This is a genomic window from Bradyrhizobium paxllaeri, from assembly GCF_001693515.2.
In the GTDB taxonomy this organism is placed as follows: Bacteria; Pseudomonadota; Alphaproteobacteria; order Rhizobiales; family Xanthobacteraceae; genus Bradyrhizobium; species Bradyrhizobium paxllaeri.
In genome coordinates this window covers 4,758,586-4,813,215 of record NZ_CP042968.1, presented here as the reverse complement: position 1 = coordinate 4,813,215, position 54,630 = coordinate 4,758,586, and the positions used below count along the sequence as shown (strand labels likewise).

The 54,630-nt window shown below is 63.1% G+C and carries 62 protein-coding genes and 1 tRNA gene (2 of these 63 cut by a window edge); 42 read left to right on the top strand and 21 right to left on the bottom strand.

Features of this window, described 5'->3' with window-relative positions:
* The 5 genes from LMTR21_RS23020 to LMTR21_RS23000 all read left to right on the top strand — a co-directional run.
* On the top strand, positions 1–278 hold the 3' portion of the coding sequence (locus tag LMTR21_RS23020; RefSeq protein ID WP_065754779.1) for an arsenate reductase ArsC. It extends 250 nt beyond the left edge of the window; 278 of the gene's 528 nt are visible here — the last part of the coding sequence; its start codon lies off the left edge, out of view; the stop codon is at positions 276–278.
* Positions 278–973: an aquaporin gene (locus LMTR21_RS23015; protein ID WP_065754780.1), complete on the top strand. Its 696-nt coding sequence runs from the start codon at positions 278–280 to the stop codon at positions 971–973. Before LMTR21_RS23020 ends, LMTR21_RS23015 begins: the two co-directional genes overlap by 1 nt.
* Positions 970–1,377: an arsenate reductase (glutaredoxin) gene (gene arsC / locus LMTR21_RS23010; RefSeq protein ID WP_065754781.1), complete on the top strand. Its 408-nt coding sequence runs from the start codon at positions 970–972 to the stop codon at positions 1,375–1,377. Before LMTR21_RS23015 ends, arsC begins: the two co-directional genes overlap by 4 nt.
* Before the next feature lie 47 nt (positions 1,378–1,424).
* Complete coding sequence (locus LMTR21_RS23005; protein ID WP_065754782.1) at positions 1,425–2,684, top strand: adenylate/guanylate cyclase domain-containing protein; 1,260 nt, start codon at positions 1,425–1,427, stop codon at positions 2,682–2,684.
* Between the two features lie 85 nt (positions 2,685–2,769).
* Positions 2,770–3,006: a hypothetical protein gene (locus LMTR21_RS23000; protein WP_246174007.1), complete on the top strand. Its 237-nt coding sequence runs from the start codon at positions 2,770–2,772 to the stop codon at positions 3,004–3,006.
* A 25-nt stretch (positions 3,007–3,031) separates the two neighbouring features.
* Here the strand turns inward: LMTR21_RS23000 and LMTR21_RS22995 are convergent, their stop codons facing one another.
* The 4 genes from LMTR21_RS22995 to LMTR21_RS22980 form a co-directional block, all read right to left on the bottom strand.
* Positions 3,032–4,276, bottom strand: coding sequence for an MFS transporter (locus tag LMTR21_RS22995; RefSeq protein WP_065754800.1), 1,245 nt, complete (start codon positions 4,274–4,276; stop codon positions 3,032–3,034).
* Positions 4,277–4,442: 166 nt separating this feature from the next.
* Positions 4,443–6,212, bottom strand: coding sequence for a flotillin family protein (locus LMTR21_RS22990; protein ID WP_065754783.1), 1,770 nt, complete (start codon positions 6,210–6,212; stop codon positions 4,443–4,445).
* A gap of 3 nt (positions 6,213–6,215) precedes the next feature.
* Positions 6,216–6,875: an OB-fold-containig protein gene (locus LMTR21_RS22985; RefSeq protein ID WP_065754784.1), complete on the bottom strand. Its 660-nt coding sequence runs from the start codon at positions 6,873–6,875 to the stop codon at positions 6,216–6,218.
* Positions 6,872–7,999 carry a PspA/IM30 family protein gene (locus LMTR21_RS22980; RefSeq protein ID WP_065754785.1) on the bottom strand — a complete coding sequence of 376 codons (1,128 nt, stop codon included), beginning with the start codon at positions 7,997–7,999 and terminating at the stop codon, positions 6,872–6,874. Before LMTR21_RS22980 ends, LMTR21_RS22985 begins: the two co-directional genes overlap by 4 nt.
* A 123-nt stretch (positions 8,000–8,122) precedes the next feature.
* On the opposite strand from LMTR21_RS22980, the gene LMTR21_RS22975 reads away from it, so the two are divergent.
* Complete coding sequence (locus tag LMTR21_RS22975; RefSeq protein ID WP_065754786.1) at positions 8,123–9,517, top strand: Nramp family divalent metal transporter; 1,395 nt, start codon at positions 8,123–8,125, stop codon at positions 9,515–9,517.
* A 134-nt stretch (positions 9,518–9,651) separates the two neighbouring features.
* On the opposite strand, the gene LMTR21_RS22970 is transcribed toward LMTR21_RS22975, so the two are convergent.
* The 4 genes from LMTR21_RS22970 to LMTR21_RS41485 all read right to left on the bottom strand — a co-directional run bounded on the left by LMTR21_RS22970 (position 9,652) and on the right by LMTR21_RS41485 (position 12,640).
* On the bottom strand, positions 9,652–10,428 hold the full coding sequence (locus LMTR21_RS22970) for an arginyltransferase (RefSeq protein WP_148635997.1): 777 nt from the start codon (positions 10,426–10,428) through the stop codon (positions 9,652–9,654).
* Positions 10,429–10,602: 174 nt separating this feature from the next.
* Positions 10,603–11,190, bottom strand: a complete 588-nt coding sequence (locus tag LMTR21_RS22965) for an RDD family protein (protein WP_065754787.1) — start codon at positions 11,188–11,190, stop codon at positions 10,603–10,605.
* A 232-nt stretch (positions 11,191–11,422) separates the two neighbouring features.
* A complete protein-coding gene (gene hemB, locus LMTR21_RS22960; RefSeq protein ID WP_065754788.1) occupies positions 11,423–12,484 on the bottom strand; it encodes a porphobilinogen synthase in 1,062 nt (353 codons plus the stop codon).
* Between the two features lie 27 nt (positions 12,485–12,511).
* Entirely contained in the window at positions 12,512–12,640 is a 129-nt protein-coding gene (locus LMTR21_RS41485) for a hypothetical protein (protein ID WP_283813500.1), read from the bottom strand.
* Between the two features lie 52 nt (positions 12,641–12,692).
* Here LMTR21_RS41485 and LMTR21_RS22955 point away from each other — a divergent pair, with 52 nt between their 5' ends.
* From LMTR21_RS22955 to LMTR21_RS22905, 11 genes are all read left to right on the top strand, one after another.
* A complete protein-coding gene (locus LMTR21_RS22955; RefSeq protein ID WP_057839064.1) occupies positions 12,693–13,160 on the top strand; it encodes a DUF6163 family protein in 468 nt (155 codons plus the stop codon).
* Positions 13,161–13,613: 453 nt separating this feature from the next.
* Positions 13,614–14,129: a transcriptional regulator LdtR gene (ldtR, locus tag LMTR21_RS22950; protein WP_028345688.1), complete on the top strand. Its 516-nt coding sequence runs from the start codon at positions 13,614–13,616 to the stop codon at positions 14,127–14,129.
* Between the two features lie 414 nt (positions 14,130–14,543).
* Entirely contained in the window at positions 14,544–15,437 is an 894-nt protein-coding gene (locus LMTR21_RS22945) for a carbohydrate ABC transporter permease (RefSeq protein WP_246174006.1), read from the top strand.
* 7 nt (positions 15,438–15,444) lie between these two features.
* Complete coding sequence (locus LMTR21_RS22940; RefSeq protein WP_057839066.1) at positions 15,445–16,281, top strand: carbohydrate ABC transporter permease; 837 nt, start codon at positions 15,445–15,447, stop codon at positions 16,279–16,281.
* 61 nt (positions 16,282–16,342) lie between these two features.
* Entirely contained in the window at positions 16,343–17,629 is a 1,287-nt protein-coding gene (locus LMTR21_RS22935; RefSeq protein WP_065754790.1) for an extracellular solute-binding protein, read from the top strand.
* A gap of 76 nt (positions 17,630–17,705) precedes the next feature.
* A complete protein-coding gene (locus LMTR21_RS22930) occupies positions 17,706–18,800 on the top strand; it encodes an ABC transporter ATP-binding protein (protein WP_065754791.1) in 1,095 nt (364 codons plus the stop codon).
* A gap of 110 nt (positions 18,801–18,910) precedes the next feature.
* Positions 18,911–19,135, top strand: coding sequence for a hypothetical protein (locus LMTR21_RS22925; protein WP_065754792.1), 225 nt, complete (start codon positions 18,911–18,913; stop codon positions 19,133–19,135).
* Positions 19,136–19,167: 32 nt separating this feature from the next.
* Entirely contained in the window at positions 19,168–19,389 is a 222-nt protein-coding gene (locus LMTR21_RS22920; protein ID WP_057839070.1) for a hypothetical protein, read from the top strand.
* Positions 19,390–19,493: 104 nt separating this feature from the next.
* A complete protein-coding gene (locus LMTR21_RS22915) occupies positions 19,494–19,850 on the top strand; it encodes a DUF6152 family protein (RefSeq protein ID WP_065754793.1) in 357 nt (118 codons plus the stop codon).
* 6 nt (positions 19,851–19,856) lie between these two features.
* Positions 19,857–20,345, top strand: a complete 489-nt coding sequence (locus LMTR21_RS22910) for a hypothetical protein (RefSeq protein ID WP_084030811.1) — start codon at positions 19,857–19,859, stop codon at positions 20,343–20,345.
* 14 nt (positions 20,346–20,359) lie between these two features.
* Positions 20,360–20,935: a histidine phosphatase family protein gene (locus tag LMTR21_RS22905; protein ID WP_141688459.1), complete on the top strand. Its 576-nt coding sequence runs from the start codon at positions 20,360–20,362 to the stop codon at positions 20,933–20,935.
* Positions 20,936–20,942: 7 nt separating this feature from the next.
* Here LMTR21_RS22905 and LMTR21_RS22900 read toward each other — a convergent pair whose 3' ends face one another.
* Positions 20,943–21,380 carry a hypothetical protein gene (locus LMTR21_RS22900; protein WP_141688460.1) on the bottom strand — a complete coding sequence of 146 codons (438 nt, stop codon included), beginning with the start codon at positions 21,378–21,380 and terminating at the stop codon, positions 20,943–20,945.
* A gap of 308 nt (positions 21,381–21,688) precedes the next feature.
* On the bottom strand, positions 21,689–22,687 hold the full coding sequence (locus LMTR21_RS22895; RefSeq protein WP_084030388.1) for an IS110 family RNA-guided transposase: 999 nt from the start codon (positions 22,685–22,687) through the stop codon (positions 21,689–21,691).
* Positions 22,688–23,387: 700 nt separating this feature from the next.
* Between LMTR21_RS22895 and LMTR21_RS22890 the strand changes: the two genes are divergently transcribed.
* The 10 genes from LMTR21_RS22890 (at position 23,388) to LMTR21_RS40185 (ending at position 32,585) form a co-directional block, all read left to right on the top strand.
* Positions 23,388–24,011, top strand: a complete 624-nt coding sequence (locus tag LMTR21_RS22890) for a glutathione S-transferase family protein (protein WP_065750582.1) — start codon at positions 23,388–23,390, stop codon at positions 24,009–24,011.
* 297 nt (positions 24,012–24,308) lie between these two features.
* Positions 24,309–25,610: a serine hydroxymethyltransferase gene (gene glyA, locus LMTR21_RS22885; RefSeq protein WP_065750583.1), complete on the top strand. Its 1,302-nt coding sequence runs from the start codon at positions 24,309–24,311 to the stop codon at positions 25,608–25,610.
* A gap of 12 nt (positions 25,611–25,622) precedes the next feature.
* Positions 25,623–26,105: a transcriptional regulator NrdR gene (gene nrdR / locus LMTR21_RS22880; RefSeq protein ID WP_057839076.1), complete on the top strand. Its 483-nt coding sequence runs from the start codon at positions 25,623–25,625 to the stop codon at positions 26,103–26,105.
* Positions 26,102–27,253: a bifunctional diaminohydroxyphosphoribosylaminopyrimidine deaminase/5-amino-6-(5-phosphoribosylamino)uracil reductase RibD gene (ribD, locus tag LMTR21_RS22875; RefSeq protein ID WP_065750584.1), complete on the top strand. Its 1,152-nt coding sequence runs from the start codon at positions 26,102–26,104 to the stop codon at positions 27,251–27,253. Before nrdR ends, ribD begins: the two co-directional genes overlap by 4 nt.
* Positions 27,253–27,861 carry a riboflavin synthase gene (locus LMTR21_RS22870; protein WP_065750585.1) on the top strand — a complete coding sequence of 203 codons (609 nt, stop codon included), beginning with the start codon at positions 27,253–27,255 and terminating at the stop codon, positions 27,859–27,861. Before ribD ends, LMTR21_RS22870 begins: the two co-directional genes overlap by 1 nt.
* Before the next feature lie 118 nt (positions 27,862–27,979).
* Positions 27,980–28,471: a 6,7-dimethyl-8-ribityllumazine synthase gene (ribH, locus tag LMTR21_RS22865; RefSeq protein WP_065750586.1), complete on the top strand. Its 492-nt coding sequence runs from the start codon at positions 27,980–27,982 to the stop codon at positions 28,469–28,471.
* Positions 28,472–28,474: 3 nt separating this feature from the next.
* On the top strand, positions 28,475–28,969 hold the full coding sequence (gene nusB / locus LMTR21_RS22860; RefSeq protein WP_065750587.1) for a transcription antitermination factor NusB: 495 nt from the start codon (positions 28,475–28,477) through the stop codon (positions 28,967–28,969).
* Positions 28,962–29,954, top strand: a complete 993-nt coding sequence (gene thiL / locus LMTR21_RS22855) for a thiamine-phosphate kinase (RefSeq protein WP_246173993.1) — start codon at positions 28,962–28,964, stop codon at positions 29,952–29,954. The genes nusB and thiL overlap by 8 nt, the downstream gene beginning before the upstream one ends.
* A gap of 253 nt (positions 29,955–30,207) precedes the next feature.
* Entirely contained in the window at positions 30,208–32,328 is a 2,121-nt protein-coding gene (locus LMTR21_RS22850) for a sodium-translocating pyrophosphatase (RefSeq protein WP_065750589.1), read from the top strand.
* A gap of 101 nt (positions 32,329–32,429) precedes the next feature.
* The gene (locus LMTR21_RS40185; protein ID WP_187399163.1) at positions 32,430–32,585 is read left to right on the top strand and encodes a hypothetical protein; all 156 of its coding nucleotides are present in this window, start codon (positions 32,430–32,432) and stop codon (positions 32,583–32,585) included.
* 151 nt (positions 32,586–32,736) lie between these two features.
* Here the strand turns inward: LMTR21_RS40185 and LMTR21_RS22845 are convergent, their stop codons facing one another.
* The 6 genes from LMTR21_RS22845 to LMTR21_RS22820 form a co-directional block, all read right to left on the bottom strand.
* Complete coding sequence (locus tag LMTR21_RS22845; protein ID WP_065750590.1) at positions 32,737–33,741, bottom strand: Bug family tripartite tricarboxylate transporter substrate binding protein; 1,005 nt, start codon at positions 33,739–33,741, stop codon at positions 32,737–32,739.
* 281 nt (positions 33,742–34,022) lie between these two features.
* A complete protein-coding gene (locus tag LMTR21_RS40180; protein WP_187399162.1) occupies positions 34,023–35,249 on the bottom strand; it encodes a hypothetical protein in 1,227 nt (408 codons plus the stop codon).
* A gap of 69 nt (positions 35,250–35,318) precedes the next feature.
* Complete coding sequence (locus tag LMTR21_RS41865; protein WP_084030389.1) at positions 35,319–35,747, bottom strand: response regulator; 429 nt, start codon at positions 35,745–35,747, stop codon at positions 35,319–35,321.
* Positions 35,748–35,834: 87 nt separating this feature from the next.
* Complete coding sequence (locus LMTR21_RS41860; RefSeq protein ID WP_430642591.1) at positions 35,835–36,470, bottom strand: response regulator; 636 nt, start codon at positions 36,468–36,470, stop codon at positions 35,835–35,837.
* A 67-nt stretch (positions 36,471–36,537) separates the two neighbouring features.
* Complete coding sequence (locus LMTR21_RS22825) at positions 36,538–37,269, bottom strand: sensor histidine kinase (protein ID WP_065750594.1); 732 nt, start codon at positions 37,267–37,269, stop codon at positions 36,538–36,540.
* A gap of 194 nt (positions 37,270–37,463) precedes the next feature.
* Complete coding sequence (locus LMTR21_RS22820) at positions 37,464–37,940, bottom strand: outer membrane protein assembly factor BamE (protein WP_430642464.1); 477 nt, start codon at positions 37,938–37,940, stop codon at positions 37,464–37,466.
* Positions 37,941–38,070: 130 nt separating this feature from the next.
* Between LMTR21_RS22820 and LMTR21_RS22815 the strand changes: the two genes are divergently transcribed.
* From LMTR21_RS22815 to LMTR21_RS22775, 9 genes are all read left to right on the top strand, one after another.
* Positions 38,071–38,622: a ubiquinol-cytochrome C chaperone family protein gene (locus LMTR21_RS22815; protein ID WP_065750718.1), complete on the top strand. Its 552-nt coding sequence runs from the start codon at positions 38,071–38,073 to the stop codon at positions 38,620–38,622.
* Positions 38,619–39,203 carry a YceD family protein gene (locus LMTR21_RS22810; RefSeq protein ID WP_065750596.1) on the top strand — a complete coding sequence of 195 codons (585 nt, stop codon included), beginning with the start codon at positions 38,619–38,621 and terminating at the stop codon, positions 39,201–39,203. The genes LMTR21_RS22815 and LMTR21_RS22810 overlap by 4 nt, the downstream gene beginning before the upstream one ends.
* A 300-nt stretch (positions 39,204–39,503) precedes the next feature.
* Positions 39,504–40,559 (top strand): phosphate acyltransferase PlsX, encoded by a 1,056-nt coding sequence (gene plsX, locus LMTR21_RS22805; RefSeq protein ID WP_065750597.1) that lies wholly within the window; start codon positions 39,504–39,506, stop codon positions 40,557–40,559.
* The gene (locus LMTR21_RS22800; RefSeq protein ID WP_065750598.1) at positions 40,556–41,533 is read left to right on the top strand and encodes a beta-ketoacyl-ACP synthase III; all 978 of its coding nucleotides are present in this window, start codon (positions 40,556–40,558) and stop codon (positions 41,531–41,533) included. The genes plsX and LMTR21_RS22800 overlap by 4 nt, the downstream gene beginning before the upstream one ends.
* A gap of 132 nt (positions 41,534–41,665) precedes the next feature.
* Positions 41,666–41,995 carry an integration host factor subunit alpha gene (locus tag LMTR21_RS22795; protein WP_057858942.1) on the top strand — a complete coding sequence of 110 codons (330 nt, stop codon included), beginning with the start codon at positions 41,666–41,668 and terminating at the stop codon, positions 41,993–41,995.
* Between the two features lie 77 nt (positions 41,996–42,072).
* Positions 42,073–42,633 (top strand): MerR family transcriptional regulator, encoded by a 561-nt coding sequence (locus LMTR21_RS22790; protein WP_065750599.1) that lies wholly within the window; start codon positions 42,073–42,075, stop codon positions 42,631–42,633.
* 90 nt (positions 42,634–42,723) lie between these two features.
* Positions 42,724–42,801 (top strand) — tRNA-Pro (locus tag LMTR21_RS22785).
* Between the two features lie 386 nt (positions 42,802–43,187).
* Positions 43,188–43,769 carry a hypothetical protein gene (locus LMTR21_RS22780; protein ID WP_065750600.1) on the top strand — a complete coding sequence of 194 codons (582 nt, stop codon included), beginning with the start codon at positions 43,188–43,190 and terminating at the stop codon, positions 43,767–43,769.
* Between the two features lie 16 nt (positions 43,770–43,785).
* Positions 43,786–44,451, top strand: coding sequence for a hypothetical protein (locus tag LMTR21_RS22775; protein WP_065750601.1), 666 nt, complete (start codon positions 43,786–43,788; stop codon positions 44,449–44,451).
* A 51-nt stretch (positions 44,452–44,502) separates the two neighbouring features.
* On the opposite strand, the gene LMTR21_RS22770 is transcribed toward LMTR21_RS22775, so the two are convergent.
* Positions 44,503–45,726 (bottom strand): ABC transporter substrate-binding protein, encoded by a 1,224-nt coding sequence (locus LMTR21_RS22770; RefSeq protein ID WP_065750602.1) that lies wholly within the window; start codon positions 45,724–45,726, stop codon positions 44,503–44,505.
* 350 nt (positions 45,727–46,076) lie between these two features.
* On the opposite strand from LMTR21_RS22770, the gene LMTR21_RS22765 reads away from it, so the two are divergent.
* Positions 46,077–46,982 carry a dihydrodipicolinate synthase family protein gene (locus tag LMTR21_RS22765; protein WP_065750719.1) on the top strand — a complete coding sequence of 302 codons (906 nt, stop codon included), beginning with the start codon at positions 46,077–46,079 and terminating at the stop codon, positions 46,980–46,982.
* A 151-nt stretch (positions 46,983–47,133) separates the two neighbouring features.
* Positions 47,134–48,102 (top strand): SDR family oxidoreductase, encoded by a 969-nt coding sequence (locus tag LMTR21_RS22760; protein WP_065750603.1) that lies wholly within the window; start codon positions 47,134–47,136, stop codon positions 48,100–48,102.
* 177 nt (positions 48,103–48,279) lie between these two features.
* Here LMTR21_RS22760 and LMTR21_RS22755 read toward each other — a convergent pair whose 3' ends face one another.
* Both LMTR21_RS22755 and LMTR21_RS22750 read right to left on the bottom strand, forming a co-directional pair.
* Entirely contained in the window at positions 48,280–48,753 is a 474-nt protein-coding gene (locus tag LMTR21_RS22755; RefSeq protein ID WP_065750604.1) for a GcrA family cell cycle regulator, read from the bottom strand.
* Positions 48,754–48,796: 43 nt separating this feature from the next.
* On the bottom strand, positions 48,797–48,997 hold the full coding sequence (locus LMTR21_RS22750) for a hypothetical protein (protein WP_057858857.1): 201 nt from the start codon (positions 48,995–48,997) through the stop codon (positions 48,797–48,799).
* Between the two features lie 290 nt (positions 48,998–49,287).
* Between LMTR21_RS22750 and LMTR21_RS22745 the strand changes: the two genes are divergently transcribed.
* Entirely contained in the window at positions 49,288–49,635 is a 348-nt protein-coding gene (locus LMTR21_RS22745) for a GrlR family regulatory protein (protein ID WP_065750605.1), read from the top strand.
* A gap of 19 nt (positions 49,636–49,654) precedes the next feature.
* On the opposite strand, the gene LMTR21_RS22740 is transcribed toward LMTR21_RS22745, so the two are convergent.
* Positions 49,655–50,596 (bottom strand): acetamidase/formamidase family protein, encoded by a 942-nt coding sequence (locus LMTR21_RS22740; protein WP_065750606.1) that lies wholly within the window; start codon positions 50,594–50,596, stop codon positions 49,655–49,657.
* A gap of 67 nt (positions 50,597–50,663) precedes the next feature.
* Between LMTR21_RS22740 and LMTR21_RS22735 the strand changes: the two genes are divergently transcribed.
* From LMTR21_RS22735 to LMTR21_RS22725, 3 genes are all read left to right on the top strand, one after another.
* Positions 50,664–51,470: a YdcF family protein gene (locus tag LMTR21_RS22735; protein ID WP_084030390.1), complete on the top strand. Its 807-nt coding sequence runs from the start codon at positions 50,664–50,666 to the stop codon at positions 51,468–51,470.
* A gap of 71 nt (positions 51,471–51,541) precedes the next feature.
* Entirely contained in the window at positions 51,542–52,327 is a 786-nt protein-coding gene (locus LMTR21_RS22730; protein ID WP_065750607.1) for a DUF169 domain-containing protein, read from the top strand.
* 154 nt (positions 52,328–52,481) lie between these two features.
* Complete coding sequence (locus tag LMTR21_RS22725) at positions 52,482–53,660, top strand: saccharopine dehydrogenase family protein (protein WP_065750608.1); 1,179 nt, start codon at positions 52,482–52,484, stop codon at positions 53,658–53,660.
* A 106-nt stretch (positions 53,661–53,766) separates the two neighbouring features.
* On the opposite strand, the gene LMTR21_RS22720 is transcribed toward LMTR21_RS22725, so the two are convergent.
* Positions 53,767–54,630: the 3' portion of an FAD-dependent oxidoreductase gene (locus tag LMTR21_RS22720; protein WP_065750721.1), read on the bottom strand. Its footprint extends 345 nt past the window's final position; 864 of the gene's 1,209 nt are visible here — the last part of the coding sequence; its start codon lies beyond the right edge, outside the window — the gene reads right to left on this strand; the stop codon is at positions 53,767–53,769.

The window sequence follows — 54,630 nt, the reverse complement described above, 5'->3', positions numbered from 1 at the left end:
TTTTCACGGTTTGCGACAACGCCGCCGGTGAATCCTGTCCGGTGTGGCCGGGTCAGCCGATGACGGCGCATTGGGGGATCGAAGACCCGGCCGCCGTTGACGGCACCGACATCGAGAAGGAAGCCGCGTTTGTCGCGGCCTTCCGCTATCTCAAAAATCGAATTACCGCCTTTGCCAGCCTGCCGCTGGAAAGCATCGACCGTCTGTCGCTGGGGACGAAGCTGCGCGACATCGGCCGCACCGACGGTTCGACCTCAGGCCAGGAGAAGGCCAGCTAATGTCCGAATTTGATCTGCCGCGCCGCCTCGCGGCCGAAGCGCTCGGCACCGCGCTGCTCGTTGCGACCGTGGTCGGCTCCGGCATCATGGCCGAGACCCTGACCAAGGATGTCGCGCTGGCGCTGCTTGGCAATACGCTGCCGACCGGCGCGATCCTGGTGGTTCTCATCACCATTCTCGGGCCTGTTTCGGGCGCGCATTTCAATCCGGCAGTGTCGCTGGTCTTCGCGCTGAGGCGCGAGCTCGCGCCGCGCGATGCGGTGGCCTATGTGGCCGCTCAGGTCGCGGGTGGAATTGCGGGGACGATCATTGCGCATGCGATGTTCGCGTTGCCTTTGATCGATGCCTCCCTGAAAATGCGAACCGGCGGGGCGCAATGGTTTGCCGAAGGCATCGCCGCCTTCGGCCTGCTCGTCACCATTCTCGGCGGCATCCGGTTCAACGCCGCCGCGGTGCCGTGGCTGGTCGGCCTCTACATCACCGCGGCCTATTGGTTCACCGCGTCAACGTCCTTTGCCAATCCGGCCGTTGCAATCGCGCGCTCGATGACCAATACGTTCTCCGGCATTCGCCCCGCCGATCTGCCCGGCTTTATCGCAGCGGAGCTTTGCGGCGCGGTGATTGCCTTGATCTTCATGACGTGGCTGCTGCGTGGGGCAGGCGAGGCGGCAGCAGCGAAGGAGGCCCGACCATGACCGTCACGATCTATCACAACCCCGCCTGCGGCACCTCGCGAAACACGCTGGCAATGATCCGGCAGAGCGGCGAGGAGCCCGAGGTGATCGAATATCTGAAGACGCCGCCGAGCCGCGCGCAGCTGGTCGAATTGATCGGGGCGCTCGGCATCTCGCCGCGCGAGCTGTTGCGCGAAAAGGGGACGCCCTATGCCGAGCTCGGCCTTGCCGATCCCAAATGGAGCGACGACGAGCTGATCGATGTCATGCTTGCGCATCCCATCCTGATCCAGCGGCCGATCGTGGTGACATCGAAGGGCGTCCGGCTGTGCCGGCCTTCGGAGCTGGTGCTCGACCTGCTCGACAACCCCGTCGATTCCTTTGTCAAGGAAGACGGCGAGGCGGTGACGCGCGCGAAACGTTGAAGGGCGCGAGGCTTTCACTCGTCACGATTGCGCGGCATAATCAGCGCATGGAACTCACTCCCCGTTTGCGCCTGACGAACTGGCTGGTCAGCCAGGGCCTCACAGGCCTGCCCCAAAACGATCTGATCCGCGGCTTTTGCGAGCGCTGCCGCGCCGAAGGCCTTCATGTGTCGCGCGGCATGGTCTTCATCGATACGCTGCATCCGATTTTCGAGGGCCGCGGCTTCCGCTGGAACGATGCCGAGACCAACGAAAGCGACGTGTTCGAATATGGCTCGACCAATGAGGGCGAAGCCGCGGCGGCCTGGCGCAGCTCGATCTTCTATCACATGCTCGAACAGGGCCATGACGAACTGCCGATCAACCTCGCCGACGGCGCGGCCCAACGGTTCAAGTTCGTGAACGAACTCGCCGACAAGGGCCACAAGCACCTCGTAGCCTATGTGCATCAGTTCGGCGAGGCCGGTACCATGGGGCAGATGGATTGCGTCTATTCCTATTGGGTGACAAGGCGCGACGAGGGCTTTGGCGCGCAGGGGCTCGCGGCGCTGCGCGATCTTGTGCCGGTGCTGGGGCTTGCGATCAAATCCGCGGCGCAGGCCGATATCACCAAGACGCTGGGGCGCGTCTATCTCGGGCGCGATACCGCGGAGCAGGTGCTGCGCGGACGGATGACGCGCGGCGTCACCGAGCGCATCAACACGGTGCTGTGGTTCTCCGATCTGCGCGGCTCGACCGCGATCAGCGAGAGCATCGATCCCGGCGAGATCATTCCCTTCCTCAACGATTACGCGCAGGCCTCGATCGATGCCATCCACGACGCCGGCGGCGAGGTGCTGAAGCTGATCGGCGACGGCGTGCTGGCGATGTTCACGCACGAGAACATGGCGAAGGCAAACCGCGCCGCGCTGCGCGCCGAGCATCGCTTCCGCCGCAACATGAAGGCGCTCACCACCCGCCGCACGGCGGAGGGGCGGCCTGTGACATCGGCCCATGTCGGCCTGCATGTCGGCGAAGTCTTCTACGGCAATATCGGCAGCGATGACCGGCTCGACTTCACCGTGGTGGGCCCGGCGGTGAACGAAGTCAGCCGCATCGCCTCGATGTGCCGCTCGGTCGACCGCGAACTATTGATGTCATCGGCCTTCCGCGCCGGCCTCGACGCCGCCGGGCGAAACTACCTCGTCTCCACCGGCCGCTATGCGCTCCGCGGCATCGGCCGCGCGCAGGATCTGTACACGCTCGATCCGGATATCGCCGCGGATGAGGTGGTGGCGGGGAAGTACGAGCGGTATCTGGCGAGTTGATGGGCGAGCTTGCTCGCTTGATTCACGTCAATGCGCTGCCGCCGCTGCCGGTCTCAATTGCGTCGGACGACCGCATGATGCGGTCATGCATGAGATGGAAGCCAACATGTCGGCAACCGAGATTGCCACCCGCCATTTTACGGCCGCGATAGCGGACGCTGAGGCCGCCGGGCATGACGCCGACGGCGTCTGCCGCGCGCTGCTAAGTCTCATCGTCTCGAAATATCTTGAAAGCCGCCCCGTCGCCGACGTTCAGTCGGAGCTGCGCTTTGTCGCTGACAATTGCGATTCCGATACGGACTTCATGTTCATGCGGCCGTAAGCGAGCTTTCGCGCTACCCAGCCCACTAGCAGCGCGCTGCTTCCCCCACCATGTCCGGCTGCCGCGCCAGCGACACCGCAGGTGACAGCAGGATCACCAGCGCCTGCGCGGCGAAGATGGCGGCTGCCAGATAGAGGCAGGCTTCGGCGCTGTAGAGGCCACCGACGATGGCGCCCAGCGCCGAGCCGAGCGGGCGGGCGCCGTAGCTCATGATATTGATGGCGGAGACGCGGCCGAGCAGCGAGGGCGGCGTCACCGATTGGCGCAGCGTCGTGGTCGAGATCACCCACAGGATTGGGCCGGCGCCGAGCAGGAAGAAGCTTGCGCCTGCAAGCCAGGCTGCGGGGACGATCGTGGTCAGCGCCATCACGGTCGCTGCGACGAAACCGGTTACGGGTCCAAGCCCGATCACGGTGCCGAAGGCGAGGCGTTTCATCACCCGCGTGGCCGAGAGTGCGCCGGCCACCATGCCGACACCATACATCCCGAGTGTCACGCCGACGCCGGTAGCCGACAGGCCGAGATGGCGCACGGCGTAGGGCACGAACACGGCGAGCAGCAGGAACGAGGCCGTGTTGAAGATGAACTGCGTGATGAACACCGGCCGCAGCAGCGGGTGGTGCAGCACGAACGCCGCGCCTTCCCTGATCTCCTGCAGTGGATGGCGGCGCGGAGCAGGGGCGCGCGCTGGTTCATAGATGCCAGACAGCAACACCACCGCGATCACGGACAGCGCCGCGGCGACGCCGAACGCAGGCGCTGCGCCCACCCATCCGACCAGCACGCCGCCGAGCGCGGGGCCGCTCGCAAACGCCACCGTGCGCGCCAGTTCGATCCGCGCATTCGCTGCGGGCAATTGCTCCGAATTTACCAGCGATGGCACCAGCGCCGGCGCGGCCACGCTGTAGGCGACCGTGCCGCATACCGCGATGAAGCCGAGCAGCGACAGCAGCGGCAGCGTGATTGCGCCGAACCAGAGCAGCAATAGAATTCCGGCAAGCGCAGCTGCGCGCAGCGCCTCCGAGCCCGCCATCACCCAGCGCCGCGAGACGCGGTCAGCCAGCAGGCCGGCCGGAATCGCAAACAGGATGAAGGGCAGCGTCAGCGCGGTCTGCAACAGACCGGTCTGGCCCTCGCCGACGCCGAGCAGGAGCACGGCGACGATGGGCGCTGCGGCGAGCGCAATCTGCTCGGCCGATTGGGCGGCGAGGTTCGACCAGGCCAAACGGTTGAAGGTCGCGGGCAGGCGCGTTGGTTCGGCGGCAGACATGACGGAATCCTCGGGCTTGAATCGATCTGGCTGCATTGTCCGGCCCGAGGACGATCCAACCCACCCGTTTCCCGACAAGGGTGGGGAACAAGAAAAAGGCCCGCCGCGAATCGCGGCAGGCCTCTTTCGATCTTGATGGAAACGGCGGAAACGTTCCCGCGTGGGATCAGGATTTCGGGCCGAGCGTCGCCTTGCCCGTTCCGGAGATGGTTGCGGGTGGCGTCGCCACCTCATCGTCATCTTCATCAAGCACGGCGGGCAGCTCCGCCGGAGTGGCCAGTTGCTGCGCGGCCAGCGCGTTGGTCAGGCTGGTCAGCGCGTCCGGACCGGCGGCGAAGCCGCCTTCGGCCAGAATCTTGTCGATGATCGGCTTGAACGCCGAGACCGACAGCAACTGCGCGGCGAGGCCGTCGCCAAGACCAAGCCCGTTGCTGTGGCCGTTCATGGCGCCGTTGCCGCCGCCGCGGCCAAGCATGCCGCCGGTGTCGAAGATCCGGATATCGGAAATCTTCTCGATCGGCTTGACCGCTTCGGCCAGCGCGCTCGGGATCACGTTGATCCGCGCCAGCGTGAGATCGTACTCGATCAGCGCCTGCGAGAGCTTGTTGCGGGCTTCCGCCTTCAGCGCCGCCACCTCGGCCTCGGCCTGGCCGAGCGATTTGACGCCGGCAGCGCGGGTGGTTGCGGCATCGGCGTCGGCCTTGGCCAGCATGGTGATGGCCTCCGCCTTGTTGGTCGCAGCCTGGTTCTCGGCTTCCGCCATCACGGTGATCGGCATCGCCTCGGTTTCGGCGGCCTTGCGCGCGGCGATCACGTTGATGATCTTGTCGCGCTCGGCGATTTCGACGGCCTTGGCGGTGGTGACCTTTTCTTCAGCCGCAATCGCCAGCGCACGGGCGGTTTCGGCAACCGTCTGCGCCTCGGATTGTTCCTTGCTCTTGTTGGCCACCGCGATCGCGCTTTCCTGCGCCACGATCTGCAGATCGCGCTCCATTTCGGTATTGCGGCGTTTGACCGCGAGATCGGCTTCGATTTTGCGGGTGTCGCGGGCCTGATTGGCTTCGGTCTGCTTGTTGGCGACCGCCAGTTCCTGCTGGATGCGATACTCGGCTTCGTTCTGCACCGCGGTCTGCTCGACCTGCGCGGTCTGCGCACGCATGGCCGCGGTCTTGTTGGCGATGTCGCGCTGTTGCGCCAGCTCCGCCTCGCGCTTGGTGGCCTCGATCGTCAGCGTGGTCTGGCGTGCCACGAGATCCTGCTGCGCGATGTTCACTTCGGTGGTGCGGACGATCTGGTTGCGCTCCTGTTCGCGCTCCCTTGTGATCTTGGTCAGCGTCGTCAGGCCGTGCGCGTCGAAGAAATTGCTCGGGTTGAAATGCTTGATGTCGCTCTGGTCGAGCCGCGTCAGCGACACCGATTCGAGTTCGAGGCCGTTGTTCTGGATATCGGCGCCGACCGCCTCTTGCACCGATTTGACGAAGGTCGCACGCTGCTCCTGCAGCTCTTCGAGGTTCATGGTGGCGGCGACCGAACGCAGGCCGTCGACGAATTTGGCCTCAATCAGCTCGCGCAGCTCGCCTCCATTCTGAGTGCGGCTGCCCAGCGTCTGGGCGGCGAGCGCGATCGAGGAGCTATCGGGCTTGACGCGCAGATAGAATTCGGCGCCGATGTCGACGCGCATGCGGTCCTTGGTGATCATCGAATCCGGACCACCGCGAGCGACCTCCAGCCGGAGCGTCTTCAGATTGACCGATGCGACGGAGTGGAACACCGGAAGCACCATCGAACCGCCGTCGAGGACAACCCTCTGCCCACCAAGCCCGGTGCGGACATAGGCCTCGTCACGCGTTGAGCGGCGATAGAGTTTGGCGAGCAGGAGACCGATAACAAGAACGACAATGACGCCAATCGTAACGGGTATTGCAAGTTCCCACATGTTTTAAGCCCTGTCTGAACGTTGTTGCGCAATGAGGTCGGCTGGTGCGGAAATGGCGATGAAGCTTTTTGCGTCGCGGTCGACCAGCAACACGCTGGCGCCGACCGGAAGCGGTGCGGATTCGGGACTGGCCCGTGCGACGAGAGAATGCCAGTTGCCGAAGACATCCTTGAGACGGACGCGGCCGGGCAATCCCTGGTCGAGCGGGCCGATCGAAACTTCGGCGACGTGGCCGATGAAGTCGGCCTCATCGACGGCGTAGGTCTCGTCACGCGGGATAATCTTGGCGATGCCGCGGCTGGTAACCCGGATGACGGGTACGCTTCCGGCCGCTGCGGCGAGCGCTGCGATCGGGGTGGGTACCGAAAGCCCCACGCCGTGCGCCAGCCCCTGCAGGAAAAATCCCGCCACGGAGAACACGCCGAGCGCGAGGATGATCAGGATCAGAAGGGGCAGGCGCCCTGCATTGATCCACAGGAACAGGCCGCCCAATCCATTGCCGCTGTCAGAGTCGACGGCGAATTCCTTGCCGAACAGTTCGCTGATCGAGAAGCCGACCAGCGTCGCCAGCAGTTCGATGCCGCCGAGCGCCAGCATGATTGCAGCGGCAATTGCGAAGGGACGTACGTCGGGCGCCAGCAGGAGGTCGGACACGGCACTCATTGCTGCGATTTGATCCTTTCAAGGCGGGCCGCGATTTCCTTTTCGCGGTGCAGCCGGTCGAGTTCATCGAGTTCCTTGTCGCCGGGCACGCCGGCCGCCGGCACGCCGGTGACGCGTGCGATTGCCGCCATGGCCCGATCGGGACTCACAGTTTTAGTCGCACCAGCCGCGCGTCCGGTTTCCTGCGGCGCATGTTTTGCGAGGCTGGCCTCGAGGTCGGCCAGGCGGGTTTCGGCTTCACGTCGCGCGCCAAGCATCGCCTGCAAGGCCTTGGTCTGCTCGTCGATTTCGAGTTCGATAAAATCCATCGCACGTTCGAGCGCGGTGCCCTGCGATTCCAGATCAATTTGCCGTGCGACGCCGGCGCGCGCGAGGTCCTCGCGGCTTTCTGCAACCGCAAGACGAATCTTTTCCGTCAACCCGCCGATTTCGGCATCCAGCTCCTCGCGCCGCCGCTTGAGGCGGAATTCCTCCGCGCGCGACTTGCCGAGCGCATGGCGTGCTTCGTCGGCGCCAGCATCGATCTCGCGGATCGCCTGTTTGACCAGCGCGACCTTGTTGCTGTTCTCGGCATTGTCGATGGTCTCGCTGGCGATAGCGGCAAGAAGTCTACCCATACGTGCAAGGATACCCTCGTGAACCATGGTCTTCTCCTCCGGTGGTGATTTCGATTTGACGGCGATGTGGATTTCGTAGCCGCGGCCATCCGAGACGAGATGCGCCGGGAAGGGGCTTTCCCAGCCATCGAGATAGCCGGGGATATGGAAGGGCACCAAAACACGTCCGCGGACTGTGCTGATGGTCACGGACGTCGGTCCCTTGATCGCAAACAGCTTGTCGTCGAGCGGAATCTTGCGCACCGCCGCATCGGCCACATAGCTAGCGCGGTCCCGCAGGCCGAGCGTCACCAGGCGGGCGGGCAGTCCGGTCTCGGTGCGGATCCGCTCATAGGCCTGGGCGTGGAGTGCGACGAGGTTGGCGCCAACCGGCGCCACCTCGGCGAGGATAGCCATCATCCGATCGTAGTCGGCAAAGGTCGCTTCGATGGCGGCAATGCCGGCCTCGTCGGGCGCGAGGGCGTATCGCAGCGTGGCCGTAGGTGTTTCGACCGGAAGCTTGATCATGATCGTAACGTAAAGCACTTCTTCAGTGCTTTACAGGGGGTGGCGACGGTATCATTTTCGTGATGGCTAGATGCAGTTGCAAGTGAGTTGCAATAAGGCCGAACCTCGGCTATCCCTTTGACAATGGACGCACGCACGCCCGGTTTGGGTGCCGAAACCCCGACCCAGAGTTTGACCATGACCGATACGACCGCCACCGGCTGGCGCGCCGATGCCGCCGCTGGTGCCCAGCGCAGCCTGCCTGAAGTCAATTCGACCATCTCGGTGCCATTTGGCGGGCATTGGTCGCGCCGGCTGCTGGCCTTCCTCGGTCCCGGCTATCTGGTCTCGGTCGGCTACATGGACCCCGGCAACTGGGCGACCGACCTCGCGGGTGGTTCGAAGTTCGGCTACACGCTGCTGGCGGTCATCCTGCTGTCGAACCTGATGGCGATCCTGTTGCAGGCGCTGGCCGCGCGGCTTGGCATCGTCACCGACCGCGATCTGGCGCAGGCCTGCCGCGCCAGCTTTTCGCGGCCCGTCAACTTCATGCTGTGGGTGGCCTGCGAGGCCGCGATCATCGCCTGCGATCTCGCCGAGGTGATCGGCACCGCGATCGCGCTCAATCTGCTGTTCGGCATTCCCCTGATCTATGGGGCGCTGATAACTGCGCTCGATGCCTTCCTGCTGCTCCTCCTGATGAACAAGGGTTTTCGCTTCCTCGAAGCCTTTGTCATCTCGCTCCTGATCGTGATCGCGATCTGCTTTTCGATTCAGATCGTGGCTGCGGCGCCGCCGGTGGCTGCCGTCCTGAAGGGGTTTGTGCCGTCGCCCGAGATCGTCACCAATCCTGAAATGCTCTACATCGCGATCGGCATCATCGGCGCGACCGTGATGCCGCATAATCTCTATCTGCATTCCGCGATCGTGCAGACCCGCGCCTATGAACGTAACGACAAGGGCCGCCGCGAGGCGATCAAATGGGCGACGACGGATTCGACGATTGCGCTGATGCTGGCGCTGTTCATCAACGCCGCGATCCTGATCGTTGCCGCCGCCACCTTCTATTCGAGCGGACGCACCGAGGTTGCCGAGATCGGCCAGGCCTATGAATTGCTGTCGCCGCTGCTCGGCCTCGGCATCGCCTCGACGCTGTTCGCGGTGGCGCTGCTCGCCTCCGGCCTCAATTCGACGGTGACGGCTACGCTGGCTGGCCAGATCGTGATGGAAGGCTTTTTGCACTTGCGGCTGCCGAACTGGGCGCGGCGGCTGCTCACGCGCGGCATCGCCATCGTTCCGGTCGTGATCGTCACCGCGATCTATGGCGAGCGCGGCACCAGCCAGCTCCTGGTGTTCAGCCAGGTCATCCTGTCGATGCAATTGCCGTTCGCCGTGATCCCGCTGGTCAAGTTCGTTTCCGACAAGCGCAAGATGGGCGAGTTCGTCATCCCCCGCGGCGTGGCGGTCGTGGCCTGGATCGTCGCCGGCATCATCGTGGCGCTGAACGTGAAGCTGCTGATCGAGACCTTCTTCGGGTGAGACGCATACACCACTGTCATCGCCCGGCTTGACCGGGCGACCCAGTACGCCGCGGCCTCTCGATTCATCACTGCTGTCTCTGGAATACTGGATCACCCGCCTTCGCGGGTGACGACAAGGAGTGTTGTGGCTACCTAATCCTGCGGCTCGGCCAACATCTCGCCCGTCGCATCCACCCGCAGCCAGCCCGACGGCGCCAGCCGCTGCTGCGGCAGGAAGCGGCCCTTGTAGTCCATCTTCTTGGAGCCCTCGATCCAGTAGCCGAGATAGACGTAAGGTAGCCCGAGCCTGCGGGCGCGGGTGATGTGGTCGAGGATCATGAAGGTGCCGAGCGAGCGGCTCTGCTGCGACGGCTCGAAGAACGAGTACACCATCGATAGCCCGTCGCTGAGCACGTCCGTCAGCGCCACCGCGATCAGCTCCTCGCCGTGCCCGGTAATGCCGGTGTCGACGCCGCGCTTGCGATACTCGATGATGCGGGTCTCGACATGGCTGTCTTCCACCATCATCGCGTAGTCGAGCACGGTCATGTCGGCCATGCCGCCATGGCGGTGCCGCTTGTCGAGATAGGCTCGGAATACCGAATACTGCTCCGAGGTCGGCACCGCGCTGCGCTGCTCGCCGACGATGTCGGCATTGCGCGCCAGGACTTTCTTGAAGTTGCGCGAGGGACGAAATTCGTTGGCGATCACGCGCACGGAAACGCAGGCCCGGCACTGGTCGCAAGCCGGGCGGTAGGCGATCGACTGGCTGCGGCGGAAGCCGCCATGGGTCAGGAGGTCGTTGAGGTCGCCGGCCTTGTCGCCGACCAGATGCGTGAACACCTTGCGCTCATGCCGGCCCGGCAGATAGGGGCAAGGCGAGGGCGCCGTCAGGTAGAACTGCGGGGTATCACGCGAATGCTGGGTCACGTCGGTTCGTGAGGCCTCCGAAACAATCAACCATAGCGCTTTCGAACAAAGTAGACACCAGTTCCCGTTAAGAAAACGCGTCAAAAAAGTAAAAGTGCCGGCCCGGCCCCGATTCAGGGTCGGACCGGCAGCATTGCGCTCCGAAGGCTGCAGGTCAAATAGTTTGCGGCTCGCTCAGTAGCTGCTGCGGGCCGAAGGAACTACCTGGGTACGAACCGAGCTGTTGACGATCACAGTTCCCAGGATGATGTCATGCAGCAGCCGGCGGCGGCCGTTGAACAGGCCGACCAACAGCACCAGCGGTGTCAGGAACGACACCGAGACCCAGTACAGCACGGCATGGCAGGCGCCGAGCACGAAATAGCCGGGCGCGCCGTACCAGGTGCGTAGCTCCAGATCCATCGCGCGCATGCCGAACGTGGCCGAATGCGGCCCGCCGATCGAGGCGCCGTAATAGACGATCGCCCACACGATGGTAGCCGGCCACGCCAGCCAGAACAGCATCCAGCCAAGCCCCAGCGTCACGATGCCGAACACGAAGATAAAGATGTAGCCGAGGATGACCGGCACCGACAGCACCACGAGGTCGATCAGGAACGCAAACACCCGCCGCGTCAGCACGCCGCGAAACAGTTCCGGCTGTGAATCGGGATCGAACGCATGCGGCGGCACCCCGCCGTCGTTCCGCCAAGCGCCGCCAGCATTTGAGGCGCCGCCGGCAGAAGAGCCGCCGCCGCTATTGCCAGAGCCGCTATAAGACATGGTTCGTCCTCCAGGCCGATATTCCCGATCGAGACATGGGAACCGGCGGGGGCCGCGCCAAGGGCCTGCGACCATTAACAGCGTGCAATATTCGGGGTGGTGAGAGATTCACCGCTCTTACCCCGTCATTGCGAGCGCAGCGAAGCAATCCATAGTGCCGCATACCGGATAGATGGATTGCTTCGTCACTTTCGCTCCTCGCAATGACGCTGGGAGAGCGGGGGCGGGGGTCTTACCCCTCCGCCTTCAGCTTCTCCGCCGCCTGCGGCGCAAAGTACGTCAATATCCCATCCGCGCCGGCGCGCTTGAAGCCGAGCAGGCTTTCCATCATCGCGCGCTCGCCGTCGATCCAGCCATTGTTGGCGGCGCCTGCGATCATCGCGTATTCGCCCGACACCTGGTAGACGAAGGTCGGCATCGCAAACGTGTCCTTCACCCGCCGCACGATGTCGAGATAGGGCATGCCGGGCTTCACCATCACCATGTCGGCGCCTTCCGCGATATCAAGTTCGACCTCGCGCAAGGCTTCGTCGGAATTGGCGCTGTCCATCTGGTAGGTGCGCTTGTCGCCGGTCAGCGTCTTGGCCGAGCCGATGGCGTCGCGGAACGGGCCGTAGAAGGCGCTGGCGTATTTCGCCGCGTAGGACATGATCTGCACGTCGACAAACCCATGGTCGTCCAGCGCCTCGCGGATCGCACCGATGCGGCCGTCCATCATGTCTGACGGTGCGATGACGTCGCAGCCGGCCTCGGCCTGCACCAGCGCCTGTTGCACCAGCACCGCCACCGTCTCGTCGTTGAGGATCCTGCCGTCCTCGATCAGCCCGTCATGGCCGTGGCTGGTAAAGGGATCCAGCGCGACGTCGCAGAGCAGGCCGATCTCGGGAAATTCCTTCTTGATCGCGCGCACCGACTGGCAAACGAGATTGTTCGGATTCAGCGCCTCGGAACCGGTCTCGTCCCGGAGGGAAGGCTCGGTGTAGGGAAACAGCGCGATGCAGGGGATGTTCAGCTTCATCGCGCGCTCGGCATCGCGCACCGCCTGATCGACGGTGAGGCGGTCTACGCCGGGCATCGAGGCCACCGGCGTGCGGGTGTTGGTGCCGTCGACCACGAACAGCGGCCAGATCAGGTCGTCGGTCGTCAGCACGTTTTCGCGCACCAACCGCCGGGTCCATTCAGCCTTGCGGTTCCGGCGGGGGCGGATGATCAGGTCGAGCGGGGTGGAGGCGAGGGCGGTCTGCCGCCGCGGCGCGTCGCGCATTTCGATCGGACGCCCGAATTTGATCGCCATGTGATGGGTACTCCTGAAGGCGGCGGCTCAATTTTGATTTGTTCCAGTTCTAGCACCTTGCCCGCCGCCCGTCACCGCGCCTTGATCCATCTCATCGGCAATTGATTTTGCCGCCCCGGCGGGCCAAGACATGAGGCGATAAGGAGATTCCAGCATGCATTCAGCTCCGATCCCCGGGGCTCCCAAATCAGCCCGTGGGCCGGTTGCCATGTCTGACCTTTCGGCGCGCGATCAGGCGCGGGCCAGGGACAGTGCGATGTCCGTCGGGGCGATGTCGTCGGAGCGGATCGAACCCGACGAGAATGTGTGGACGCGGCGCCTCGTGCTGTTCCTGCGCATCATGGCGATCGTATCGATCATGAAGGGCCTGTACCACTGGGCGCAGGTCACGGGTTTCATCGGCGGCGAGGAGGAGGCGTTCGAGAATCAGTCGATGGCCTGGCAGACCGCGACCGTCTATTTCGCCGTCATCGAACTCGTCGCCGCCGTCGGCCTCTGGCTCGCCACGCCCTGGGGCGCGGTGGTGTGGCTCACCACCGTGGTGTCGATGGCGGTAATCGAACTGATGTTCCCGGGGATCTATGGCGGCAGCCTGACGGTGGTGGCGCTCGAAGCCGTGATGCTCGGCGCCTATCTCATGCTCGCCTGGATGGCCGCCCGCGAACGTCCGCCGTAGCAGGCTCCGATATGCTTCTCTCGCCCCGCTCTTGCGGGCAGAAGGAGAGGGGAAGCAACGCGTCAGTTTTTCGCCATAATCCATTCGCGTGCAGAAACCGCCACGCCATCCCGTACAATTTTCCGGAATTTTCCCGGTAACGTTTCGCACACCGTTAAGGGCCGTAAAGGGTTCCACCACACATCTTACGCGAGCGTTTCGATTTCAGACCCACCTGTTTCCGAATGCGACAGGGGATGCAGACGAAGCGTGAACAGGGCGCTTCCAGCCTCAACGAAATGTTGCAAAAAGCCTTGATCCATAGGGCTTAATGCACAATTCACTCTGTTAAATTCATGATCTCTTTATTGTCTTATTTAAGCGGATCTTCAAACGGGCCCCTTAAGTTGAAGCTATCAGGCGGGACAGAAGTTTCGTCGAAATAAGTCGAAAAACGACGACAGGGGAAGTGTCATGATCAAAGCCGTTGCAACGGCGGTGGAAACCGCTGAGCGCTCTGCCGGCCAAACTCCGGTGCAGCCGCTCTATCTGGAAGCGTTGACTTTGGTGGAGCGGCTTCACCGCCGGCTGCTCGATGTCATCAAGGACGAATTCGATCGCCGCGGCCGCGCCGACATCAATTCGGTGCAGGCTCTGCTGCTCTACAACATCGGCGACAAGGAACTGACCGCGGGCGAACTGCGCACGCGCGGTTACTACCTCGGCTCCAACGTCTCCTATAATTTGAAGAAGCTCGTCGAACTCGGCTTCCTCGATCATCAGCGCTCTCGTGTTGATCGTCGCTCGGTCCGCATCCGCCTCACCGCGCAGGGCCAGGAGATCCGCAAGATCGTGGACGCGCTCTACCAGAAGCACGTCAAGACGGTGGAGCAGGTCGGTGGCATCTCGAACGAGGAGTTCGCGACGCTGAACAAGTCGCTGCACCGCCTCGAGCGCTTCTGGACCGACCAGATCCTGTATCGGCTCTGAGAATTACGTAGCGTTTTCGAGCGAAGTGGACGCCGGTCGCGTCAGGAAAACGCGTCAGAATAAGAAGACTCTTCCGCGGTCAAGCCGGCCATTCAGAAGACCGGCAGGCAGCCAACAGCGGACAATGAACTGGCAAGGCAGTAAGCCTTGCTCAAAGCGCATCGGCCCCGGTTTTCCGGAGCCGGTGCGTTTTGTTTTTTTGCCAACCTCAAGTCGCGTCGCTGCTCGCGGATGCTTTGCAGTACCGCCGGGCGTTCACACTTCCCTCGCACCATCTGATTGTGCCCGTTGCATAATCCGGATTGACTAGCCTTCGACGCCCCGCCCATAATCCCAAAAAAATACAGGCTTCACGCACGTAGCGGCCGATAATAAGAGTCGTGACGGCTTGACGCCCAAAATGGGGAAACGGGCTTGTCGGCATCACGGCGTCCCATGTTCGGCGAGCAACAGCGCTTCGTGCTGCTTCTGATCGCGCCGGCTGCGCTGTTGATGTTGCTGTTTCAGGTCGTGCCGATCGTGATCGGCGCCAACGCCAGCTTTCGCGACTGGGCGCTCTACAATCCCAAAAAGACCTGGATCGGCTTCGACCACTATGCGGCCGTGATATCGGATCCGGCGTTTCTCTACGTGGTGCTGCCGAACACGTTCCTGTTCATGGTGCTCAGCGTCGCCGGCGCGCTGGTGACGGGGCTGGCGCTGGCGCTGCTGCTCAATCGTCCATTCCGCGGGCAGAAGCTGGTGCAGACGATCCTGCTGGTGCCCTTGATGGTGGCGCCGGTGGTTGCAGCGATCATGATCCGATGGATCTTCAACGACCAGTTCGGCATTGCGAATGTGGTGCTGGAAGCCATTGGCCTCGAAGGCCAGCCCTGGCTGGTGCAGCGCTGGAGCGCCTTCGGCATCATCCTTCTGACCGACATCTGGCTGTGGACGCCGTGGTTCACGCTGTTGCTGCTGGCGGGCCTGCAGAGCCTGCCGAAGGAGCCGTTCGAGGCCGCCGCGATCGACGGCACCACCACCTGGCGTGTGTTCCGCTACCTCACGCTGCCGATGTTACGCCCTGTCATCGTGGTCTGCGTGGTGATCCGCGCCATCGATGCCTTCCGCACCTTCGATATCGTGTGGACGCTGACCGGCGGCGGGCCCGGCCGCTCCACGGAGCTGTTCAGCCTCTATGCCTACGTGCTCGCCTTCCTCAATCTCGATCTCGGCCGCGGCTCGGCGGCGGCGATCGTCGGCGGGCTGATCATCCTCGTACTCGGCGTGGTGATGTACCGTCTCGTCGACCGCATTGCGAAGGCTTAGACCGCTCATGCCGATGGTGACACGCCCCGCATTCCTCCCCGGCCTGCCGAACTGGAGCCGCAAGACTTTCTTTGCCCTCGCGCTGGCTGCGATCTGCTTCGCCTTCGCCTTTCCGGTGCTGTGGCTGATCCTGACCTCGCTGCGCCCGGAGTCCGGTGTCTATTACGTGCACCGCGGCACCGAGTTCACCCTGGGCAATTTCAAGGAGGTGCTCGGCCAGGAACGCATCGTCGAGGCCTTCATCAATAGCGCCGTCATCTCGACGCTGGCGACGGTGTTTTCACTGCTGGTGACCGTATCGAGCGGCTACATGCTGTCGCGCTTCACCGGACCCGCGGCGCGGATGTGGTTCGGTACCATCTACGTGTTCCGCTGCGTGCCCTACATCTCCTGGGTCCTGCCGCTCTACTTCGTGGTACAGAGCTGGGGCATTTACGACACCTATGTCGGGCTGCTGCTGCCGCATATCGCCGTCCACATCTGCTTCTTCTCCTGGCTGATGAAGGGCTTTTTCGATGGCATCGATCCCTCCATGGAATATGCCGCCATGATCGACGGCTGCAGTCGCTGGGGCGCGTTCATCCGCGTCGCCATTCCCTCCGCGCTGCCGGCCATTTCCGCACTTGCCGTGCTGTGCTGGCTGTTCACCTGGAACGAATTTTTGTTCGCGCTGATCCTGACCGGAAACCGCGTACCGGTGATCACGGTCGTGATGGCGCAGTTTGTCACGGAAATGGGCCTGCACTGGAATCTGATGGCAGCGACTGCCGTGATGGCCCTGCTGCCGGCCTTCCTGATCGCGCTGTTCGGCCAGAAATACGTGATCAGGGGATTGAGGATCTGACTACCGAAGGAAAGACCAAGCCGAGGCAACGAAAGACACAATAAAAGGAGGAGGAGAGGCGATGCAGGGACTGGCGAGATGGTTGATGGCGGCGGCTGCGGCCCTGGTGGCTGTGACCGGCAGTGCCGTCGCACAGGTGAAAGAGCTGCGGATCGGCTACCAGCCGAGCCCGATCCAGGACGCCTCGATCGCGATGTTCGAGGCCTGGGGCGCCAAGAACGGCGTCAAGATCGTCAAGGTGCCGAACTCCTACGGCGTCTATGTCGAGAAGATGACGGCGTCGCTGACCTCGAACTCGGATCAGTATGACGTGATCTGGCACAATGACGACTGGGGTCAGACCTGGGCGCATCTGCTGGAGCCGACCGACGATGTCGAAGCCAACAAGTTTGGCTCCAAATGGAGCATGTCGCCCATCGTGTTTGCCAACGCGCAGGGGCAGAACACGGTCGTGCCGATGGGCCAGACTTTCAGCGTGTTCTTCTACCGATCCGACCTCGTCAAGCCAGAGGAAGTGCCGAAGACGCTGGAAGAGCTCGTCACGGTGAGCAAGAAGCTGCAGGCCGATGGCAAGGTGAAGTTCGGCTATGTCGGCGGCATGTCGATGAACCACTCCTGGTTCAGCTGGTTCTGGTCGATGTGGGCCAACAATTGCGACGTGCTGCTGCCGGCCTACGAGCGCGACAACAAGAAGCTCGCGGAAGCCGGCTGGAAATCGGGCTTGACCGACCCCTGCATGCAGAAGACGGTGGAGTATTGGTGGGATGCGATCAACACCCACAAGATCTCGCCGCGCGGCATGCCGGCCTATGACCGCAACGAAGCCAACGCCATCTTCATGGCTGGCGACGCCGCGTTCACGGTGGCTGACACGTTGTGGTGGGGCCAATTCAACGATCCCAACAAGTCGAAGGTTGCCGGCAAGATCGCCGCCGCGCGCTTCCCACTCGGTCCCGACCGGAAGAAGCCGTTCGGCTGGGACGACATCTGGGGCTGGGCAATCCCGAAATCCATACCGGAAGAGCGCAAGAAGCTCGCCAAGCAGATGCTGAATGCGATGATGCTGGACGAGGAAGGCCAGGCCAAAATGTTCAAGGCGACCGGCGCGCCGCCGCCCAACACCACGTTCTGGCCGAAGATCGCCGAGCAGGATCCCTTCATGAAGCTGTTGAAGGAGGCTGTGCTCGACTCCCCTGACAAGGTGCGCGGCGCCTATTACTTCCCGCAATGGCCCGCCGTGCACAAGGCGTTCAACGACGCCGTCACCAAGGCCGTCACCGGCAAGCGCGAGGACATCGCAAAAGTGCTCGCCGAGAACGCCCCGCTGGTCAGCAAGGCGGCACAGTAGTCAACAACATGAAGCCCGCCGCGCAGCTTGCGGCGGGCTTTCCAAAAACAGCAGCAGGTTCGATAGCGGCGAGGCGATGGCAGCAATCTCACTGAGCAAGCTCAACAAGCATTATGGCTCGCTGTTTCACGCCGTGAAGGACGTCGATCTCGAGATTGCCGACAAGGAGTTCGTGGCGCTGGTCGGCCCGTCCGGCTGCGGCAAGTCGACCACGCTGCGCATGATCGCAGGGCTGGAGGACATCAGCAGCGGCGACATCCGTATCGGCAACAAGGTGGTCAATCACCTGCCGCCGCGCGACCGCGACGTCGCCATGGTGTTCCAGAACTACGCGCTCTACCAGCACATGAGCGTCTACGACAATCTCGCCTTCGGCCTGCGCAACAAGAAGACGCCGGAAGCCGAGATCAAGACGGCGATCGACCGCGCTGCCGGCATGCTCGGGCTGCATGATCTGCTGCAGCGCAAGCCGAAGCAATTGTCCGGCGGCCAGCAGCAGCGCGTCGCGCTCGGCCGCTGCATCGTCCGCAATCCGCAGGTGTTTTTGTTCGACGAGCCGCTGTCCAATCTCGACGCCAAGCTGCGTGCCCAGATGCGCATCGAGATCAAGCGCCTGCATGCGGAGATCCCGACCACCTCGGTGTTCGTGACCCACGACCAGGTCGAAGCCATGACACTCGGGGACCGCGTCGTCATCATGCGCGACGGCCGCATTCAGCAGATCGGCACGCCGCTGCAGGTCTACGGCAAGCCGGCCAACAAGTTCGTCGCCGGTTTCATCGGCGCGCCCGCGATGAATTTTATCGACGTCAACGTGCGCAGCGCGGCGGGTGTGACGTCGGTCGAGACGGAGGGCCTTCGGCTGACGATCGGGCCCGCGGATGCGTCCGCACTCGCGGCGCATAGCGGCCGCCGCGTGATCATGGGCATGCGGCCGGAGCACCTCTCACTCGGCACCGGCGCCCCGGGCCTTGGTTTCGATGCCCATGTCGAGGTCGTCGAACAGCTCGGCTCGGAAATCCTGCTGGAGACGCGAGTCGGCGGCGCCACCGTTACCGCCGCGCGCGTGCCGGCGGAAAGTGCCGTTGCGCGCGGCGATCAGGTCCGCCTGTCGGCGCAGGCCGGCCGCCTGCATTTCTTCGATCCGGAGACCGAACTGCCGATTTCCTGAGTGAAATCAGGCCGAAGCATTTTGTTTCGGCTGCCTGAGTTCCGGGTTCCAAAAAAAGGAACCATTCCGCTCCTTGCGCATTGTCGGCCCGGCCATAAAACAGGTGGGGCATGCTGGTCGAGCGTGGGTTGCAGGTCATGAACTTCGGGGTGGTGGACGGTGCCTATGCCATCGCCTTGAACTACCTCCGCAGGACCGGCGCCATCGCCGACAGCTTCGCCACCGACGAGCGGCTGCTCGAAATCATCGTCAAGATGTTCCAGCTCGGCGAATTCAACCGGATCAGGCTCGCCAACCGGGCGATCAGCAGATTCGAAGCCGGCGTACCGGCCTGACCGCAACAGTGTCATCCCTACAGGAGAATTCCATGGAAGCCGCGATCGACCGCATCATGCAGACCTATGATCTGCTTCTGAACTGCACGGCCGCGGCCAGCGATGAGGCGCGCGCCAAGGTGACGGCCTATCTCACCACGCTGGTCGAGGCCGGCGAGAAGGATCCACACCGGCTGACCGTGTGCGGCCTGACTTACCTGCGCCAGCTCGACGGCAGCAACGATCCGGTGAAGGCGGGATATACGGGGCTGTAACGGTAGGGACGGTTGATCGGCGCAACGCGCCCATTGCAGTAGCAGGTCTTGCTGCCGTGCGCGCGCCGCCATAGATTCCGCGATCTGATCGACGGAGGCGCGCCATGGCCTTGATCACGCGTCGTTTGTTGTTGTCGCTGGCGGCAGCGCTCGTGCCGGCTTCGGCCATCGCCCATCACGGCTGGGGCGGATACGATACGTCGAAATCGTTCACCGTCACCGGCAAGATCCTGAAATCGACCTTCGAGAACCCGCATTGCGAGATCGAGATGGTGGTCGACGGCAAGCACTGGCACTTCGTCCTGGCGCCGCCCTCGCGCATGCAGGCGCGTGGTGCTACCGCTGACCTGATCGCGCCCGGCAAGACCTGCACCGTGTTCGGCTATCCTCACACAACCAAGCCGGACGAGGCGCGGATCGAATATATCGTGCTCGACGGCAAGCGCATCGAGTTGCGGTAGGCGCGCGTGGAACAGCAGCCGGCAGCATCGATCTTCCTGACGCTGCAGGAAAGCGCGCTGGGGCACACGATGCGCGCTTCGCCCGCGCTTTATCCCGCGGTCGAGATCTTACACATCATCGGGTTTGTGGTGCTGGTCGGATCGATCCTGGCGCTCGATTTGAGGCTGCTCGGGCTCGGGCGCGCGATTGCGATCCAGCCGATGGCGCAATTGCTGTTGCCGGTGTCGCGCGCGGGCTTTCTGCTCGCGATCTGCATGGGGTTTCTGCTGTTCAGCGCCGATGCTTCGCATGTCGTGAAAAACCCGGCATTCCAGGCCAAGGCGCTGCTGATTGCGGCGGCGCTTACCAACATCGTGATCGCACATGCGATCCCATGGCGCCATGTCGAGCAGTGGGGAAAGGAAGCCTCTGGCGGCGCCAAGGCGACGGCGCTGCTTTCGATCCTGCTGTGGCTCGGCGTCATCTGTGCGGGACGACTGATTGCCTACTTCTAGCGAGGTCAGCGGCCATGTCGTTCATTCGTTTCGTCATCGTCGCGGTCTTTGTCGGCTTCTGCGCCACGGTGGAGACCGCCACCGCGGACGAGGCCGCCAAGGCCTGGAACGCCCTGCGCGCCGGCGGGCATGTCGCGCTGATGCGGCATGCCGATGCACCAGGAGGCTTCGGCGATCCGCCCGGCTTCCGCGTCGAGGATTGCGCCACCCAGCGCAACCTCAGCGCCAAGGGCAGGGCGGACGCGGAAAAGATCGGCGCGCGGCTCAAGCGGGAAGAGATCGCGTTCCAAAAGATCCTGAGCTCGCCATGGTGCCGATGCATCGACACGGGCATGTTGATGAACCTCGGCACGGTCGAGACCGAGGCGACGTTCGGCAATGTCGTGGTGTTGCGTGATCAAAGGGATACGCTGACGGCGGGAGGGCGTGCGCTGATCGCCAAATGGACGGCAGGCGGAAACCTGCTCGTCGTGACACACGGGGCGAACATTTCGGCGCTGACCGGCGTCTCGCCCGCCAGCGGCGAGATCGTCGTCGTCAAAGGCGGCAGCGATCGCGCCGAGCCGGTCGGCCGTTTGCTGCTCGATTGAGCCGATGCTAGCGCGCGTCCGCTCTGGCGTCCTTGTTGCGGTAACGGTTCCAGTTGGCGATCACGGCCTCATATCTGACCGCCTTCGCTGCAGTCTGGAGGGGCGCGCCTTGTCCTTGCGTCCCGTGGGTGCTCGTATCTGGAAAGACGATAAAGTATCCGAGCAGGCCGACGACCATCGCGCCGTAAATCAGGAAGGCCGTCATCAGCACGCGCCGCGTCTTGGCCTTGCGCTCGTTTGGTGGGAATGAGCTAGCCATATTGGAAAATCCATCTGTCAGCACCCCGGATGGGTTATAGGCGTAGTCCAAACGCCGGCATGTGATCTGGTTCACGCGGCGGCCGGCGAAAATCTCGCGCAGGTTGAGGAGCAAATCAGCTAGATATTGTGTCCAGCCGCCCGCGCAAAAATTCTCCGCTTTCGTTCTCACCCAAATCAGTCGCATAACTCCGCTTGTCTCACCCGATGGAGGGGCGGCTCGCGATCGTCACGAACGTGCGGTGAGATGCGATGGACGCTGATGTCACGACGACGGACGTGACGTGAGGCGTACGGCGAAGTCGTGTGGTCCGGGCGCCGCGGTGCTGGCGTTAAGTCGCGTGGAAGTTTTTCGCGTGGCGACGGAGGCAAAAGAGCCGTTCTCCGGGGAGCAACTGTGTTGATGTAGCCCTGTGATCGGCTGGCCTCAAGGCTGGCGCTACGCGCCACCGCCTCCGGCGGCTGACGGCCTTGACCCCATCCGCTCACCGGTCTTTAGGCTGGGCATGCGCTCGGCGGAAGCCGAGCGGGGTCGCTCACTTTGTAGCGGTTGGCGTCCCATTTTTGGCGTCGCGCGATCATGGTGTTGAGGATGACGATGAGCTTGCGCATACAGGCGGTGAGCGCAACCTTCGGCTCCTTTCCCTTGGCGATCAGGCGGTCATAGAACGCCTTGAGCACGGGGTTGTGCTGGGTCGCAGCTCCCATGCAAGGCATGTAGAAGAGGTTGCGGGCCTTTCGGCGTCCGCCCTTGATGTGGCGGTTGCCCCGCCGTTGGCCACTATCGTCATCGTAAGGTGCTACCCCCAACAAGGCCGCGACGATATTGTCGTTCACCTGGCCCAGTTCCGGCATCGTCGCGATCAGTCCGGCGGAAGTGATCTTGCCAAGTCCCGGCACGCTCTCGATGATCTCGGCGAGCTCGGCAAAATGCGGTGTCGCTTTGACCTGGGCTGCGATCGCAGTATCGAGCTTGGCGACTTCGACGGCAATCTTCTTCAAGAGCCGCGCCTGCATTTTCTGCACGACGTCCGGCACGGAATGCTCGCCACTGTTTTTCAAGCTAGTCTGTAGATCGAGCAGTCCTTGGCGTGCATTGACGATCTTGACCAACCTCTCGCGTGCCGCGTCGTAGGCTTGGCCCGGTGCTTCGGTGAAGGTCTCGGCGAACCAGGCGATCATCTCCGCATCGATCGGATCGTTCTTGGCGAGGCGTCCGGCCGAGCGGGCGAAGCTGCGCACCCGCTTCGGGTCGACGATCCGGACTTCGATGCGGGCCTCGCGCAGCGCCTTGGCCCAGTCCTGCTCATAACCGCCGGAAGCCTCCATGGCTGCCTTGCCGCCCCTGTGTTTGCGAAGCCAGCGGATCAGGGCACGCTGCCCCTCCGCGGTACTTGGGAACGTCTGCCATTGAGACAGCGAGCGAATGCACGCATCCACCTTGTCCTTGGCCACATCAATACCGACGACAACGACCTCATCTTGTGCCATCATCCACTCCCTTCCTTGCTCGGTTCGGGCTCGAAGCCCGTGCAACTGTTCGGGTTGAGGAAGACCACCGGATCTGTCCCTCGCTCCCCGACAGGCTCTCGGCCTTTGAGCACGAACGGGATCAGATCCAGCGACGGGCGGTTGGTCAGAACCGCCCGTTCGCACATTCTGGCAGATTTTGCGGACACAAGAGCACGAAGTAAGCCGTAAAGCCATTGCGCAGGGAAGGCCGGGATGCTCCCGCTGTACCTGTATGCTCGCGTGCGTTTTTTGCTATGCGCAACGGCACACGAGACCTCGGGTGCGGCAAGCACCCGGTCTTCCCTGCGCCCTCTTGATTGGAGCGAGGGCAAACGAAGATGCAAACCTCGGGCGATGAACGTCGCGAGAGTGCATCCTCATATTCGGTTGTCATCCCCGCGAAGGCGGGGATCTAGTATTCCAGAGACGTTGATGACAGAACCGAGAGGCCGCGGCGTACTGGATCCCCCGCATGCGCGGGGGATGACGATAGTGTGTTGCGCTGCTACCACCTCGTCATTGCGAGCGCAGCGAAACCCATCACGACATGCGCCGTATGAGTGGCATTGATGGGTATCGCTTCGCTCCACTTATCCTACGGTCTGGGATGTTGATTGCGTCACTTCGTTCGCAATGACACTCTCAAGCCAACCGCGTGCCAACGACAACCAGAGGAAACCCCATGCTCACGCTCCATCATCTCAACGACTCCCGCTCGCAGCGGATCCTGTGGTTGCTGGAAGAGCTCGCGCTCCCGCACGAGATCAAGCGCTATCAGCGCAACGTCGAGACGCGGCTCGCACCGCCGGAGTTGAAAGCGGTTCATCCGCTCGGCAAATCGCCTGTTATCACCGACGGCGACACCACGATTGCCGAGTCGGGCGCGATCGTCGATTACATCATCCGCCGTTATGGCAAGGGCGCGATGATGCCGGCGCCCGGCAGCGCCGACTACGAATCCTACAACGAGTGGCTGCATTATTCCGAAGGCTCGGCGATGTTGCCGCTGATGCTCAACCTCTATGTTGGCCGGCTGAAGGAGGCGGGCGCGCCCCTGCATCCGCGCATCGACAGCGAACTCGCCAACCACCTCGGCTATGTCGACGGCGCGCTGAAGGGCCGGGAATTCTTCGTCGGGGCGTCGCTGACCGGCGCCGACATCCAGATGAGCTTTGTCGGTGAGATGGCAAAAGTGTTCGGCAAGCTCGATCCCTATCCGAACCTCGCTGCCTGGCTGACACGCATGCACGCCCGCCCGGCGTTCCAGCACTCGGTCGCCAAGGGCGGGCCGTACCGGTTTGCGTGAGGGGGCGTCGTCATTCCGGGGCGCGAAGCGAACCCGGAATCTCGAGATTTCCGGGTTCGATGCTTTGCATCGCCCCGGAATGACGGTGAGTGGAGTTTCTGACCGGAGATGACGGGCAGCAGGCGCCCCTTGGAACCCCCTACATCCCCACCATATCTGGCATAATACCAGCGGGATACCGCAAATGCTTGGCCATTCCGGCCCGGATATGGTATCCCGCAGGCGCTTCTTTCGACCGCCACACCAGACCGCCCGCTACGCCCCTAAGGGCCCGCGGCGGTGGAGATATTTCGCCCTATGACCACCAGCGCCAAGACTGCCTCCGCGCCCGACTCGTTCTTCACGGCCAGCCTTGCCCAGGCTGACCCGGAAATCGCCGCCGCGATCAAGGGCGAACTCGGCCGCCAGCAGCATGAGATCGAGCTGATCGCGTCCGAAAACATCGTCAGCCGGGCCGTGCTGGAAGCGCAGGGTTCGGTGATGACCAACAAATACGCGGAAGGCTATCCGGGCGCGCGGTACTACGGCGGTTGTGAATGGGTCGACGTCGCCGAAACGCTGGCGATCGAGCGCGCGAAAAAGTTGTTCGGCGCCCAGTTTGCCAACGTGCAGCCGAACTCCGGCAGCCAGATGAACCAGGCGACGTTCCTGGCGCTGCTGCAGCCCGGCGACACCTTCATGGGCCTCGACCTCGCCGCGGGCGGCCACCTCACCCACGGCTCGCCAGTCAACATGTCCGGCAAGTGGTTCAAGGCTTCGCACTACACGGTGCGGCGCGAGGACCAGATCATCGACATGGACGAGGTGGCCAAGCAGGCCGAGCAGGTGAAGCCGAAACTGATCATCGCGGGCGGATCGGCCTATTCTCGCGCGTGGGACTTCAAGCGCTTCCGCGAGATCGCGGACTCTGTCGGCGCCTATCTCCTGGTCGACATGGCGCATTTCGCCGGCCTCGTCGCCGGCGGCGTCCATGCTTCGCCTGTGCCGCATGCCCACGTCACCACTACCACCACGCATAAGTCGCTGCGCGGTCCGCGCGGCGGCCTGATCCTGTGCAACGACGAGACGATCGCCAAGAAGCTGAATTCGGCGATTTTCCCGGGCCTGCAGGGCGGTCCCTTGATGCACGTCATCGCCGCCAAGGCAGTGGCGTTCGCCGAGGCGCTGCGGCCGGAATTCAAGGTCTACGCCAAGAACGTCGTCGAAAATGCGAAAGCGCTGGCGGAAACGCTGCGCGGCCACGGCCTCGACATCGTCTCCGGCGGCACCGACAATCATCTGATGCTGGTCGACCTCAGGCCGAAGGGCCTGAAGGGCAACGTGTCGGAAAAGGCACTGGTGCGCGCCGCCATCACCTGTAACAAGAACGGTATTCCCTTCGATCCCGAAAAGCCATTCGTCACCTCCGGCCTGCGTCTCGGCACGCCGGCGGCGACCACGCGCGGCTTTGGCGTTGCCGAATTCAAGCAGGTCGGCGGCATGATCGCCGAGGTGCTCAACGCGCTGGCGCAGTCGGAGGACGGCAAGGCGCCGCTGGTGGAAGCCGCGATCAAGGAGCGCGTCAAGGCACTCACCGACCGCTTCCCGATCTATCAGTAAAGGCTCTGTTGGATGCGCTGTCCGAGCTGCAACAGTCTCGATACGCAGGTGAAGGATTCGCGTCCGACCGAGGATTCGGCCGTGATCCGGCGGCGGCGGGTGTGCATCGCCTGCAACTTCCGTTTCACGACCTTCGAGCGGGTGCAGTTGCGCGAGTTGACGGTCATCAAGCGCAACGGCCGCCGGGTGCCGTTCGACCGCGACAAGCTGGTCCGCTCGTTGCAGATCAGTCTGCGCAAACGTCCAGTCGATCCTGAAAGGGTCGAGAAGATGGTCTCCGCCATCGTGCGCGAGCTCGAAAGCGGCGGCGAGGCGGAAGTCTCCTCGGAGGCGATTGGCGAGATCGTGATGGAGCATCTGCGCCAGCTCGACGACGTCGCTTATGTCCGCTTCGCCTCCGTCTATCGCAATTTCCGCGAGGCCAAGGATTTCGAGACTGTGCTCGGCGAACTCACCGGCGAAGACGACGCGCGGGTCGCCACGTTGCGCAAATGATCTTCCGCATTCTGGAAGACCAGTACGGGCAGAAACTCAGGGAGTCCAAAGCCGCGGACCAGCGCTTCATGCAGCTGGCGCTGGCGCTCGGCCGACGCGGGCTGGGGCGGACCTGGCCGAACCCGGCGGTTGGCGCGGTCGTGGTGAAGGATGGTGTCATCGTGGGTCGTGGCTGGACTCAGCCCGGCGGACGGCCGCATGCCGAGCCCGAGGCGCTGAAGCGTGCCGGCGAGGCCGCACGGGGCGCCACACTCTATGTGACGCTCGAACCCTGCTCGCACTTCGGCAAATCGCCGCCCTGCGTCGACGCGGTAATTGCCTCCGGCATTGCGCGCGTGGTCTCGGCGATCGAGGATCCCAATCCCGAAGTGGCCGGGCAGGGGCACGCCAAACTCCGTGCCGCCGGCATGACGGTCGATGTCGGCCTCGGTGCCCAGGAAGCTGCGCGCGATCACGCCGGGCATTTCCGCCGCATCCGCGACAAGCGCCCGCATGTGATCCTCAAACTCGCCGTGTCCGCCGACGACAAGATCGGCGCCGCCGGCCACAAGCCGGTCGCGATCACTGGAGAGGCGGCGAAGGCACGCGTGCATCTGTTGCGCGCGCAATGCGACGCCATCCTGGTCGGGATCGGCACCGTGCTGGCGGACGATCCGCATCTGACCAGCCGCCTGCCGGGGATGGAGGGCGTCTCACCGGTGCGCGTGGTGCTGGATCGCGCGCTGCGGCTGCCCGGCACCAGCAAGCTGGTTCAGTCCGCGCGGCAGACGCCGCTCTGGGTGATGACCTCGGATTTCGCCGACGCTCCCGCGGCCATGAAGCTCGGCGCCGCCGGCGCGCAGGTGGTGCGCGTCGCCGCCACCGCCAAACCACCCGGACTGGACTTGCCGGCCGTGCTGCATGCGCTGTCCGGCAAGGGCATCACAAGGCTGATGGTTGAGGGCGGCTCCCGGGTAGCATCCTCCTTCATCGCTGGCGGCCTGATCGATGAAATCTGGCTGTTGCGCGGCCCTGACAAGATCGGCGCGGACGGTATTCCCGCGCTGGACGCATTGCCGCTCTCGGCAATCACCGGGTCGCCCGCGTTCAGGACACGTGCTAGCGAACCACTCGGCCAAGACACTCTCACTGTTTACGAGCGCGTTTAATGTTCACCGGAATTGTCACCGACATCGGCGAGATCACGGCCCTCACGCCAACGGCGCAGGGGCAGTTGCACCGCATGCGGATCGCCTGCCGCTATGACCAGACCACCATCGCCGACGGCGCCTCGATCGCCTGCAACGGGGTCTGCCTCACGGTGGTGGCCTCCGGCGTCGAGGGCGGCAAGACCTGGTTCGACGTCGATGCCGCCGCGGAAACGCTCGGCATGACCACGGCCACGCATTGGGCAAAAGGCACCAAACTAAATCTCGAACGGGCGCTGAAGATCGGCGACGAACTCGGCGGCCATATCGTTGCGGGCCATGCCGACGGCATTGCGACCATCGTCAAGCGTGACGATCTGCCCGATATGGCCCGGTTCGAGCTGCGGACCGCGCGCGAACTGGCCCGCTTCATCGCGGCCAAGGGTTCGGTCACGCTGGATGGCGTGTCGCTGACCGTGAATACGGTCGAGGATGTCACATTTTCGGTGCTGATCATCCCGCATACGCTCAGCGTCACCACGCTCAGCGGCTGGGCGGCAGGCAGCGAGGTCAATATCGAGGTCGACCTGATGGCCCGCTACGCGGCGCGGCTGTCGGAAATGAAGTGACGGCAAGGACAATTGTGTCATACGCGGGCTTGACCCGCGTATCCATCCTCTTAACAAGATGGCTTCCTGGCAGGATGGATTGCCGGGTCAAGCCCGGCAATGACGACGAAGGCAAACAATGGCAGACGCACGGCGCGCACCGCTGAAGGACCAGACCGACATCACAGGCGCGCGCGCGCTGATCGTCGAGGCGCGATTCTATGACGACATCCAGGACGCACTGCTGGAAGGCGCCGTCGCCGAACTGAAGGCCGCGGGCGTGATGCATGACGTCATCACGGTTCCCGGCGCGCTGGAGATTCCGGCCGCCATCGCGATCGCACTCGATGCCGCCGAGAGGAACGGCAAGCCCTATGACGCGGCGATCGCGCTCGGTTGCGTGGTCCGCGGCGACACCATCCATTTCGAAATCGTCTCGATCGAATCCTCGCGTGCGCTGATGGACCTGGCGGTCGCGCGCAAGATGCCGCTCGGCAACGGCATCATTACGGTGAATACCGACGAGCAGGCCTGGGCGAGGGCGCGCGCCAGCGAACTCAACAAGGGCGGCGACGCCGCGCGCGCGGCGCTGGCGATGCTGCGGATCAAACGCCGGCTGGCAAAGGCTTAGGCGATGGCGGACAACAAGAAGCCAGCGAGAGCTCCCGACAGGAAAGCCAACCGCCGCGGCGCGGCGCGGCTCGCTGCCGTGCAGGCGCTCTACCAGATGGACATCGCGGGCGCAGGGATCAACGACATCTTCGCCGAGTTCGAGAGCCACTGGCTCGGCAACGAGGTCGAGGGCGACAAATACCTGCCGGCGGAGGCCGCGTTTTTCCGCGACGTCGTATCGGGCGTGGTCCGCGACCAGGCCAGGCTAGATCCCCTGATCGACGACGCACTCTCCAAGGGCTGGCCCTTGAAGCGGATCGACGCGATTTTGCGTGCGGTGCTGCGCGCCGGCTCCTACGAGCTGGAGCACCGCAAGGACGTGCCGGGCCGCGTGGTCGTATCCGAATATGTCGACGTCGCGCATGCCTTCGTCGAAAAGGACGAGACCGGCATGGTCAACGCCGTGCTCGACCAGATCGCGCGCCAGTTCCGCGCCGATGAGTTCGCGCGTGGCTAGCGCCAAACCCGCGTCCGGCGAGGACTCGCTGATCGCGCGCTACTTCCGGCCGCTTGCAACCGATCCCGGCGCCTTCCGCCTCGACGACGACGCCGCCGCGCTGAAGCCCGATGGCGACGACATCGTGGTGACGGTGGATGCCATCGTCGAGGGCGTGCACTTCCTGCCCGACGATCCGCCCGATACCGTCGCACGCAAGGCGCTGCGGGTGAATCTCAGCGATCTCGCGGCGAAGGGGGCCAGGCCGGCCGGCTTCGTGCTGGCCCTGGCGCTCCGTGCCACCGACGAAGCCTGGCTAAAACCGTTCGCGGCGGCGCTCGGCGAGGATGCCGGGCAGTTCGGCTGTCCGCTGCTCGGCGGCGACACGGTATCGACCCCGGGACCGCTGATGATCTCGGTCACCGCCTTCGGCCGCGTGCCGCCGGGCAGGATGGTTCATCGCAGCGGGGCCAAGGCCGGCGAGCGGGTTATGGTGACCGGCACGATCGGCGACGCGGCGCTGGGGCTTGCTATTCTGAAGGGCGGGAAGATTCACGCCGCCACCGATCATGCTGCCCGGGAGGCGCTGGTCGGGCGCTATCGCGTGCCGCAGCCGCGTCTGGCGATGGCTGAAATCGTGCGCGAATATGCGAGCGCGTCGATGGACGTTTCCGATGGCCTCGCCGGTGATCTCGCAAAACTCTGCGGCGTGTCGGGCATCTCGGCCGTGATTGATCTGGAGCAGGTCCCGCTGTCCGGCGCGGCAGCGGATCTGGTGTCGCGCGGTATTGTCGGGATGGAAACATTGCTGGCCGGCGGCGACGATTACGAGATCCTGTGCACGGTGCCGGAGGCCCGCGTCGACGCCTTCGCGCAGGCTGCGCGGCGCGCTGGTGTATCAGTCGGTTCCATCGGAACGGCGGTGGCGGGGAGCGCCGCCCCGACGTTCGTCGACAAAGCGGGCAAAGAACTCGCGCTGGAGCGGCTGTCCTACAGCCACTTCTGACGGCGGGCTGGCTGCGCCTTCTTCGGCGGTCCCGCCACGCGGCAAATTTTTAGACCGATTAGCGGTGATTCCTTTCAAAATTAGACGGTTTTTGTCCCCGGCGGCGTTGCGCGGGGGTGGCGATTTTGGCAAGGTCCCCGCCGATTTGAGGTCACCCTTTTGGGGAGGGTAGGCCTCCTAAATCTCCTAAATAATGCGCCGGCCGCGCTCGCGGGATGGCGTGGGGCGGAAACGAGCATCTGAGGCAAATTCAATGACAGCATTGTGGGTGATTGTGCTCTGCGGAGCGCTTTCGATTCTTTACGCCATCTGGGCCACGTCTTCGGTTCTGAAATCGGACGCCGGCAATCCGCGCATGCAGGAAATCGCGGCGGCGGTGGCCGAAGGCGCGCAGGCCTACCTCAAGCGCCAGTACATGACGATCGCTATGGTCGGCGTCGTGATTTTCGCCCTGCTGGCCTACTTCCTCGGCATGCTGGTTGCGATCGGCTTCCTGGTCGGCGCCGTGTTGTCGGGCGCCGCCGGCTTCATCGGCATGAACGTCTCGGTCCGCGCCAACGTGCGCACCGCGCAGGCGGCGACGACTTCGCTGGCCGGCGGCCTTGAACTGGCCTTCAAGGCCGGTGCGATCACCGGCCTTCTGGTGGCCGGCCTCGCGCTGCTCGGCGTCACCATCTACTTCGCCTATCTCACCCAGATCATGGGGCTGAAGGCCAATGACCGCGTCGTGGTCGACGCGCTGGTGGCGCTCGGCTTCGGCGCCTCGCTGATCTCGATCTTCGCTCGTCTCGGCGGCGGCATCTTCACCAAGGGGGCGGACGTCGGCGGCGATCTCGTCGGCAAGGTCGAGGCCGGTATCCCCGAGGACGATCCGCGCAACCCGGCGACCATCGCCGACAACGTCGGCGACAACGTCGGTGACTGCGCCGGCATGGCCGCCGACCTGTTCGAGACCTATGCGGTGACCGCGGTCGCCACCATGGTGCTCGCCGCGATCTTCTTCGCGAACTCGCCGCTGCTGGTGAACATGATGACCCTGCCGCTCGCCATCGGCGGCATCTGCATCATCACCTCGATCATCGGCACCTTCTTCGTCAAACTCGGCGCCAGCCAGTCCATCATGGGCGCGCTGTACAAGGGCCTGATCGCAACGGGCGTCCTGTCGCTGCTCGGCGTTGCCGCCGTCATTCACTGGTTGATCGGTTTCGGCGAACTGGCAGGCGTGAAGTACACCGGTATGGCGCTGTTCCAGTGCGGCGTCGTCGGCCTCATCGTCACCGGCCTGATCATCTGGATCACCGAATACTACACCGGCACCGACTATCGTCCGGTGAAGTCGATTGCGGCTTCCTCGGTCACCGGCCATGGCACCAACGTGATCCAGGGTCTGGCGATCTCAATGGAAGCGACCGCGCTGCCCGCGATCGTCATCATCGCCGGCATCCTGGTCACCTACAGCCTTGCCGGCCTGTTCGGTATCGCGATTGCGACCACGACGATGCTGGCGCTGGCCGGCATGATCGTCGCGCTCGACGCTTTCGGCCCGGTCACGGACAATGCCGGCGGCATCGCCGAAATGGCCGGCCTGCCGAAGGAGGTCCGCAAGTCGACCGACGCGCTCGACGCCGTCGGAAACACCACCAAGGCGGTCACCAAGGGCTACGCGATCGGCTCCGCCGGTCTCGGCGCGCTGGTGCTGTTCGCGGCCTACAATGAAGACCTCAAGTTCTTCATCGCCAATTCGTCCAAGAACGTCTACTTCCAGGGCGTCGCTCCGGACTTCTCGCTCAACAACCCCTACGTCGTGGTCGGCCTCCTGTTCGGCGGCCTGCTGCCGTATCTATTCGGCGCGCTCGGCATGACCGCCGTCGGCCGTGCGGCCGGCGCGATCGTCGAGGAAGTGCGGCGCCAGTTCCGCGAGAAGCCCGGCATCATGCAGGGCACCGACAAGCCGGATTATGGCAAGGCCGTCGACCTCCTTACCAAGGCGGCGATCAAGGAAATGATCATCCCGTCGCTGTTGCCGGTGCTGTCGCCGATCTTCGTCTACTTCGCGATCTACGCGATCGCGGGCGGCGGTGCGGCCGGCAAGTCGGCTGCATTCTCGGCGGTCGGCGCCATGCTGCTCGGCGTGATCGTGACCGGCTTGTTCGTTGCGATCTCGATGACCTCGGGCGGCGGCGCCTGGGACAACGCCAAGAAGTACATCGAGGACGGTCACTACGGCGGCAAGGGTTCCGACGCCCACAAGGCGGCGGTGACCGGCGACACCGTCGGCGATCCCTACAAGGATACGGCGGGTCCGGCGGTGAACCCGATGATCAAGATCACCAACATCGTGGCGCTGCTGCTGCTGGCGATCCTGGCGCACTGAGCTGCGAGCTGATGGAAACGAAAACCCCGCGGTGCGAGCCGCGGGGTTTTTGCTTGGCATGAAACTCGTTCGTTGTAAGCGGACAACACGGAGACCAATCTATGTCGCTCTCATCTGCCCGGAATTATGCACTCCGCGCCTCCAAATCGCAGGACCAGAAGGAGGCCATCGAACTGCTGTCCAAGGCCATTCTGGAGTTGGCTTTGTCAATTGAAGCCACGGATGCGAAGGTCAAGAAGATCAACAAGTCGTCCTAGGTACTAGGGCATTATGCGGAGCGATCCATCTCCGCCCGTCGGATCGAAACGAAAACCCCGCGGCGCGCGAGCCGCGGGGTTTTTGCTTTGGGGTGTGTAGTTCGTAGCCCGGATTACGCTTCGCTCCATCCGGGCTACAGGAGCTACCTTCTCAATTCACATCCATCTGCAAGCCTTCGCGCTTGATGATCTCGCCGAACTTCGCCGTCTCGGCCTGCACAAAGTCAGAGAATTGCTGCGGCGTGCCCCAGTCGGCGGTGGCGCCCATGTTGGCGATAGTCTTCTTCACATCATCGCGCGCCAGCATCGCCTTGATCTCCTTGTTGAGCGCCTCGATGACGGGAGCGGGCGTGGCCTTCGGCAGGAAGATGCCGAACCAGGAGGAGACGTCGAACTTCGCAAGTTCGGGTACGCCCTCGCGGATCGTCGGGATGTTCGGCGCCGCCGGGGTACGTTCAGGCGTCGTCACGCAAAGCGCGGTGAGCTTGCCTTCCTGGGTTTGCGGCAGCGTCGGGTAGAGATTGTCGAACAGGATCTGAATGTCGCCGGCAAGCGCTGCCTGCAGCGCCGGACCTGCGCCGCGGAATGGCACATGCACCATCTTCAGGCCGGTGAGTTGCAGGAACCAGGCGCCGGTGAGGTGAGGGCTCTGCCCGACTCCGGAGGAGCCGTAGGTCAGCTTGTCCGGATTGGCCTTGATGTAGGCGATCAACTCCGGGATCGACTTGATTCCGGTCGACGGATGCGCCGACACGATGTTCGGAATGCGGATCATGTTGCTGACCGGCTGCAACTGGTCGGCCTTGTAGGTCATGTTGCGGAAGATGCTGTAGGCGATCGCATTCGGACCGGGATTGCCGACCAGGATGACGTGGCCATCAGCCCTGCCTCGCACGGCTTCGGCAGTGCCGATGGTGCCGCCGCCGCCGGAGCGGTTTTCCACGACAGCCGACTGGCCCCAAGCGGTCTGCAGATGCGCGGCCAGCAGCCGGCCCATCACGTCAGTGCTGCCGCCGGCCGCCGCCGGTACGATGAGACGCACAGTCTCGGTCGGCCGCCAGTCGGAGCCGAAGCTCGAGCGCGGCAAGATTGCCGCCGCCGAAACGGCTGCAGCTCCGGTCAAAACGCGGCGTCGAGAAATAGTTTTAATCGTCACAAGTTCACTCCCTGCTTTGGATTCTTGTTGGCAGGGACCGTAGGCAGCGCGCGCGCTGAGAGCAAGCGGGCGACTTGGCGCATGATTTCCGTGTCGCGGAACGCAGTCAGACGCTCGCAGAACTGCGCAGGCTGCCAGCGCTCCGGCGCTTGCGGCAGAGAGCTACCGGCGCCGCGGAACAGCACAGGATGCTTGCTCCGCGGCCAAACCTTCATGCGAACGGTTTGTTCAATGCTCGAATGCCGGTGCCGGGTCGCGGTGCCCGGCGCGGCGGCGTCAATTCATTTTGGCCCCCCGAAAAACAATTTAGCTCCCCACTTGAAGAGGCTCTTGATGTGCGTGGCGCCCTTGCTGCCGTCGTAGTCGAATTCGACAGTTGTTCCGCTTGGCTGGCGCTTGATGCGGAATTTGATCCCGGCGAGGACGAAGTAGCTAAAGGTCGCGGTCAGCGCTGTTTGAACGGTAAGAGTTCCAGCGAGGAAAATCTCACCCTTCTCGGCCGCCAACGGACTTGAATCCCAGCGCACGGACTCGAGCCTGTCGGTGTCAGTCGTTCCCTTGCTGAGATAGGCAAGCGCGACCAGTTCATTGTGTGCTTCTGAAAGGAACCAGTCGAGGTCTTCCGTAAGCGCAAGAGTCGGCGGTTCTCCCGGAGCTACGGACCATTCGCCGTCCTCGCCATATGTCACCGTACATTTGTTGTATAGAAAGTCGCCTGGGGCATTGACCGGCTGAGCGTCATTGGAAACGTCATTCCAGCTGGCAAGGGAATTGGCGCTGTAGTCCCCGGTGGCCACATAAAATGTCAGCTTGGGCGTCAGCGTTCTCGTTTGGTTGGGTTCGGGATCCCAGGTCATGCCGACGAAGCCTGCCTCGGTTTGAATTCCGAACGACTGATTAGCAAACCAGCCGTTATTCTCGTTTTTCACCTTGTCGTACGGGTTGGACACGAGAGCGATTGTATTTGCAGGAGCCTGCACGCCGCTGTTGGCCATTGTAGGCCCTTCGTTGGGCGGCCAGTTCGCGTAGTTTGCCTGCCACGTATCCTGTAAACTGGCGTCGTTGGTGACGTTGGACACGACCACGACGTTCAGTCCGACAGCATGCGTGCTTGCACCGGCGCCGACCACGTACTGAACGGGGACTTCGAAATAATTTGACGCAGGACTGTTCGGCACGACTTCCAGATTGGCGCTGGAGTTGGCATACACCTTGGGGTCGTTGATGAGTTCCTGGGGAGGCGCCAGGAAACACCAAAAGAGCTGTGAGTCAGCCGACTTGTTGACGAGGTAAATGGTGTAAGTATCGGTCATCGTTGTTCCTCCTGATGATGCAAGACGTGCAATCAGCGTTGCCTGCTTTTGATTGCGGGGCTTGCTGTTTTTCACAAAGCCCTTGCGGCTTGCCTCGGGAAATCGAAGCGCGTCGCGGGCGTTGCTGATCGCCCCACGCCGGCCTTGTCGCTCCTTCGGATCGACGCCAGTGCCTGGAGCGACGATGCCCTCCATGCCTGGTCATCTGCATCGGGGCCGCGCCCTGATTCTTGCGTAGGGGATTTCCCGATGGCGGCGGCCCCGTCAGTTTTTGGGGGTCCCGTAGGCCTCGCCACGCAGCACGCTCCTGACCGCGGGCAGCAGCAGTTCGGTCATCTGATGCTTGGCGAGGTAACCGTCGGCGCCGGCGGCAAAGGCGCTGCGAACGTAGAGCGGGGAATCGTGCGTGCTCAGCACCAGGATCCGCAGGCCCAGATGGCGGGAGCGAATGTCTCTCACCAACTCCAAACCATCGTCGCCGTGAATGAGCGAAAGGTCAGTGATCACGAGGTCGGGCCGCGCGACGGCAATCGCGATCAGCCCATCCTGCAGGGTAGCCGCCTCAGCGCAGACGATGAGATCAGGTTCGGCATTGATCAGAGCGACAAGACCGCGCCGTATCAATGGGTGATCGTCGACGATGAGGATCCGCCGCCGGCCCTGCCTTGATTGTGCAGTTCGCTTTCGCAACATGCCCCAGCCCGCTCGGCTCCCGCGACCCGCAACCGGCTCTGCGCCGTCACGGGCGGGAAGTCATCAGGCCGGAGCGGATTCTTTACGTTAGGGTAACCCCCCATCTTGGCGAATCGGAGAGCTGCCCCCGATTCGGCCGGATTCGACCCATTGGGTCGCACGCTGGGCGAGTTCAGCGGCGGTCTCGATCGCCAGCTTGTCCTTGATGTGCGCGAGGTGGGATTCGACCGTCTTGACGCTCCGGCTAAGGACCCCCGCAATCTGGCGCGTGGTCCGACCCTGACCCACAAGGCGAAATATCTGCAATTGGCGGTCGCTGAGCATGCGGACCGGCGAGGCGGTTTCGAGGCTCCGGCCGCCGATATATTGCTTCGCCAACCGCCGTTGCAGCGCTTCGCTCATGTAAGTTTCGCCGGCGAGCACCTGGCGGATGGCCGCCAGTACGGTCTCATCGAGTTGATGCTTGGCGACATAACCGAGAGCGCCTGCGCCGAGGGCGCGCTCGGCATAGACCGCTTCATCGTGAACCGAAAGCACCAGCGAGGGAATGCCGGGATGGCGCGCCTTGATTTCCTTGACGAGATCCAGGCCATCCTCATCGCCAAGCACAAGATCGACAATCACCAGATCTGGCGGTCTTTTCCTGATGGCCTCAAGCGCAGCCAGCCGCGTGCCGACGGCATCATGGGCGGCGAGGCCGGGCTCCGACTGGATCAGGGCCATCAATCCGCGACGTAGCAGCGGGTGATCGTCGACAACGAGCAGCGTTTTGCTGGCCGTGGGCAAGGGTTCAAGAGGGCCCGCGGACATTCTCGGCGCCTTCGGACGGTTCGTCGCTCGGCGGCAGGGAAAAGACGCATGTCACCACGACACCGCGCCCGGGCTGCGCCGCTACCTCGAGCGAGCCGCCGATCGCGCGGGCGCGGTAGCTCATCGTATGCAATCCAATGCCGTCATCGCCGTTCTGTTCGGGCAGACCGATGCCATTGTCCCGGATGCTCAGAGATCCCGAGCCGTCGATGCAAGCCAACCGGATCTCGATTTCGCTCGCGCGGCCGTGAGTGATCGCATTGCGTACGGCTTCCTGGGCAATGCGCACGAGATGCGCCGTTGTTTCCGGGTGAAGCCGGAAAGTGCTCCCGTCCTCCACAAGCGCACAGAACGCGCCTTGCCCGCGGCTGACATTGCGCGCCAGCGAATCGAGAGCATCCACCAGCCCGGCGCCATTCAGTCCGGTCGGCCAAAGACCGTGGGCGAGGTCTCGCGCCTCGCCGATCGTCTGGTTCAGCAGCCGGACAATCTCGGCAGCGGCCGCGGCAGGACCGGGTTCGGCATTCACCGCCAAATTGCGCGCCAGCACCGCGGTCAAGGCTGCGATGCCGGCGAGCGACTGGCAGAGTCCGTCGTGCAATTCCTGCCCGAGGCACTGTCTCTCGTGGTCGGCGATTGCAAGAATCTCGCGCTCCAGAGTTTCCAGTCGCGCGCGGTCGCACGCTGACGCCGCAGCCGGTTCGCCGAGCATCGCCAGGTACCGATATGTTGTTTGGATCGTGCATCTTTAGGTTGCATCAAAATATTTGCGGCGTCAACGCCACAGATGGTGCCTGCGAATGAGACAAACATACGCAGATGAATGTGCGCGCAGAAGCGGGCGAGCTGCAGTCCTGAAAATGCCGCATGCATTTCCTGCGGACGCAGCGGCTTTCGCTTGCGGGCCTAGTTGAAGCTGAGCAGCTTGAACAGCGGCGTCAGGTAGCTGAGCTCCTGGCCGGATGTGGGCGTGGTGCGGCTGATGAAGTCGAAGATCTTGCCGTCCTGCAATCCGTAATTGGCAAGCCGCGTCACCTGGCGGTTCTTGTCGAAATAGATCGCGATCACGCGCTGGTCGACGACCTGCTGATTCATGAAGGCGACTTTGCGCTCGGAGCGCTGCGAGATGTAATAGAACACCTCGCCGTTCAGGGTCGCGACCGTCGACGGCGTTCCCATCACGATCAGCACCTGATCCTGGCTGGCGCCGATCGGAATCTGCTCCAGCGCATTGGGCGGCAGGATATAGCCCTTCTGGAACTGCTCGCCGGTGCAGCCGGCCAGCGCCGCGCAGATCAATGCCACGGCCGCCGCTGTGCGAAAACCGCGCCGGCGTGCGGACAGGCTGCGAGGCGAGGGCACGCTGGTGCTCAGGTGGCTCATTTCAGTCATGTCAGGAATTAGCCCGTCCTCTTGCATCGCGCGGTGCGTTGACGTACCGGGCAGCACGCTGGATTGCAACATGCGCGGGCTCCCGGCAAAGAATCTGGAGGGCTCGCTCGCGGAACCCACAATGCTTTGGCCGTTCAATCACTTCAGGAAACCCCGGCCGCCGTTGCGCGGCACCATCGAGGCCATCTATGGCATGATCGTGACGCAGGCGCGAGAACCGTTGTTTTATCGGGACTTTGGGGTTCCGGACACGGTTAACGGCCGTTTTGACCTGCTTCTGGTCCATTTGTGGCTGGTCCTGCGGCGGTTGAAATCGGTCGAGGGTGCCACGACCCTGTCGCAGGGGCTGTTCGACCATTTTTGCAACGATATGGACGATAATCTGCGCGAGATGGGGGTGAGTGACCTCAAGGTGCCGAAGCGGATGCAGGCCTTCGGCGAGGCCTTCTATGGCCGGACGGCGGCCTATGACATGGCGCTGACCGAGGGGCGGGAGGCGCTGGCGCAGGCAATGTGCAAGAATATCCTCAACGGCGAGAATATCGAAAAAGCCCGGCTGCTTGCCGCCTATGCCGAATCGGCGATCGTCACCCTGGACAGTCTCGACGAGGCGTCGCTGCTAAGCGGCTCGGCCAGGTTTCCGGTGCCGGAGAAGGCGGGCGCACGGCGATGAACAAGACCGGCACAGAGAAGCCTGACCCGTGGCGCGTCCCCGTTGCCGTCGCGCAGATCCCCGAAACGGGCCTGCATCGCGACATCGAGGCCGATCAGGCCATCCGTAACGCGATGGCCGAAATGGGCGGTCTGCGCGAGGTGCTGTCGGCGCAGGCCACGTTCGACGTCACCCCAAAGAGCGGCGGCCGCTTCCACGTGGCCGGCCACGTGCGGGCACGCATCGGGCAGACCTGTGTGGTGACGCTGGAGGAGATCGAGAACGACATCGACGAACCGATCGATCTGATCTTCGCGCCACCCGAGCAGATCCCGCAGATGGCCGCGCTGGTCGACGAGGCCGAGGAGAGCGACGAGGAAACGCCCGATCCGCCCGAGCCGATCGAGAACGGCATGATCGACCTCGGCAGGGTTGCCACTGATGCACTGTATCTCGCCGTCGATCCCTATCCGCGCAAAGCCGGGGCCGTATTTGAGCCGATGGTTGAGGCCGCCGATCCCGAAGATCATCCGTTCGCGGCGCTCAAGGCGCTCAAGGTAGGGCCCAAAAAATCCCGCTCCAGGAAGCCCAAAGGCAAGTAGCCGGCAGTTAAAGTGCCCAGCGAAGCTGCCGCCGGCTCGATGTAACTCTGATGGTTGGCCAATAATTTCCCGTAAGATATTGATTTTTATCACGATATCTTGTGTTCTTGATTTCAGGCCACACAGCTTCCCTTTCGCCAAAAGAGGGTGGCCAAGAGGTTGTGTCGGGACGCGGAAACGCTATTGTCGCGGCCCGGCGGGGGCGCAGGTTGCGTTTCGCCGAGCGCCGCGTAGATGGTGCCATTCCAGTGCGCGGCCGGCTCTACGAGGGCCGCGAGAGATCAGGTTTCCGGGACGTTCATGCCGCAAAAGGTTCGAATCGCGCTTGACGCCATGGGCGGCGATGTCGGCGCATCGGTCGTCATTCCCGGCGCGGCGATCTCCTTGAAACGGCATCCCGACAGCGAATTCCTGCTTTATGGCGACAGCAAGCTGATCGACGCAGAATTGGCGAAGCACCCCGCACTAAAGGCGGCTTCGCGCGTTATCCATACCGACGTGGCAATCAGCAATGACGACAAGCCGAGCCACGCGCTGCGGCGGGGCCGCAAGACCTCCTCGATGTGGCTTGCGATCGATGCGGTCAAGCGGGGCGAGGCTGATGTCGTGGTTTCCGCCGGCAACACCGGTGCGCTCATGGCGATGGCGCGGCTTCACTTGCGCACACTGCCCGGTATCGACCGACCGGCAATCGCAGCGCTTTGGCCGACCGTGCGCGGCGATACCGTCGTGCTTGATCTCGGCGCATCGATCGGCGGCGATGCGCACCATCTGGTGTCGCTAGCGGAGATGGGCGGCGCGATGGCGAGCGTTCTGTTCAATATCGAGCGTCCGACCGTCGGGCTGCTCAATATTGGCCGCGAAGAGATGAAGGGACACGAGGAAATCCGTGAGGCCGCGGAGCGGTTGCGGGCGATGAACCTGCCGCAGCTCAATTATGTTGGCTTCGTCGAGAGCGATGACATCGGCAGGGGAGCGGTCGACGTGGTCGTGACCGAAGGCTATTCCGGCAATATCGCGCTGAAAGCGGCCGAAGGGACCGCGCGGCAGATGTCGGATTTCCTGCGTAACGCCCTGACGCAAAACTGGTTGAGACGTATCGGCTATCTCCTTGCCCGTGGCGCCTTTCAGGCGCTGCGCGCCAAGATGGACCCCAACAAATCCAATGGTGGTATGCTGCTTGGATTGAAAGGGTTGGTTGTCAAAAGCCATGGCGGAACCAACGCCGAAGGCTTTGCCTACGCAGTCGATGTTGGCTATGAGATGGTCCGCTGCGATCTCCTCACCAAGATCACTCAGATGATAAATAGCGACGGTAGTGCGCTGGCACAGACCGCGCAGGAGGCTGTCTCGTGACTGCGAAACGTTCGGTCGTGCTGGGCTGCGGCTCTTATCTGCCGCAGAAGGTGCTGACCAATGCGGAACTCGCCGCCCGTATAGATACGTCGGACGAGTGGATCGTTCAGCGGACCGGCATCCGGGAGCGGCACATTGCGGCCGAAGGCGAGTTCACCTCGCACCTCGCGGTCAACGCCGCGCGTGCGGCGCTGGATCATGCCGGCCTCGACGCCCAGGCCATCGACCTGATCGTGCTGGCGACCTCGACGCCGGACAACACTTTCCCGGCGACCGCGGTTGCGGTTCAGAATGAACTCGGCATCCACCATGGCGCCGCCTTCGATCTGCAGGCGGTGTGCTCCGGCTTCGTCTTCGCGCTCGCCACCGCCGACAATTTCCTGCGCTCAGGCGCCTACAGGCGCGCGCTGGTGATCGGCGCAGAAACCTTCTCGCGCATTCTCGACTGGAACGACCGCGGCACCTGCGTGCTGTTCGGCGATGGTGCCGGCGCGGTCGTGCTCGAGGCGCAGGACCAGCCGGGCCTGCCTTCCGACCGCGGCGTGCTGACGACGCATCTGCGCTCGGACGGCCGGCACAAGGCAAAGCTGTTCGTCGACGGCGGTCCTTCCAGCACCCAGACCGTCGGCTATCTCCGGATGGAAGGCCGCGAAGTGTTCAAGCACGCGGTGGGCATGATCACGGATGTGATCGTGGATGCCTTCAATGCGACGGGAACCAGCGCCGAGGAGATCGACTGGTTCATTCCGCATCAGGCCAACAAGCGAATCATCGATGCTTCAGCGCACAAGCTTCATATTGCGCCGCAGAAGGTGGTGCTGACCGTGGATCTGCACGGCAATACGTCGGCGGCGTCGATTCCGCTGGCGCTTTCGGTCGCCGTCAAGGATGGGCGCGTGAAGAAGGGCGATCTGGTGCTGTTCGAAGCCATGGGCGGCGGCTTCACCTGGGGTTCCGCACTCGTGCGCTGGTAAGCGCTGGGTAAAACTACCGATTAAAATTGTGGCCGTGTTCATGCTTCTGCATGATGCTCGCTGTTGACCATTGCGAGCTAACCTCATAATTTCAGGCAATAAATTTTGTTCGCCGAGAGTGCGGGGCAGGCGATGACCGGGACCGGAAAAACAGTCACACGTGTCGATCTCTGCGAGGCGGTCTACCAGAAGGTGGGCCTCTCGCGAACGGAATCGTCCGCGTTTGTCGAGCTCGTTTTGAAAGAGATTACCGATTGCCTGGAGAAAGGCGAGACGGTGAAGCTGTCATCGTTCGGCTCGTTCATGGTGCGCAAGAAGGGTCAGCGCATCGGACGTAACCCGAAGACCGGTACTGAAGTGCCGATCTCGCCGCGTCGTGTGATGGTGTTCAAGCCATCGGCGATTCTGAAGCAGCGCATCAACGGCCATGCGGTGGGCAACGGCGAAAGCAAGGCCGAATAGCGAGACCGAGTACCACGACCGCGTAGCAAGGCGAGTACTGCGTCTTCACCAACTAGATGAGTTGAGAGGAGTGGCATTTGGACAAAGCGCCGGATGCGTTCCGCACCATCAGCGAAGTCGCTGAAGAGCTCGACATTCCCCAGCACGTGCTGCGATTCTGGGAGACGCGATTCGCCCAGATCAAGCCGATGAAGCGAAGCGGCGGGCGGCGTTACTATCGCCCCGACGACGTCGATCTGCTGAAGGGCATCCGTCGTCTGCTGTACGGCGAGGGCTACACCATCCGCGGCGTGCAGCGGATACTGAAAGAGCACGGCATCAAATCCGTGCAGGGACTTGCCGACCAGACCTCGGCCGTCACCTTCGGCGCGGTCGAGGAGGCGATCGGTCTCAGCCTGCAGGAGCCCGAAGAGAGTGAAATCCCGACCACCGATGCCGAGACCGAGGATGAAGACTACGAGACCGAAGAGAAGGAAATCGACTATCGCTTCGCCGATACCGACGACGACGGCATTTTGCTGCCGTTCGCCAGGGGCAAGCCGGGGCCGTCGGAGGCTGACCGCGAGCGCCTCGAACGGGTGCTGCAGGACCTGATTTCCTGCCGGGAGTTGCTGGATACGGCAATGAAGGACGGTTGACCGGGCAGGAACTGGGCCGGCTCGTTGGGCCTCAAAGAGGCCCCTCGCGCGCCTTGCGCCGGACGCTGATCGCAGCTAATGGAACGGCATCGGAGCGTGGCGCAGCCCGGTTAGCGCACTAGTCTGGGAGACTAGGGGTCGGAGGTTCAAATCCTCTCGCTCCGACCATTTAACTTCACGGATAGCAATCCTGATCCCGGCTAAATGCCGAGGGCCCAGACGGCGACGATAGTCCCCAGCACCGCAACGCCGCTAATCGTCCAGCCTGTAAAGTAAGACCCAACATCCGTTTCCGGTCGTTCGACCATGGTATCGCGCCAATGGGTCACCGCGGCCTCCCATAGATTGACATGGCCTCTCGTATGTAAGTCGCGGCCGCGGGCTCAAGGTTCACGCGAGGTGCGGCGCGACGGGCCGCGGGACGCCTTGGGATAGCGCGCTCCAGAAGGTAAATTCGCCTTAACCTCAACCCGAGCATCGATCCGCGATTAACGTTCTTGGCACACTCTGGGTGTTACAAAACCCCCGAGCACAACCTGTGCAGAGTACAAGCCATGGATTTCCTGAAGCGTGCGGCCTTTGTCCTGGGCGGCATCTTTTTGGGCGTAAACCTGATCAACTATTTTGTCATGGGCCACACCGGGGACTACCTGCCGGGCGGCGAACGTATGGGCGAGTGGAGGGCGGCGAAAATACGCGAGGCGTGTTACCCCGCGCTTGAGGCGCCCGAAAAGGACGGGCTGCTCCCGAAGCTTTCCACCGACACGCATCGCGTTGACTGGCGCGATCTCGACCGCGCAAGGGACATGACGGCGGCGCTGAACTGCTATCTCGTCACGCACCCCAACGCGGTCTGCGAGCGGAACAACCGCGCCTACATCGTCGATTACATCAATCGTTATTTTGCGAAGTTCGATGAGATGATGAATACGGCCAAGCGATATGGCGAAGCCGAAATGTCCACGGTGAGGAAGCTCTGGGACAGCCCGCGCAACCGCGCGATCAACGCGGCCCTGTTGCAGGACACCAGTAGCGGGCGATTGATCAAGGCCGATTTCGGCTGGAGCGTGCCCACGGCGATGAAGCCGATGCTCGATCGCTACAAGGGTACGAGCGACAATTGCCCGAAGGCCTAGTGCCAGGAGTTTTAATATGACCGGTGAAATTTTCAGCCTTATCCGCATGCCGCTCATGGCCTTTGCCGGCGGCTTCCTCGTGGTCGGTGGGTGGATCTGGGCGCCCCAAATATCGAGGCTGGTGCAAAGCCAGTTTTCGGGCGGCCCGAGCGTTTCAATGTTCGCCGACGCCAATCGTATCGGCCGGCCGGAAGTCGCGCCGGTCGTGCGAGGCTGTATCTTCAAAGTGATGGATATCGGTGTGGACGCCTCGAAGATGGAGCCGAGCGCTGCATACTTCATCTTGAAGGCCGGCAGTATGCAGGCGAACGTTTCCACCATGCTTGGTAAGTCGGATGGGTGGTCCGAAATCCAGAAAGGCAATCTGGTCGCCGCGTGGGGGCAGTTGGCGAACTGCATCTACGCGCTGGAGGATAGCCAGCTCTGCGATCCCGATAACCGCGCAGCGGCGGTAGAAGCCACCATGAAATTCTTTGGCTACGCGAAGCAGATCGAGGGTTCCATGCCGGGCAGTGACGCACGCGCGATGGAGAATCTCAGAGATCGCTTGCTGATCGTGCTCAAGAACCACCGTCGGTACGGAACGCTCATTGCCTCCGATTTCGGCAGCTTTGCCCCGGCCGAGATATTGCAGGTCATGCGCAGCGAGCAGAAAGAGACCCGCGACATCTGCAAGCGCTGACGCGGCGATTCATCCATCGATCTTCAAGCGCGTCCGGAAAATTCTCGTGGCCTATTTGTTCTGACCGGTCGTGAACGCGGTATCGATCACGTCGCCGATCAACTGCCAGGTCCGGCCGTCGAACTGAACCAGGCGCATCTGCTTGATCGGCCGGTAGTCGTCTGCGCCAGTGTTGACCTTGATGCCGGGCAGAAGGACGGAAACCTCGAAATCCTTCAATGAAGCCGCCTGCCGCATGATATTTTCGCGCGAGAGATCATCGCCGCATTGTTTCAGCACCTGCACCAGCGTCTCCGCGGCGGCATAGCCGTAAAGCGCCGCCCCGCTGCCCTTGTCCCCGTCGCGGTAATACTTGTCCATGAAGTTCAGCCAGTTCTTGATCCCCGGATCGTCCTTCCATGCGGGATCGGTCGGATCCTTGAGGAAGGTGGCCGAAATCACGCCGGCGGATTTCTGCGTTCCAGCCGGCCCCAATGTGGCGCCGATCGAGGCCGCCGCATCATTCAGCAGCAACGCCGGATGCCAATGCAGGTCGGCCGCAAAGCGAATGACTTGCGAGGCTGTGTTCGGCACGCCTGCGAACAGAAGTACCTCTGCGCCCGATCGCTTCAGGATGGAAACATGCCCATCGATATGTTCATCGGCGACATCGAAGGCGAGGCCAACGATGATCATGCGCTTCAGATCGCCGAGGCCTTTCTGGATTCCCTTGTACAGATCGTTGCCGAAGTGATCGTTCTGCCAAACGATCACGATCTTGCGCTCCGGATAGGTGGCCTGAATGTAGTTGGCGTAGATGCGCCCCGCGGACTGGGATGACGGCTGCCAGCCCATCGTCCACGGAAACGCCTTCGGATCGCTCAATTCTTCGGCGCCCGAAACCGGGAACAGGTGGGGTATCTTTTTGTCGTTCAGGAAACGCCGGACCGCTAGGTTCCCCGGCGTTCCGAAGGAACCGAATATCAGGTGGACATTGTCCTGCTCGACCAGTTTGCGCGTCATGTCGAGCGCAACGGTCGGATCGGAATTGTCGTCGCGGGAAATGAAGCGAATCTTGCGGCCGTTGATCCCGCCCTGCGCGTTGATCATGTCGAAATAGGCCGCCTGGGCTCTTCCGATGGCGGCGAATTCGGCCAGCTTCCCTGAATAAGGCATGAGATTGCCGATGCGTATCTCGGTTTCATCGGCGGGTTGTTCCGAACGTTCCGGCGACATCGCACCCAGCGATGTTAACGCGACCGCCATAGCGATCAGGAGTCGGACTGCCACATTCATCTGCGGTGCCCTCGGTATGTCGGTTTTTTGCAGCGAGCGGCGTCAGGCGAACAATCCCCGCGCCCTGTCACGTGAGCCGTACGCCCCCGGGGAAGGGTTTGCCATCGCGCCGTGTAGCCCATTGACATAGGTCAAGGGACTGCCAACGCAACCACTTCGCCGGCGACTATTGGCGCTGCAGCGCAAAAGCCGCCGCCTCCATTGTTGCCCCGGCATTTCTGCTGATCAGCCGCCTCGATGCTGCAACTGGATCACCGCGACGACATTCAATAGGCTTGCCGCAACCGGCTGATATCGCCGGGGAAGCGGGGACACACCCGCATATTCGGATGGAACGCGAGGGCAGACCGATGAAAACACGTCCGACCGGCGTAATACCGCCGATGACCACGCCGTTTCGCAAAGACGGTGAGATTGATTTCAAACTGGTCGCACCCCAGGTCGACTGGCTAATTGGTGCCGGCAGTCATGGTATGGCCGCCGGCGGTTCGACCGGTGAGGGGCATACGCTCGACCACGAGGAATATCGCGACCTGGTGGCGGCGACGGTGGAAGCGGCGAAAGGGCGCGCGCCTGTGATCGCGGGCATCATCGTCGATTCCACCCGCGATGCGATCCGCCGCGGCCGACTGGTGCGCGACATGGACGTCGCGGCGCTCCAGGTGACGCCGGTGCATTATCTGTTCAAGCCGGACGAGCAGGCGATGGTCGATCACTTTCGTCGCATGGCCGACGAAACCGGCATGCCGATCATCATCTACAACGTCGTGCCCTGGTCCTATCTGTCGCCCGCGCTGCTGACGCGGATCATGAACGAGGTGCCGCTGGTCGTCGGCGTCAAGCAGAGCGCGGGCGATCTGAAACTGTTTGCCGATCTCATGATGATGGCGCCGGACAAACTGATCTACAGTGCCGTCGACGCGTTGATGTATCCGTCCTATACGCTCGGTGCGCACGGCTCGATCGCCGCGATTTTGAGCGCCGCGCCGCATGCGTCCGTCGAACTCTGGAATGCGGTCAAGGCGGGCGACCATGTTCGCGCGCTCGAGTTGCACAAGAAGTTGCTGACGCTGTGGAACGCCATCGTCTCGGACAATCTGCCGGCGTGCACGCGCTACGCGCAGTCGCTGCAGGGATTGCCGGCGACATTCTCCCGTGCGCCGATGCCGGAAGCTTCGCCTGCGCAACAGGCCGTCATCCGGAAGGCGCTGGAGGGATTGGGCGCGCTGGGCGGCTCGCGCGAGGCGGCGGAGTAAATTCCGCTCCGCGAAACGGCCGCGAGACAATCGCGCCGCCCGCCTCACGGGCGGCTTTACCGACAGTCGCGAACTGTTACTGTCCTTCCGCACGGGCTCCATTTCCACGAGAGCCCCAACTCAAAAATTGAAAACCGAGGTAAGCGTCGCGATGAAGGATTTTGCCGGAAAGTTTGCCGTGATTACTGGAGGCGGCACGGGCATGGGCCGCGAGCTCGCGCGCCAGCTGGTTGCCGAAGGCTGCAATGTCGCGATGTGCGACGTATCCGTGGAAGCGATGGCCGAGACCAAGCGCATGTGTGAAGCGGAAAAGCTGCCGCAGGGATTGCGCGTCACCACCCATGTCGCCGACGTCTCGATCGAGGCTCATCTGCAGCGCTTCCGCGACGAACTGATCGAGCAGCAAGCGACCGACAAGATCCATCTGCTGTTCAACAATGCCGGCATCGGCGGCGGCGGCAGCCTGTTCACCAATACGCGCGAGCAGTGGGAGCGTACCTTCAACATCTGCTGGGGCGGCGTCTATCTCGGGGTCCGCACCTTCCTGCCGCTGATGATGAAGGCCGACGAGGCACACATCGTGAACACATCGAGCGTCAACGGCTTCTGGGCGTCGGTTGGCCTCGGCGTACCGCATACCGCCTACAGCGCCGCCAAGTTCGCGGTGAAAGGGTTTACCGAAGCGCTGATGACGGACCTGCGGCTCAATGCGCCGCACATCAAATGCTCAGTCGTGATGCCCGGACATATCGGCACCTCGATCGTTTCCAATTCGCGCAAGATTCAGAGCGGCACCGAATCCGATGAACTCAGCCCGAATGAAATCCTGGCGACGCGCCAGCGCCTGAACGGCATGGGCATCGACACCGCGCCGATGTCGGACGCGGACATCCAGCAGATCGCGCTCGACCGCGCGCGCACTTTCCGCGAGGAGGCGCCGACCACGGCGGCGGCCGCGGCCAAGGTCATCCTCGACGGGGTCAAGGCCGAGCGCTGGCGGATCCTTGTCGGCGATGACGCCCACAAGCTCGACGAGCGGGTGCGGCAGGCCCCTGAGAAGGCCTACACGCCGGAGTTCTACAAGAGCTTTACGGAAGAAGTCGGCTGGCGGCTTGGCTAGAGCATGATCCGGAAAAGTGTGTAGCGGTTTTCCGAAAAGATCATGCTCAAACAAAAAAGCTAAAGCGGGATGACGATTCGAAGAAAAGTCATCACGCTTTAGAAGACAAGCGGTTCTGATGGAATCAGGACCGACGCTCCGCATTTTCGTGCCTTCACGGCAACTGAACGTCGCTCGTCAATAGGCGCGCGCGACGCGCTGGCGCGAGCCCGGACGGTAGGCGAGGCGGGTGTGCCCGGTGCAATAGGGCATGCCTTCCACCGGCGTGTCGCCGCAAAAGCAGAAATCTTCCGCGCCTGGCGTGCTGATCGGCCAGCGGCACCGCTGATTGCTGAGTTCGAACAGCGAGCAGCGGCGTTCGCTTGTGATCGCTACTTCCGGCAGCGGCTCCGCGTTTTCGTAGACGGCCTGCAGGATCTTGTATTGCAGGCGCGGAATGGATTTTCGGGAGCGTTCTCTGGCAGCCTTGGTGGGGCGCGGTTCCGCGCGGGCCGGGCCGCGCGTCAACTGCAGGCGGGCAAGCTTGCCGATCACGGCGTTACGGCTGACGCCGATGCTGGCCGCTATCTCGCGACAGGTGAGGCCGGCCTCAAAATGGCTCTTCAGGAGTTCGACGCGATCGGTGGTCCAGGTCGGTAGATTCGTGAGCATGTTCTCGTTTCCACATTCTGTGAAAACCGCCACGTTGTTCCCGTCAGGACGCCTTGCCGTTGTCGCGGATTGAAAGCAGCCCGTCCTTGATGGCGAGCCGAATCCCTTCCTCGATCAAAGTTCTAGCGACGCCGGGAACGCTGGTGCCGTGGGTGCCCTGTCTCACCAATCTTTCGAGATAATTGATGGTCGAGAGTGCCAACGTAACTGGAACGCGGTCGGTTTCGGCTTTTTCTGTAGCCATGACGAAACGCTAACGTGCAAAAGGGGTACTGAAAAGTATCTATTTAGACTCTATTTTGTTTTGCACACATGAGTCAAACGGCTTGTGGATAGCTCTCTATCCATTTGAAAAAATGGGCTAAAAGCGGATGCTGGGTTTGTGGATTGGCTGCGCGCCTAGAGCGCACCGCGTGCGGCGACCGTTAACGGCTGTGGCAGGCGCGGCGAAACGATCCAGCCTTGCGCCTATTTCCTGATTGCTTCCGGCCGGTGGGAATGCCGATGATGTCCGGGGATGACGGCTAGGGCGCGATGACGGTAACGAACGGCCTCTACACCATCCAGATCGAGATGACGGACGGCGGCCAGGGCCGCGCGCACGGGGTGATCGTGCTGCACGATGGCAAGGTCGCCGGCGGCGACTCGTATTTCTATTACACGGGCTCATACACCGCTGATCGCGGCAAATGGCGCGGCGAACTGATTACCAGTGAGCACACGAAATCAGCGGGCGCGCTGCCGCTGTTCGGCGGCCGCGAAGTCACCTGCGGCTTCACCGGTTCATATACCGCCGATGGCGCGCAGGTGCAGGGGACCGCATTGGTCGGAAAGACCAGCGTGTTGTTTCACGCCAGGCTGAAGCTGCGCTCTCCTTTTTGAAGCGCCGCAGATCGTCCGATCACCCGTGCACGACCGCCTTCGCGATCATGCAGTGGATGCCCTTGGAGCCGTTCACCGTCTGCGTCACGCGCAGATCGGCAGCGAGGCTGCAGAGCGTGTAGGCGTCCTCACGCGACAGATTGCGCTTCTCGCCGAGCAGCACGATCATGTCGCGCAGCGCCCGCACCACGCATTGATCGAGATCGGGGTCCATCGCCATCGTCATGTAATGATCTGACGTTTCGGCGCGGGGATAGCTGAGCCGCAGATCCTTGCGCAGCGTCAGGCGGAAGCGGCCCTGCAGCGCGGTCTCGATGGCGGTGACGCAGACTTCGCCATCGCCCTGCACACCATGGCCGTCGCCGCAGGAGAACAGCGCGCCCGGCACGAACACCGGCAGATACAGTTTGGCACCGGCGCCGAGTTCCTTGTTGTCGAGATTGCCGCCCATCGCGCGCGGGATCAGCGAGGTGATGCGGCCCCAGGCGGGCGGCGGCGCCACGCCCATCACGCCGAAGAACGGCTTGAGCGGCAGATCGAGCCCCCACGGCATCCGGCCGACCATCCGGTCGCGATCGAGCGGAATGTTCAGGATTCGCGTCTCGTGGAAATCGTCGGGCAGGGTGCCCGCCAGCGGACGGATCAGATTGTAGCCCCAGTCCTGCCGGAGCTGGACGTCGATGATGTCGACCTCCAGAACATCGCCGGGCTCCGCGCCTTCCACAGCGACCGGCCCGGTGAGAATGTGGCCGGGCAGCATGCGCTCGCTTCGCGCGTGAATGTCAGCAAGCTCGGGAGGGACGTGAAACTTGTTTCGGTCCGGTACCACGTCCGGACCGCCGGTCACGGTGTCGATCGTGACTTCATCGCCGCTGGCGATGGTCAGGACCGATTTCAATTTGGCTTCGAAGAAGCCCCAATGGCAGGTTTCGGGGCTGGAATGCAGGTGATGGTGGGACATGAGGAGGGCTTTTGATTGCTGTAATGGCGTCGTATGACGCTGTACCAGACATTCTCAGAGGCTTCCCTTGTTTTTTGCCCTCTCCAAGACGATCGGCTTCCTGCTGTTGCCGACGAATTTTCTGATCGGCATGGGCTTCGTCGGCGCCATCCTGATGTTTACCCGCTTTGCATCGCTCGGCCGCAAGCTGGTGATCGCAGCCGTTCTGCTGCTGATCATTTGCGGGCTGTCGCCGCTCGGGAACCTGCTGCTCTATCCGCTGGAGCAGCGCTTTCCGCCATGGGAAGCCGGCAGCGCGGCGCCGCCTGACGGCATCATCGTGCTTGGCGGATCGATCGAGGCAGATCTTTCCGTTGCGCATGATACGCCGGTGGTGCGCAGCTCGCCCGACCGCATGATCGCGGCCGCGGCGCTGGCTCACCGCTATCCGAAGGCGCGCATCGTATTTTCCGGCGGCAGCGCGAAACTGATTTCGAACGATGCCAGGGAAGCTGATTTCGCCGGCACCATTTTCGAGAGCCTCGGCATCGACAAATCGCGGCTGATCATGGAGAGGGCTTCGCGCAACACGCAGGAGAACGCGGAATTCTCCAAGGCGCTGCTTGCGCCGAAGGACGGCGAGCGCTGGCTGCTGGTGACGTCGGCGTTCCATATGCCGCGATCGGTCGGCCTGTTCAGGAAGGCGGGATTTGCAGTCGAACCCTATCCCGTCGACTGGCGCGTCGGGAAGCGCGCGGACGTGCTGAATTTCACCAACGTCGCTCTGGACGGGCTGGGACGGGTGGACATGGCGGTACGCGAATGGATGGGGCTCATTGCCTACCGCGCCACCGGCAAGATCGATGATCTGCTGCCGGGGCCAGCATCGAAGTAGAAGCGGGCAACCGGCCGGGCTACAATCGAGATGCAGGCGCCGTTCAGCGCGCTGATTTGGGAGTTGACGGCATGCAACAGCAGACACCGCCGGAAGCGTTCGATCTGGCCGGCATGGTGGCCGATCTGAACAGCCTGCTCCGGCTGAAGACGACGGTGATCGGCATCAAGATGTTTGCCAGCGTCGAGGAGATGACCGCGATCCCGAAAATCCGGCGTCCCTCGGCGGTGCATACCACCGACCAGATCGTCAGCATGGCTTCGCGGCTCGGCTGGACCGTCGGTATCACCGGCGAAGATCTCGTCGGCGCGCAATGCCGCGCCGTGATCGGTCTGGCGCCAAGGGACGAAAAGTGGCTCGCCGGTGAAAACTACGTCGGCGTCTGGCACGGCACGGCGGAGGACGCGCGCAAGCGTCAGGAAGCGCTCGATGTCGTGCCGTTCGGTCAATACCAGGCGATGGCGGTGAGCCCGCTCACCAGCGGCCGGCTCAACCCGCCGGATATTTGTCTGGTCTACGCCACGCCCGGGCAGATGATTATTCTCATCAACGGCCTGCAATATACCGGTTACAAGAAGTTCGAATGGGGCGTGGTCGGCGAGACCGCCTGCGCCGATTCCTGGGGCAGGGCGCTGAAGACCGGCGAGCCGAGCCTGTCGCTGCCGTGCTTTGCCGAGCGGCGCTATGGCGGCGTGCCCGACGAGGAGATGCTGATGGCGCTCAAGCCGGAGCATCTCGCCAAGGCCATTGTGGGGATGAAGCAACTCGCAAAGAACGGCCTGCGCTATCCGATCGCGCCCTACGGCATCCAGGCCGACGTGCGCGCCGGAATGGGCGTGTCGTACGGGAAGAAATAGGCGCAACCGTCATTGCCTGCGACAAACGTGAAGCGTTTGTGCAAAGGAGCAACGCGACGAAGCAATCCAGTTCAACGCGCCGAGATTATGGATTGCTTCGCTGAGCTCGCAATGACAAAAGGGCCTAAATGCGTTTCTGCAGGAAACCCCGCTCATGTCTTCGTCGAAATTCGACATCGTCGTCTACGGCGCCACCGGCTTCACCGGCCAGCTCGTCGCCGAATATCTCGCCGAGCGTTACACGGGCGACGCGACGCTGAAATGGGCGATGGCCGGGCGCAGCAAGGACAAGCTCGCTTCCGTCCGTGACGCGATCGGTGCGCCCAAGGATACGCCGCTGATCGTGGCCGATGCCGGCGATCCCGCGTCGCTGAAGGCGATGGTCGGCCAGGCGAGGTGCGTCATCAGCACGGTCGGTCCGTACCAACTCTACGGTAACGAACTGATCGCAGCCTGCGTCGAGGTCGGCACCGACTATGTCGATCTCTGCGGCGAGCCGATCTGGATGCGTCAGATGATCGACAAGCACGAGGCCGCGGCGAAGGCGAGCGGTGCGCGCATCGTGTTTTCCTGCGGATTCGATTCCGTGCCGTTCGAACTCGGCGCGTTCTTCGTGCAAGAGGAGGCGAAGCGCGCGTTCGGCGCGCCGGCACTGCGCGTCAAGGGCCGCGTGCGCAACATGCGCGGCACGCTTTCCGGCGGCACGGCGGCGAGCGCCAAGGCGACCTTCGACGCGGTCGCCAAAGATCTCAGCCTGGTCGCCATCCTCAATGATCCATTCGCGCTGACGCCGGGCTTCACCGGCCCGAAGCAGCCGCGCGGTAACAAGCCCGCTTACGAAGAAGACATGCAATCCTGGACGGCGCCGTTCATGATGGCCCTGATCAACACGCGCAACGTCCACCGCTCCAACATGCTGATGGGCTTCCCGTACGGCCGCGACTTCATCTATGACGAGATGGTGCTGACCGGGCCCGGCGAGAAGGGCGAGGCCAACGCCAAGCTGGTGATGGCGGCCAACACCGAAAAGACCGGCCCCAACGCGCCGAAGCCAGGCGAGGGGCCGTCAAAGGAAGAGCGCGAGAACGGGCTCTACGATCTGCTTTATGTCGCGATTGCGCCCGACGGCCGGCAGGTCCGCGCCGCGGTGAAGGGCGATCGCGATCCCGGCTACGGCTCGACCTCGAAGATGATTTCCGAATGCGCGATCTGCCTGCTGCGCGATACGCCTGACGTGCCGGCCGGCTTCTGGACGCCGGGCGCAGCGATGCAGCACAAGCTGATCAAGCGCCTGGTCGATCACGCGGGCCTGACGTTCACGGTTGAATCGTAGGGTGGGCAAAGCGCAGCGTGCCCACCATCACGGGCGCGGTCGTGGATAGATGGTGGGCACGGCGCTTGCGCGCCTTTGTCCACCCTACGCCACCGCGTCGCGACCGCTACGCCGCCCGCGGATCGTAAGCGTACATCCAGTCCATTCCCTTGGCCGTGATCGGCAACAGCAGCTTCAACATACGATCGCGAATCCATGCGCCGGTGGCGCTGAACTCGCGCTTGCTGTTGCCGTTGCGGCGGGCCAGCGCGACGATCTTCTCGGCGCGGGGGCGGCGTTCGGTCTCGAATCGCTGGAAGGTCAGGCCAAGCTCCTGCTTGTCCTGCATCAGCCGGCCGAGCCGCATGGCGTCTTCGAGCGCGAGCGAGGCGCCCTGGCCGGCGTGCGGGCTGGTGGCGTGCGCGGCGTCGCCGATCAGGAGCGTGCGCTGGCGCGACCATGTCGGCAGCGTCGCAACGTCGAGCGTCGCCGTCACCACGATATTTTCGGCCGCGTCCAGAATCCGCGGTATCGGATCGTGCCAGCCGGCATGGAAATCGAGCAAATGCCGCTTGATCGCGTCCTGGCTCATGGCGCGAAACGCCGTCGCGTCGACGCGGTGCGAAGAAGGCTGGGTGCTCCACCACATCACGCTGTCGTTCTCATCGGAGCTGCAAAAGCCGTAGCCGAAGAAACCGCTCTGCCCAAAGGTCGTCACCACGCGTTGGCCGATCGGCGCATCTGCGATCGCCGTGCGCGGGACGAAGCCACCGAAGCCGATCAGCCCGGTGTCGAACGGTTTTGGGCCATCCGGAATCACATGCGCCCGCACCGCCGAGTGCACGCCATCGGCCCCGATCACGAAATCGCCCTCGGCCATGGTGCCGTCGGCGAAATGCGCAACCACCGGCCTGTCGGCGCGATCCTCGATGGCGACCAGCCGCTTCTCGAAACGCAGTTCAACGTTCTCGCACCAGGCCTTGTTGATCAG

Coding starts and splice junctions, on each gene's coding strand:
- LMTR21_RS22775 (WP_065750601.1), top strand. CDS start 43,786: ATGACCGGTGAAATTTTCAGCCTTATCCGCATGCCGCTCATGGCCTTT.
- LMTR21_RS22825 (WP_065750594.1), bottom strand. CDS start 37,269: ATGCTCGGCGAACCGGCTGCGGCGTCAGCGTGCGACCGCGCGCGACTG.
- LMTR21_RS22900 (WP_141688460.1), bottom strand. CDS start 21,380: ATGCGACTGATTTGGGTGAGAACGAAAGCGGAGAATTTTTGCGCGGGC.
- LMTR21_RS22965 (WP_065754787.1), bottom strand. CDS start 11,190: ATGTCTTATAGCGGCTCTGGCAATAGCGGCGGCGGCTCTTCTGCCGGC.
- glyA (WP_065750583.1), top strand. CDS start 24,309: ATGACCACCAGCGCCAAGACTGCCTCCGCGCCCGACTCGTTCTTCACG.
- hemB (WP_065754788.1), bottom strand. CDS start 12,484: ATGGCGATCAAATTCGGGCGTCCGATCGAAATGCGCGACGCGCCGCGG.
- LMTR21_RS22915 (WP_065754793.1), top strand. CDS start 19,494: ATGGCCTTGATCACGCGTCGTTTGTTGTTGTCGCTGGCGGCAGCGCTC.
- LMTR21_RS22770 (WP_065750602.1), bottom strand. CDS start 45,726: ATGAATGTGGCAGTCCGACTCCTGATCGCTATGGCGGTCGCGTTAACA.
- LMTR21_RS22755 (WP_065750604.1), bottom strand. CDS start 48,753: ATGCTCACGAATCTACCGACCTGGACCACCGATCGCGTCGAACTCCTG.
- LMTR21_RS22760 (WP_065750603.1), top strand. CDS start 47,134: ATGAAGGATTTTGCCGGAAAGTTTGCCGTGATTACTGGAGGCGGCACG.
- arsC (WP_065754781.1), top strand. CDS start 970: ATGACCGTCACGATCTATCACAACCCCGCCTGCGGCACCTCGCGAAAC.
- LMTR21_RS22985 (WP_065754784.1), bottom strand. CDS start 6,875: ATGAGTGCCGTGTCCGACCTCCTGCTGGCGCCCGACGTACGTCCCTTC.
- LMTR21_RS23015 (WP_065754780.1), top strand. CDS start 278: ATGTCCGAATTTGATCTGCCGCGCCGCCTCGCGGCCGAAGCGCTCGGC.
- LMTR21_RS22810 (WP_065750596.1), top strand. CDS start 38,619: ATGAACAAGACCGGCACAGAGAAGCCTGACCCGTGGCGCGTCCCCGTT.
- LMTR21_RS40185 (WP_187399163.1), top strand. CDS start 32,430: ATGTCGCTCTCATCTGCCCGGAATTATGCACTCCGCGCCTCCAAATCG.
- ribH (WP_065750586.1), top strand. CDS start 27,980: ATGGCAGACGCACGGCGCGCACCGCTGAAGGACCAGACCGACATCACA.
- LMTR21_RS41865 (WP_084030389.1), bottom strand. CDS start 35,747: ATGTTGCGAAAGCGAACTGCACAATCAAGGCAGGGCCGGCGGCGGATC.
- LMTR21_RS41860 (WP_430642591.1), bottom strand. CDS start 36,470: ATGGCCCTGATCCAGTCGGAGCCCGGCCTCGCCGCCCATGATGCCGTC.
- LMTR21_RS22725 (WP_065750608.1), top strand. CDS start 52,482: ATGTCTTCGTCGAAATTCGACATCGTCGTCTACGGCGCCACCGGCTTC.
- LMTR21_RS22890 (WP_065750582.1), top strand. CDS start 23,388: ATGCTCACGCTCCATCATCTCAACGACTCCCGCTCGCAGCGGATCCTG.
- LMTR21_RS22745 (WP_065750605.1), top strand. CDS start 49,288: ATGACGGTAACGAACGGCCTCTACACCATCCAGATCGAGATGACGGAC.
- LMTR21_RS22730 (WP_065750607.1), top strand. CDS start 51,542: ATGCAACAGCAGACACCGCCGGAAGCGTTCGATCTGGCCGGCATGGTG.
- nusB (WP_065750587.1), top strand. CDS start 28,475: ATGGCGGACAACAAGAAGCCAGCGAGAGCTCCCGACAGGAAAGCCAAC.
- LMTR21_RS22905 (WP_141688459.1), top strand. CDS start 20,360: ATGTCGTTCATTCGTTTCGTCATCGTCGCGGTCTTTGTCGGCTTCTGC.
- LMTR21_RS22930 (WP_065754791.1), top strand. CDS start 17,706: ATGGCAGCAATCTCACTGAGCAAGCTCAACAAGCATTATGGCTCGCTG.
- ldtR (WP_028345688.1), top strand. CDS start 13,614: ATGATCAAAGCCGTTGCAACGGCGGTGGAAACCGCTGAGCGCTCTGCC.
- LMTR21_RS41485 (WP_283813500.1), bottom strand. CDS start 12,640: ATGCTGGAATCTCCTTATCGCCTCATGTCTTGGCCCGCCGGGGCGGCA.
- LMTR21_RS22750 (WP_057858857.1), bottom strand. CDS start 48,997: ATGGCTACAGAAAAAGCCGAAACCGACCGCGTTCCAGTTACGTTGGCA.
- LMTR21_RS22765 (WP_065750719.1), top strand. CDS start 46,077: ATGAAAACACGTCCGACCGGCGTAATACCGCCGATGACCACGCCGTTT.
- LMTR21_RS22980 (WP_065754785.1), bottom strand. CDS start 7,999: ATGATCAAGCTTCCGGTCGAAACACCTACGGCCACGCTGCGATACGCC.
- LMTR21_RS22995 (WP_065754800.1), bottom strand. CDS start 4,276: ATGTCTGCCGCCGAACCAACGCGCCTGCCCGCGACCTTCAACCGTTTG.
- LMTR21_RS22895 (WP_084030388.1), bottom strand. CDS start 22,687: ATGATGGCACAAGATGAGGTCGTTGTCGTCGGTATTGATGTGGCCAAG.
- LMTR21_RS22820 (WP_430642464.1), bottom strand. CDS start 37,940: ATGAGCCACCTGAGCACCAGCGTGCCCTCGCCTCGCAGCCTGTCCGCA.
- LMTR21_RS22870 (WP_065750585.1), top strand. CDS start 27,253: ATGTTCACCGGAATTGTCACCGACATCGGCGAGATCACGGCCCTCACG.
- LMTR21_RS22795 (WP_057858942.1), top strand. CDS start 41,666: ATGACCGGGACCGGAAAAACAGTCACACGTGTCGATCTCTGCGAGGCG.
- plsX (WP_065750597.1), top strand. CDS start 39,504: ATGCCGCAAAAGGTTCGAATCGCGCTTGACGCCATGGGCGGCGATGTC.
- LMTR21_RS40180 (WP_187399162.1), bottom strand. CDS start 35,249: ATGGAGGGCATCGTCGCTCCAGGCACTGGCGTCGATCCGAAGGAGCGA.
- LMTR21_RS23005 (WP_065754782.1), top strand. CDS start 1,425: ATGGAACTCACTCCCCGTTTGCGCCTGACGAACTGGCTGGTCAGCCAG.
- LMTR21_RS22940 (WP_057839066.1), top strand. CDS start 15,445: ATGCCGATGGTGACACGCCCCGCATTCCTCCCCGGCCTGCCGAACTGG.
- nrdR (WP_057839076.1), top strand. CDS start 25,623: ATGCGCTGTCCGAGCTGCAACAGTCTCGATACGCAGGTGAAGGATTCG.
- LMTR21_RS23000 (WP_246174007.1), top strand. CDS start 2,770: ATGCATGAGATGGAAGCCAACATGTCGGCAACCGAGATTGCCACCCGC.
- LMTR21_RS22975 (WP_065754786.1), top strand. CDS start 8,123: ATGGACGCACGCACGCCCGGTTTGGGTGCCGAAACCCCGACCCAGAGT.
- LMTR21_RS22925 (WP_065754792.1), top strand. CDS start 18,911: ATGCTGGTCGAGCGTGGGTTGCAGGTCATGAACTTCGGGGTGGTGGAC.
- LMTR21_RS22990 (WP_065754783.1), bottom strand. CDS start 6,212: ATGTGGGAACTTGCAATACCCGTTACGATTGGCGTCATTGTCGTTCTT.
- LMTR21_RS22740 (WP_065750606.1), bottom strand. CDS start 50,596: ATGTCCCACCATCACCTGCATTCCAGCCCCGAAACCTGCCATTGGGGC.
- LMTR21_RS22815 (WP_065750718.1), top strand. CDS start 38,071: ATGCTTTGGCCGTTCAATCACTTCAGGAAACCCCGGCCGCCGTTGCGC.
- LMTR21_RS22780 (WP_065750600.1), top strand. CDS start 43,188: ATGGATTTCCTGAAGCGTGCGGCCTTTGTCCTGGGCGGCATCTTTTTG.
- LMTR21_RS22850 (WP_065750589.1), top strand. CDS start 30,208: ATGACAGCATTGTGGGTGATTGTGCTCTGCGGAGCGCTTTCGATTCTT.
- ribD (WP_065750584.1), top strand. CDS start 26,102: ATGATCTTCCGCATTCTGGAAGACCAGTACGGGCAGAAACTCAGGGAG.
- LMTR21_RS22955 (WP_057839064.1), top strand. CDS start 12,693: ATGTCTGACCTTTCGGCGCGCGATCAGGCGCGGGCCAGGGACAGTGCG.
- LMTR21_RS22935 (WP_065754790.1), top strand. CDS start 16,343: ATGCAGGGACTGGCGAGATGGTTGATGGCGGCGGCTGCGGCCCTGGTG.
- LMTR21_RS22920 (WP_057839070.1), top strand. CDS start 19,168: ATGGAAGCCGCGATCGACCGCATCATGCAGACCTATGATCTGCTTCTG.